Annotated in this window: 51 protein-coding genes, 2 pseudogenes and 1 riboswitch; of the genes and pseudogenes, 12 read left to right on the forward strand and 41 right to left on the reverse strand. The window is 71.9% G+C overall.

Annotated elements, in window-relative coordinates; genetic code table 11:
• On the forward strand, positions 1 to 1,861 hold a 1,861-nt coding region (locus tag OC439_RS28485), incomplete at its 5' end, for a PhoX family protein (RefSeq protein ID WP_262016128.1).
• 118 nt (positions 1,862 to 1,979) lie between these two features.
• Here the strand turns inward: OC439_RS28485 and OC439_RS28490 are convergent.
• A complete protein-coding gene (locus OC439_RS28490) occupies positions 1,980 to 2,762 on the reverse strand; it encodes an IclR family transcriptional regulator (protein ID WP_013283617.1) in 783 nt (260 codons plus the stop codon).
• A 152-nt stretch (positions 2,763 to 2,914) separates the two neighbouring features.
• On the opposite strand from OC439_RS28490, the gene OC439_RS28495 reads away from it, so the two are divergent.
• Positions 2,915 to 4,111, forward strand: coding sequence for an MFS transporter (locus OC439_RS28495; RefSeq protein WP_262016129.1), 1,197 nt, complete (start codon positions 2,915 to 2,917; stop codon positions 4,109 to 4,111).
• A 123-nt stretch (positions 4,112 to 4,234) separates the two neighbouring features.
• On the opposite strand, the gene OC439_RS28500 is transcribed toward OC439_RS28495, so the two are convergent.
• From OC439_RS28500 to OC439_RS28600, 21 genes are all read right to left on the reverse strand, one after another.
• A complete protein-coding gene (locus OC439_RS28500) occupies positions 4,235 to 5,275 on the reverse strand; it encodes a polyprenyl synthetase family protein (protein WP_262016130.1) in 1,041 nt (346 codons plus the stop codon).
• An 89-nt stretch (positions 5,276 to 5,364) separates the two neighbouring features.
• On the reverse strand, positions 5,365 to 6,918 hold the full coding sequence (gene nuoN, locus OC439_RS28505; RefSeq protein ID WP_262016131.1) for an NADH-quinone oxidoreductase subunit NuoN: 1,554 nt from the start codon (positions 6,916 to 6,918) through the stop codon (positions 5,365 to 5,367).
• Positions 6,915 to 8,447, reverse strand: coding sequence for an NADH-quinone oxidoreductase subunit M (locus OC439_RS28510; RefSeq protein WP_120572072.1), 1,533 nt, complete (start codon positions 8,445 to 8,447; stop codon positions 6,915 to 6,917). Before OC439_RS28510 ends, nuoN begins: the two co-directional genes overlap by 4 nt.
• Positions 8,448 to 8,511: 64 nt before the next feature.
• Positions 8,512 to 10,473: an NADH-quinone oxidoreductase subunit L gene (gene nuoL / locus OC439_RS28515; protein WP_410054967.1), complete on the reverse strand. Its 1,962-nt coding sequence runs from the start codon at positions 10,471 to 10,473 to the stop codon at positions 8,512 to 8,514.
• Positions 10,474 to 10,480: 7 nt separating this feature from the next.
• Entirely contained in the window at positions 10,481 to 10,780 is a 300-nt protein-coding gene (gene nuoK / locus OC439_RS28520) for an NADH-quinone oxidoreductase subunit NuoK (protein WP_013283611.1), read from the reverse strand.
• Positions 10,777 to 11,547, reverse strand: a complete 771-nt coding sequence (locus OC439_RS28525; RefSeq protein WP_262016132.1) for an NADH-quinone oxidoreductase subunit J — start codon at positions 11,545 to 11,547, stop codon at positions 10,777 to 10,779. The genes nuoK and OC439_RS28525 overlap by 4 nt, the downstream gene beginning before the upstream one ends.
• Positions 11,544 to 12,191, reverse strand: a complete 648-nt coding sequence (gene nuoI / locus OC439_RS28530) for an NADH-quinone oxidoreductase subunit NuoI (RefSeq protein WP_013283609.1) — start codon at positions 12,189 to 12,191, stop codon at positions 11,544 to 11,546. The genes OC439_RS28525 and nuoI overlap by 4 nt, the downstream gene beginning before the upstream one ends.
• A 1-nt stretch (position 12,192) precedes the next feature.
• On the reverse strand, positions 12,193 to 13,548 hold the full coding sequence (gene nuoH, locus OC439_RS28535) for an NADH-quinone oxidoreductase subunit NuoH (RefSeq protein WP_262016133.1): 1,356 nt from the start codon (positions 13,546 to 13,548) through the stop codon (positions 12,193 to 12,195).
• Positions 13,545 to 15,986 carry an NADH-quinone oxidoreductase subunit G gene (locus OC439_RS28540; protein ID WP_262016134.1) on the reverse strand — a complete coding sequence of 814 codons (2,442 nt, stop codon included), beginning with the start codon at positions 15,984 to 15,986 and terminating at the stop codon, positions 13,545 to 13,547. The genes nuoH and OC439_RS28540 overlap by 4 nt, the downstream gene beginning before the upstream one ends.
• A gap of 55 nt (positions 15,987 to 16,041) precedes the next feature.
• A complete protein-coding gene (gene nuoF, locus OC439_RS28545) occupies positions 16,042 to 17,358 on the reverse strand; it encodes an NADH-quinone oxidoreductase subunit NuoF (protein ID WP_262016135.1) in 1,317 nt (438 codons plus the stop codon).
• The gene (gene nuoE / locus OC439_RS28550; protein ID WP_262016136.1) at positions 17,355 to 18,449 is read right to left on the reverse strand and encodes an NADH-quinone oxidoreductase subunit NuoE; all 1,095 of its coding nucleotides are present in this window, start codon (positions 18,447 to 18,449) and stop codon (positions 17,355 to 17,357) included. Before nuoE ends, nuoF begins: the two co-directional genes overlap by 4 nt.
• The gene (locus tag OC439_RS28555) at positions 18,446 to 19,771 is read right to left on the reverse strand and encodes an NADH-quinone oxidoreductase subunit D (RefSeq protein ID WP_120572080.1); all 1,326 of its coding nucleotides are present in this window, start codon (positions 19,769 to 19,771) and stop codon (positions 18,446 to 18,448) included. Before OC439_RS28555 ends, nuoE begins: the two co-directional genes overlap by 4 nt.
• Entirely contained in the window at positions 19,768 to 20,499 is a 732-nt protein-coding gene (locus OC439_RS28560) for an NADH-quinone oxidoreductase subunit C (protein WP_262016137.1), read from the reverse strand. The genes OC439_RS28555 and OC439_RS28560 overlap by 4 nt, the downstream gene beginning before the upstream one ends.
• Positions 20,496 to 21,176 (reverse strand): NuoB/complex I 20 kDa subunit family protein, encoded by a 681-nt coding sequence (locus tag OC439_RS28565; RefSeq protein ID WP_013283602.1) that lies wholly within the window; start codon positions 21,174 to 21,176, stop codon positions 20,496 to 20,498. Before OC439_RS28565 ends, OC439_RS28560 begins: the two co-directional genes overlap by 4 nt.
• An 11-nt stretch (positions 21,177 to 21,187) precedes the next feature.
• Entirely contained in the window at positions 21,188 to 21,553 is a 366-nt protein-coding gene (locus OC439_RS28570; RefSeq protein WP_013283601.1) for an NADH-quinone oxidoreductase subunit A, read from the reverse strand.
• Positions 21,554 to 21,686: 133 nt separating this feature from the next.
• The gene (locus OC439_RS28575) at positions 21,687 to 22,961 is read right to left on the reverse strand and encodes a geranylgeranyl reductase family protein (protein WP_030273587.1); all 1,275 of its coding nucleotides are present in this window, start codon (positions 22,959 to 22,961) and stop codon (positions 21,687 to 21,689) included.
• 134 nt (positions 22,962 to 23,095) lie between these two features.
• Positions 23,096 to 23,314: a hypothetical protein gene (locus OC439_RS28580; protein ID WP_262016138.1), complete on the reverse strand. Its 219-nt coding sequence runs from the start codon at positions 23,312 to 23,314 to the stop codon at positions 23,096 to 23,098.
• 74 nt (positions 23,315 to 23,388) lie between these two features.
• A complete protein-coding gene (locus OC439_RS28585) occupies positions 23,389 to 24,099 on the reverse strand; it encodes a demethylmenaquinone methyltransferase (RefSeq protein WP_091414513.1) in 711 nt (236 codons plus the stop codon).
• A 391-nt stretch (positions 24,100 to 24,490) separates the two neighbouring features.
• A complete protein-coding gene (gene mqnC, locus OC439_RS28590) occupies positions 24,491 to 25,681 on the reverse strand; it encodes a cyclic dehypoxanthinyl futalosine synthase (RefSeq protein WP_262016139.1) in 1,191 nt (396 codons plus the stop codon).
• A gap of 73 nt (positions 25,682 to 25,754) precedes the next feature.
• Positions 25,755 to 26,165, reverse strand: a complete 411-nt coding sequence (locus OC439_RS28595) for a type II toxin-antitoxin system VapC family toxin (protein WP_262016140.1) — start codon at positions 26,163 to 26,165, stop codon at positions 25,755 to 25,757.
• Positions 26,162 to 26,440, reverse strand: coding sequence for a type II toxin-antitoxin system Phd/YefM family antitoxin (locus tag OC439_RS28600; RefSeq protein WP_262016141.1), 279 nt, complete (start codon positions 26,438 to 26,440; stop codon positions 26,162 to 26,164). The genes OC439_RS28595 and OC439_RS28600 overlap by 4 nt, the downstream gene beginning before the upstream one ends.
• A 104-nt stretch (positions 26,441 to 26,544) precedes the next feature.
• On the opposite strand from OC439_RS28600, the gene OC439_RS28605 reads away from it, so the two are divergent.
• Positions 26,545 to 27,195: a DUF3592 domain-containing protein gene (locus OC439_RS28605; protein ID WP_262016142.1), complete on the forward strand. Its 651-nt coding sequence runs from the start codon at positions 26,545 to 26,547 to the stop codon at positions 27,193 to 27,195.
• 12 nt (positions 27,196 to 27,207) lie between these two features.
• Here OC439_RS28605 and paaE read toward each other — a convergent pair whose 3' ends face one another.
• The 5 genes from paaE to paaA are packed head-to-tail and all read right to left on the reverse strand — an operon-like array spanning position 27,208 to position 30,917.
• Positions 27,208 to 28,320: a 1,2-phenylacetyl-CoA epoxidase subunit PaaE gene (paaE, locus tag OC439_RS28610; protein ID WP_262016143.1), complete on the reverse strand. Its 1,113-nt coding sequence runs from the start codon at positions 28,318 to 28,320 to the stop codon at positions 27,208 to 27,210.
• Positions 28,317 to 28,793 carry a 1,2-phenylacetyl-CoA epoxidase subunit PaaD gene (paaD, locus tag OC439_RS28615; protein WP_194802044.1) on the reverse strand — a complete coding sequence of 159 codons (477 nt, stop codon included), beginning with the start codon at positions 28,791 to 28,793 and terminating at the stop codon, positions 28,317 to 28,319. The genes paaE and paaD overlap by 4 nt, the downstream gene beginning before the upstream one ends.
• Positions 28,790 to 29,512 (reverse strand): 1,2-phenylacetyl-CoA epoxidase subunit PaaC, encoded by a 723-nt coding sequence (paaC, locus tag OC439_RS28620; protein WP_262016144.1) that lies wholly within the window; start codon positions 29,510 to 29,512, stop codon positions 28,790 to 28,792. Before paaC ends, paaD begins: the two co-directional genes overlap by 4 nt.
• Complete coding sequence (paaB, locus tag OC439_RS28625; protein ID WP_410054968.1) at positions 29,509 to 29,853, reverse strand: 1,2-phenylacetyl-CoA epoxidase subunit PaaB; 345 nt, start codon at positions 29,851 to 29,853, stop codon at positions 29,509 to 29,511. Before paaB ends, paaC begins: the two co-directional genes overlap by 4 nt.
• The gene (paaA, locus tag OC439_RS28630; protein WP_262016145.1) at positions 29,850 to 30,917 is read right to left on the reverse strand and encodes a 1,2-phenylacetyl-CoA epoxidase subunit PaaA; all 1,068 of its coding nucleotides are present in this window, start codon (positions 30,915 to 30,917) and stop codon (positions 29,850 to 29,852) included. Before paaA ends, paaB begins: the two co-directional genes overlap by 4 nt.
• A 357-nt stretch (positions 30,918 to 31,274) precedes the next feature.
• On the opposite strand from paaA, the gene OC439_RS28635 reads away from it, so the two are divergent.
• Both OC439_RS28635 and OC439_RS28640 read left to right on the forward strand, forming a co-directional pair.
• On the forward strand, positions 31,275 to 32,255 hold the full coding sequence (locus OC439_RS28635) for a hypothetical protein (protein ID WP_262016146.1): 981 nt from the start codon (positions 31,275 to 31,277) through the stop codon (positions 32,253 to 32,255).
• Positions 32,255 to 33,190 (forward strand): hypothetical protein, encoded by a 936-nt coding sequence (locus tag OC439_RS28640; RefSeq protein ID WP_262016147.1) that lies wholly within the window; start codon positions 32,255 to 32,257, stop codon positions 33,188 to 33,190. Before OC439_RS28635 ends, OC439_RS28640 begins: the two co-directional genes overlap by 1 nt.
• Before the next feature lie 68 nt (positions 33,191 to 33,258).
• Here OC439_RS28640 and OC439_RS28645 read toward each other — a convergent pair whose 3' ends face one another.
• The 3 genes from OC439_RS28645 to OC439_RS28655 form a co-directional block, all read right to left on the reverse strand.
• Entirely contained in the window at positions 33,259 to 34,110 is an 852-nt protein-coding gene (locus OC439_RS28645; protein WP_194802049.1) for a menaquinone biosynthetic enzyme MqnA/MqnD family protein, read from the reverse strand.
• Positions 34,111 to 34,246: 136 nt separating this feature from the next.
• Positions 34,247 to 35,500, reverse strand: a complete 1,254-nt coding sequence (locus OC439_RS28650) for an MFS transporter (protein WP_262016148.1) — start codon at positions 35,498 to 35,500, stop codon at positions 34,247 to 34,249.
• Positions 35,501 to 35,540: 40 nt separating this feature from the next.
• Positions 35,541 to 36,122 carry an ArsR/SmtB family transcription factor gene (locus OC439_RS28655; protein ID WP_262016149.1) on the reverse strand — a complete coding sequence of 194 codons (582 nt, stop codon included), beginning with the start codon at positions 36,120 to 36,122 and terminating at the stop codon, positions 35,541 to 35,543.
• Between the two features lie 213 nt (positions 36,123 to 36,335).
• On the opposite strand from OC439_RS28655, the gene OC439_RS28660 reads away from it, so the two are divergent.
• Positions 36,336 to 38,381 (forward strand): HelD family protein, encoded by a 2,046-nt coding sequence (locus OC439_RS28660; RefSeq protein WP_262016150.1) that lies wholly within the window; start codon positions 36,336 to 36,338, stop codon positions 38,379 to 38,381.
• An 82-nt stretch (positions 38,382 to 38,463) separates the two neighbouring features.
• Here the strand turns inward: OC439_RS28660 and OC439_RS28665 are convergent, their stop codons facing one another.
• The 4 genes from OC439_RS28665 to OC439_RS28680 are packed head-to-tail and all read right to left on the reverse strand — an operon-like array spanning position 38,464 to position 40,690.
• Complete coding sequence (locus OC439_RS28665; protein ID WP_262016151.1) at positions 38,464 to 39,063, reverse strand: hypothetical protein; 600 nt, start codon at positions 39,061 to 39,063, stop codon at positions 38,464 to 38,466.
• A 4-nt stretch (positions 39,064 to 39,067) separates the two neighbouring features.
• The gene (locus OC439_RS28670) at positions 39,068 to 39,421 is read right to left on the reverse strand and encodes a YbaB/EbfC family nucleoid-associated protein (RefSeq protein ID WP_013283579.1); all 354 of its coding nucleotides are present in this window, start codon (positions 39,419 to 39,421) and stop codon (positions 39,068 to 39,070) included.
• 9 nt (positions 39,422 to 39,430) lie between these two features.
• Positions 39,431 to 40,357, reverse strand: a complete 927-nt coding sequence (locus OC439_RS28675; protein ID WP_135242872.1) for a WXG100 family type VII secretion target — start codon at positions 40,355 to 40,357, stop codon at positions 39,431 to 39,433.
• Positions 40,358 to 40,369: 12 nt separating this feature from the next.
• Positions 40,370 to 40,690 carry a type VII secretion target gene (locus tag OC439_RS28680; protein ID WP_194802055.1) on the reverse strand — a complete coding sequence of 107 codons (321 nt, stop codon included), beginning with the start codon at positions 40,688 to 40,690 and terminating at the stop codon, positions 40,370 to 40,372.
• Between the two features lie 149 nt (positions 40,691 to 40,839).
• Here OC439_RS28680 and OC439_RS28685 point away from each other — a divergent pair, with 149 nt between their 5' ends.
• The 3 genes from OC439_RS28685 (at position 40,840) to OC439_RS28695 (ending at position 43,327) form a co-directional block, all read left to right on the forward strand.
• Complete coding sequence (locus tag OC439_RS28685) at positions 40,840 to 41,727, forward strand: ABC transporter ATP-binding protein (protein WP_262016152.1); 888 nt, start codon at positions 40,840 to 40,842, stop codon at positions 41,725 to 41,727.
• Between the two features lie 9 nt (positions 41,728 to 41,736).
• Positions 41,737 to 42,474, forward strand: coding sequence for an ABC transporter permease (locus OC439_RS28690; RefSeq protein ID WP_262016153.1), 738 nt, complete (start codon positions 41,737 to 41,739; stop codon positions 42,472 to 42,474).
• Between the two features lie 94 nt (positions 42,475 to 42,568).
• On the forward strand, positions 42,569 to 43,327 hold the full coding sequence (locus OC439_RS28695) for a VOC family protein (protein ID WP_262016154.1): 759 nt from the start codon (positions 42,569 to 42,571) through the stop codon (positions 43,325 to 43,327).
• Positions 43,328 to 43,663: 336 nt separating this feature from the next.
• Here OC439_RS28695 and OC439_RS28700 read toward each other — a convergent pair whose 3' ends face one another.
• The 4 genes and pseudogenes from OC439_RS28700 to OC439_RS28715 form a co-directional block, all read right to left on the reverse strand.
• A complete protein-coding gene (locus OC439_RS28700) occupies positions 43,664 to 44,443 on the reverse strand; it encodes an ABC transporter ATP-binding protein (protein WP_262016155.1) in 780 nt (259 codons plus the stop codon).
• Positions 44,440 to 45,543: a FecCD family ABC transporter permease gene (locus OC439_RS28705; RefSeq protein WP_410054969.1), complete on the reverse strand. Its 1,104-nt coding sequence runs from the start codon at positions 45,541 to 45,543 to the stop codon at positions 44,440 to 44,442. The genes OC439_RS28700 and OC439_RS28705 overlap by 4 nt, the downstream gene beginning before the upstream one ends.
• A 68-nt stretch (positions 45,544 to 45,611) precedes the next feature.
• On the reverse strand, positions 45,612 to 46,544 hold the full coding sequence (locus OC439_RS28710) for an ABC transporter substrate-binding protein (RefSeq protein WP_262016156.1): 933 nt from the start codon (positions 46,542 to 46,544) through the stop codon (positions 45,612 to 45,614).
• Positions 46,545 to 46,651: 107 nt separating this feature from the next.
• Positions 46,652 to 46,745: riboswitch (cobalamin riboswitch) on the reverse strand.
• 120 nt (positions 46,746 to 46,865) lie between these two features.
• A pseudogene (locus OC439_RS28715) lies at positions 46,866 to 48,188 on the reverse strand (M14 family metallopeptidase); the annotation flags it as partial.
• A 205-nt stretch (positions 48,189 to 48,393) separates the two neighbouring features.
• Here OC439_RS28715 and OC439_RS28720 point away from each other — a divergent pair.
• Positions 48,394 to 49,734, forward strand: coding sequence for a C39 family peptidase (locus tag OC439_RS28720; protein ID WP_121682971.1), 1,341 nt, complete (start codon positions 48,394 to 48,396; stop codon positions 49,732 to 49,734).
• 72 nt (positions 49,735 to 49,806) lie between these two features.
• Here the strand turns inward: OC439_RS28720 and OC439_RS28725 are convergent, their stop codons facing one another.
• From OC439_RS28725 to mqnE, 3 genes are read right to left on the reverse strand one after another with little or no spacing between them, the layout of a single operon-like run.
• Entirely contained in the window at positions 49,807 to 50,079 is a 273-nt protein-coding gene (locus OC439_RS28725; RefSeq protein WP_091414468.1) for a DUF4229 domain-containing protein, read from the reverse strand.
• Positions 50,080 to 50,105: 26 nt separating this feature from the next.
• Entirely contained in the window at positions 50,106 to 50,534 is a 429-nt protein-coding gene (locus OC439_RS28730; protein ID WP_252454345.1) for a hypothetical protein, read from the reverse strand.
• A 7-nt stretch (positions 50,535 to 50,541) separates the two neighbouring features.
• Positions 50,542 to 51,711, reverse strand: a complete 1,170-nt coding sequence (gene mqnE, locus OC439_RS28735; RefSeq protein WP_120572110.1) for an aminofutalosine synthase MqnE — start codon at positions 51,709 to 51,711, stop codon at positions 50,542 to 50,544.
• Positions 51,712 to 51,933: 222 nt separating this feature from the next.
• On the opposite strand from mqnE, the gene OC439_RS28740 reads away from it, so the two are divergent.
• Both OC439_RS28740 and OC439_RS28745 read left to right on the forward strand, forming a co-directional pair.
• Positions 51,934 to 53,586 carry a C40 family peptidase gene (locus OC439_RS28740; RefSeq protein ID WP_262016157.1) on the forward strand — a complete coding sequence of 551 codons (1,653 nt, stop codon included), beginning with the start codon at positions 51,934 to 51,936 and terminating at the stop codon, positions 53,584 to 53,586.
• A gap of 109 nt (positions 53,587 to 53,695) precedes the next feature.
• A pseudogene (locus tag OC439_RS28745) lies at positions 53,696 to 54,755 on the forward strand (hypothetical protein); the annotation flags it as partial.

A 54,755-nucleotide genomic window follows, 5' to 3' on the forward strand; every position in this document is an offset into this window, starting at 1 on the left:
CGCCGCACCGCCGGTTCCCGGCGGCGGCGAGGTGCCGCCCGCCGGCGCGGGCCGCCCTGGCAGCGGCGCGCTGACCTTCAAGCCGATCCCGCCGAACAAGCTCGACACCCTCGTGGTCCCCAACGGGTACGACCACTCCGTCGTGATCCGCTGGGGTGACGAGGTCGTGCCCGGCGCGCCCGCGTTCAGCCTGGGCCGACAGACCGCCGCCGCCCAGTCCAAGCAGTTCGGCTACAACAACGACTTCGTCGGCGTGCTGCCGATCGACAGGCGGCGCGCGCTGCTCGTGGTCAACCACGAGTACACGAACGAGGACCTGATGTTCCCCGGCTTCACCGGCCAGGACGCGCTCACGGTGGAGCAGGTGCGGGTGGCGATGGCCGCGCACGGCATGTCAGTGGTCGAGCTGGAGCGGGTGGAGAACACCGGGCAGTGGCGGCCGGTACGGCGTGGCCGGCGCGAGTACAACCGCCGGGTCACCGCGCTGGCCACGAAGTTCGAGCTGACCGGCCCGGCCGCCGGCTCGGCGTGGCTGCGTACCGCCGCCGACCCGAAGGGCCGGACGGTGATCGGCACGCTCAACAACTGCGCCGGTGGCGTCACCCCGTGGGGCACCGTGCTCTCCGGCGAGGAGAACTTCAACCAGTACTTCGTCGGCGGCGACGGCGCGCCCGAGGAGCAGAAGCCGAAGCTGGCCCGGTACGGCATCCCGACCGACGTGCGCCACCCGAGCGGCAGCCGCAAGTGGGAGCGGGCGGACGAGCGCTTCGACCTGGCCAAGCACCCCAACGAGGCGAACCGGTTCGGCTGGGTCGTCGAGATCGACCCGTTCGACCCGCAGGCCAAGCCGCGCAAGCACACCGCGCTGGGCCGGTTCAAGCACGAGGGCGCGAACGTCATCGTGGCGCGCAACGGCCGGGTGGTCGCGTACATGGGCGACGACGAGCGCTTCGACTACCTCTACAAGTTCGTCTCGGACAAGAAGTTCATGCCGGGGCAGTCCTCGGTGGCGCGGCGGCACAACCTGACGCTGCTGGAGTCGGGCACGCTCTACGTGGCGAAGATCGAGGGCGACAGCCCGGCCGCCGAGATCGACGGTTCCGGCACGCTCCCGGCCGACGGCGGGTTCGGCGGCCGGGGCCACTGGATCAAGCTGGTCAGCGGCAACCGCTCGTACGTCGACGGCATGACCGCCGCCGACGTGCTCACCTTCACCCGGCTGGCCGGGGACAAGGTCGGCGCCACCAAGATGGACCGCCCCGAGGACGTCGAGCCGAGCCTGCTCACCGGCAAGGTCTACGTGGCACTGACAAACAACAGCGACCGCGGCAAGGCCGGCAAGGCGCCCGCCGACGAGGCGAACCCGCGCAACAGCAACAGGCACGGGCAGATCCTGGAGCTGGTCGAGGACCGCGGCGACAACACCGCCGAGACCTTCGCCTGGTCGCTGCCGATCGTCTGCGGCGACCCGGCGGACGCCTCGACCTACTTCGCCGGGTACGACAAGACGAAGGTCTCCCCGATCTCCTGCCCGGACAACGTCGCCTTCGATGCCACCGGCAACCTGTGGATCTCGACCGACGGCAACGCGCTGGGCAGCAACGACGGCCTGTTCGCCACCGCCGTCGAGGGGCCGGAGCGGGGTCACCTGAAGCAGTTCCTCACCGTTCCGCTCGGCGCGGAGACCTGCGGCCCGTTCATCACCGGCGACAACCGCTCGGTCTTCGTGGCCGTGCAGCACCCCGGCGAGGTGTCCGGCGCGTCGGTGGAGAACCCGGCCTCCACCTGGCCGGACGGCGACTTCGCCAAGCCCGGCGTGGTGGTCACCTGGCGCCTCGACGGCGGCCCGGTCGGTAGCTGACCCACCCCCTGGGCGGTCCGGCGCTGGACCGCCCCGCGAGGGGCCGCCGACCCACCAGGTCGGCGGCCCCTCGTCGGTTGTGGGAGACGATCCGCAGGCGATCGGCCCGCGCGGCGAGTCAGTTCTCGGAGGCGATCCCGTCGGCGATGGCGCGCGCGGCGGTGAGCAGTTTGGCGCGGACCACCCGGGCCGAGGTCATCATCTCGCCGGCCGGCAGCGCGCACGCCAGCACCACCCGGCGCTCGATGTCCTTGTCCGGGCTGACCAGCACCGCGGCGCACGCCACGCCCTGCCGGAACTGCCCCAGCTCCAGCTGCATGCCGCGCCGGTCACCGGCGGCCAGGTCCGCCTCGAACGCCTCGACGGTGGTGAGGGTGGCCGTGGTGAACGGGCGCATGCCGTACTCGCGCAGGTAGCGGAAGCGCTGTTCGGTGGTGAGCGTGGCAAGGAGGCTCTTGCCCAGCGCGGTGGCGTGTGCGCCCTCGTCGAAGCCCGGCACCAGGTCTTCCATGTAGGGCGAGCGCGGCCCCTCGGCGGACGCGGTCACCGCCACCTGCCCGCCGACGAAACGGCCGAGGTAGTGGCTCCAGCCGGTGTCCGACGCCGCGCGGCGCAGCGCCTCACCGACCGCCGGCGGCCCCCGGAACGCGGTGACCAGCTCGCGGTAGCGGTCGGCCACCTCCAGCCCCACGATGTACGTCCCGTCCTCGCGCCGGATCACGTAGCCCTCGTACGCGAGCGTGCGCACCAGGTGGTACGTGGTGGCGACGGTCAGCTCGCAGCGCCGGGCGATCTGCTTCACGGTGAGCCCTCTCGGCGCACGGCCGACCGACTCGAGCACTCGAAGCGCGCGAGACACGCTACGGATCAGGTCCGAAGGTTCCGCCAAGGGGTCGCGCACAACCACCTCCGCCGCCGGGGACTTACACCATATGAAAAACCGGCCGAGTGCGAAATGCCTGTTCGGATGGAGGATGCCAGAAGACCAGACACAGACAGTGTGTCGACGGACACGATGAGCAGCCAAAACGTCCGGCGTAAGGTGTGCTCGCGATGACTGAAACAGTTTCGCGAGCCGCCCCTCCGGCGTCCCGGCACGCCGTCACGGTCGGCGCCGGCGCCACCCTCACCACGATCGTGTGCGTCCTGCCCGTCTTCCTGGTCGGTGGTCTCGCCGTCCAGCTCGCTGACGAACTCCGCTTCAGCCCGGCCGGGCTGGGCCTGGCCGTCTCGATCTACTTCGGCGTGAGCGCGCTCGCCTCGGTGCCCTCCGGCGCCCTGGTCGAGCGCTTCGGCTCGGCCCCGGTCGCCCGGGCCGCCATCCTGCTCTCCGCCGCCTCACTGCTGGCGGTGGCCGGGCTGGCCCGGTCGTACCCGGTCCTGGTGGCCCTGCTGGCCCTCAGCGCCGCCGCAAACGCCCTCGGGCAGCTCGCCAGCAACGCCGCGCTGGCCGAGCACGTACCCGCCCACCGGCAGGGCCTCTCGTTCGGCGTGAAGCAGGCCGCCGTACCGGCCGCCACGCTGCTGGCCGGTCTGGCGGTCCCCACTGTCGCGCTCACCGCCGGCTGGCGCTGGGCCTTCGTGGCCGCCGCGGTGGCCGCGCTCGCCGTGCTGCCGGCCGTACCCCGCGCCGGAGGGGATCGGCGGGCCCGCACCGCCTCCGGTCGCCGTCCGGGCGGCACCGGCCCGCTCGTGGTGATCGGGCTGGCCGCGACGCTGGCGGCCGCCGCGGCGAACGCCCTCGGCACGTTCCTGGTCGACTCGGCGGCGGCGCGGGGCCTCTCCCCCGGCCTGGCCGGCCTGACACTGACGCTGGGCAGTGTGGTGTGCGTGCTCGCCCGGGTGGGCGTCGGCTGGCTGGCCGACCGGCGCACCAGCGGGCACGTCGGGCTGATCGCCGGGATGCTGCTGACCGGATCGGTCGGCCTGATCCTGCTCGCGGTGGCCGGCTCGGCGCCGCTGGTAGCGGGCGTGGTGCTCGGCTTCGGTCTCGGCTGGGCCTGGCCGGGGCTGATGAACTTCGCCGTGGTCCGGCTCCACCCGCAGGCCCCGGCCGCCGCCACCTCGATCACCCAGACCGGGGTGTACGCGGGCGGCTGCCTCGGTCCGCTCGGCCTGGGCGCGCTCGCCGGAGCGGCGGGCTACCCGGCGATGTGGCTGACTGCCGCCGCAGCGATGCTCCTGGCCGCCTTCCTGATGCTGCTGGGCGCCCGCCTCCTACGCCCCACTCCCACTCGCGCTCTCCCCTGACTGTCCGCACCAGCCCCGCCCCCATCGCGACGATCATGAGGTTGGCGGTGCGACACGCCGGGGTGGGCGACCGTCAACCTCATGATCGACGGGAGCCCGAGCGGGTGGGTGGGGCGAGGGGGGTCAGCTGGTGCGGTCGGCGATGTAGTCGCAGAGGGACTCCAGCGCGCGACGCGCCGGACCCTCGGGCAGCGGAGCCAGCCGGGCGCGTGCGTCCTCGGCGTAGCTGCGCACCGTCTCCCGGGCACGCTTGAGCGCCGGCGACTCCCGCAGCAGGCCCAGCGCCTCGGCGTGCAGCGCGTCGTCCACCAGCGGGCCGGTGGCCAGGATCTCGCGCAGCCGTACGCTCGCCGCGTCCGCGTCGTCGGAGGCCATCGCGTAGAGCACCGGCAGGGTGGGTACGCCCTCGCGCAGGTCCGTGCCGGGTGTCTTGCCGGACTGGACCGACTCGCTGGCGATGTCCAGCAGGTCGTCGGAGAGCTGGAACGCGACACCGATGATCTCGCCGTACTCGGCCAGGGCCTCGACGTGCTCGGGCGCCGCGCCGCCGAACATGCCGCCGAAGCGGGCCGAGGTGGCGATCAGCGAGCCGGTCTTCTCGGCGATCACGTGCAGGTAGTGCGCGACCGGGTCGGTGTCGCGCGGGCCGACCGTCTCGGCGATCTGGCCGTGCACCAGCCGGGCGAACGTGCGCGCCTGCAGGCGTACCGCCTCGGGGCCCAGGTCGGCGGCGATGTCCGCGGCCCGGGCGAAGAGGTAGTCGCCGACCAGGATGGCGACCGAGTTGGTCCAGCGGGAGTTGGCGCTCGGAGCGCCACGCCGCACGGCGGCCTCGTCCATCACGTCGTCGTGGTAGAGCGTCGCCAGGTGGGTGAGCTCCATCACCACGGCGGCGGGGACGACCTGGTCGGCCTCCGGGTCGCCGAACTGGGCGCCCAGCGCCACCAGCAGCGGACGGAACCGCTTGCCGCCGGCCTCGACCAGGTGCCGGGACGCCTCGGTCACCAGCGGATCGGCGCTCGCCACGCTCGCCCGCAGGCTCGTCTCGACCCGGTCGAGCACGCCCAGCACGGAGGCTTCGACGCGCGGGTCGGCGAGGTGCAGGCCGAGCGCGCCGAACTGACCTGAACGCTCGCCAGCCGGGTTCGCCACGTCCTCAACCATGCCACACCCGTTCGACCTGCTCGTCGACGGGGATACGGGCCGGGGGCCGGTACGCCACGGCGTACCGGCCCCCGGTGGGAACACCTCTGTCATCTGACGAATTCGGCGGCGCCGGTGGTCAGGTCGAGCAGCGGGCCGGGCACCACGCCGAGGACCAGCGTGGCGAGCACGCCGATGACCAGGGCGGCCGAGGTGAGCGCGCCGGGCACGGTCACCGTCGGCGTGGACTCGCCCGGCTCGGACAGCCACATCATCACCACGACCCGCAGGTACGGGAAGGCCAGCACCATGCTGGTCAGCACGCCGGCGATCACCAGCCACGCCTGGTTCGCCTCCAGGGCCGGGCCGAAGACCGCGAACTTGCTGGTGAAGCCGCTGGTCAGCGGGATACCGGCGAAGGCCAGCAGGATGAACGTGAAGATCGCCGCGAAGAACGGTGACCGGCGGCCCAGCCCGGCCCAGCGGGACAGGTGGGTGGCCTCCCCGTCGGCGTCACGCACAAGCGTCACCACCGCGAACGCGGCGAGCACCGAGAAGCCGTACGCGGCCAGGTAGAACATGGTGCCGGAGAGCCCCTCACGGCTGGGCGCCAGCACACCGACGAGCAGGTAACCGGCGTTCGCGATCGACGAGTACGCCAGCAGGCGCTTGATGTCGGTCTGGGTGACCGCCAGCACCGCGCCGACCAGCATGGTCAGCACCGCGATCGCGCCGAGCACCGGGGTGAAGTCCCAGGAGGCCCCGGCGAACGCCACGTGGAAGACGCGCAGCAGCGCACCGAACGCGGCGACCTTGGTGCAGGCCGCCATGAAGCCGGTGACCGGGGTCGGCGCGCCCTGGTAGACGTCCGGCGTCCAGACGTGGAACGGCGCGGCGGCGGCCTTGAACAGCAGGCCGATGGCGAGCAGCGCCATGCCGGCGAACAACAGCACCGGGCTGGACGGGGAGTCGGTGACCGCGGCGTGCACGGTGGCGAAGTCGACGCCGGCCGTACGGCCCGGGATCCCGGAGGTGAAGCCGTAGATCAGGGCGACACCGAACAGGAAGAACGCCGAGGCGTACGCGCCGAGCATGAAGTACTTCAGCGCCGCCTCCTGGCTCAGCAGACGCCGGCGGCGGGCCAGCGCGCAGAGCAGGTAGAGCGGAAGCGAGAAGACCTCCAGCGCGACGAACATGGTCAGCAGGTCGTTCGCCGCCACGAAGATCAGCATCCCGCCGATCGCGAACGACATCAGCGGGTAGACCTCGGTGGCACCGCCGACGCCCTCGGCCTGTCGCCGGTCCTCGGCCGACTCGGCGGTGACCGCGGCGTGCGCCACGAACGCGCCGCCCCGCTCGACAGTGCGCTCGCCGACGAGCAGCAGCGCCATCACCGCGAGCACCAGGATGGCGCCCTGCAGGAACAGCGTCGGGCCGTCGATCGCGATGGCGCCGCCGATGGTGATCAGCCGGTCGTCGGAGTTCAGGATCACCATGACGATCGCGGCGAGCATCGCCACCAGGGCGAGCCCGAGTTGCACCGCGTTGCGCAGGCGGCGCGGCACGAACGCCTCGACCAGGACCCCGAGGAGCGCCGCGCCCAGCATGATCAGGATCGGAGCGAGCGCCGCGTAGTCGATCGACGGCAGCTTGAGCTCGGTCATTTTGCGGCCTCCTGGACGCTGCCGACCTCAGGGGCGGGGTCGGACTTGCCGACGTCCTGCATGGTCGCCTGGACGGCGGGATTGATGACATCGGTGACCGGCTTCGGATAGAAGCCGAGCAGCACGATCAGCGCGATCAGCGGCGCGACGACCACCTTCTCGCGCAGGGTGAGGTCGCGGCGCATGCCCTCGACCTCGGTCAGCGCCGGGTTCAGCGTGCCCTGCGTGGTGCGCTGCACCATCCACAGCACGTACGCCGCCGCCAGGATGATGCCGAGCGTGGCGATCACCGCGACCGGCTTGTTGACGGTGAACGTGCCGATCAGCACCAGGAACTCGGAGACGAACGGTGCGGTGCCGGGTAGCGCCAGCGAGGCCAGACCGGCGAAGAACAGCACGCCGGCGAGCACCGGGACCAGCTTGCCCGCGCCACCGAAGTCGCTGATCAGCGCCGAGCCGCGCCGGGCGATCAGCATGCCGACCACGAGGAACAGCAGGCCGGTGGCCAGGCCGTGGTTGAGCATGTAGAGCACCGCACCGGTGCCGGCCTGGGTGGTGAACGCGAAGATGCCGACGCCGATGAACCCGAAGTGCGCGATCGAGGTGTACGACACCAGCCGCTTCAGGTCGTTCTGGCCGACCGCCAGCAGCGCGGCGTAGATGATGCCGATGACACCGAGCGCCAGCGCCCACGGCGCGAACCAGCGCGACGCCTCCGGGAACAGCGGGAGGCAGTAGCGCAGGATGCCGAACGTGCCGACCTTGTCCAGCACGCCGACCAGCAGCGCGGCGGCGCCGGCCGGGGCCGCGCCACCGGCGTCCGGCAGCCAGGTGTGGAACGGGAAGAACGGCGCCTTGATCGCGAAGGCCACGAAGAAGCCGAGGAACAGCCAGCGGGCCGTGTCGGTGGCGAACTCCGCCTGGCTCAGCGCCTGCCAGTCGAAGGTCTTCCCGCCGACCACCCAGAGGCCGATCACCGCGGCCAGCATGAACAGACCGCCGACCAGCGAGTAGAGGAAGAACTTCACCGCCGCGTACTGCCGCTGGTGGCCGCCGTAGCTGCCGATCAGGAAGTACATCGGCACCAGCATGACCTCGAAGAACACGTAGAACAGGAAGACGTCGGCGGCGGCGAAGACGCCGATCATCGTGCACTCGAGGACGAGCAGCAGCGCGAAGTACGCGGGCACCGAGCGCTTCGACGCCTCGGCGTCGTGCCAGGACGCCAGGATCACCAGCGGCACCAGGATCGCGATCAGCATCAGCATGACCAGCGCGATGCCGTCCACCTCGAAGGTGAAGCTCACGCCCCAGTTCGGGATCCACGGGTACGACTCGCGGAACTGGAACCGGTCACCACCGGCGGAGAAGGCGAACCACATCACCACCGAGAGCACCAGCACCAGCAGCGACCAGCCGAACGCCACCAGCTTGGCCAGGTCCGGGCGGCTGCGGGGCAGCAGTGCCACCACCAGGGCGCCGACCAGCGGCGCCACGGTCAGCACCGAGAGGAACGGGAAGTTGGACATTATTCGGCCTTACCTCCGTCGTGACTGCGTGGCCCGCCGGCGGGGGCGGCCGCGTTGAGGTCGATCACGCCAACCACCCCGCCTGCACCGCCAGGAACGCCGCCACCACGAGCAGCGCGCCGGTCAGGATCGAGGTCGCGTACGACCGCACGAAGCCGGTCTGGAGCCGCCGGAGCCGGCCCGAGCCCCCGCCCACGGCGGCGGCCAGGCCGTTGACCAGCCCGTCCACGCCCCGGTTGTCGAGGAACACCAGCGCCCGGGTGAGGAAGATGCCCGGCTTCTCGAAGACCGCCTCGTTGAAGGCGTCCGTGTAGAGGTTCCGGCGGGCGGCGGTGACCACCACGCCGGCCGGCTGCGGCTCGGTGGCCGTACCGGAGCGGAACAGGAACCAGGCCAGCCCGGCGCCCAGCACGGTGACCAGCAGCGACAGCGCGGTGAGCAGCCAGTGCGCCAGCACCGGCGCATGCTCCCCGCTCTCGGCGGCGAGTCCGTTGGTGGCGGTGAGCCAGTCCGGCACGGAGGTGGCGAGCAGGAAGCCCGCGCCGACCGAGCCGACCGCCAGCAGGATCAGCGGGATGGTCATCAGCTTCGGCGACTCGTGCGGGTGCTCGATGTCCTCGGTCCAGCGCTTCGGCCCGTGGAAGGTGAGCACGAACAGCCGCGTCATGTAGAACGCGGTGAGCCCGGCGCCGAGCAGCGCGGCCATGCCGAACAGCCAGGCCGTCCAGCCCTCCCGCTCGAACGCGGCCACGATGATCGGCTCCTTGGAGAAGTAGCCGGAGAACGGGAACATGCCGATGATGGCGAGCCAGCCCATCATGAACGTCAGCCAGGTGACCTTCATGTACTTGGACAGCCCGCCGAAGCGGCGGATGTCCACCTGGTCGTTCATGCCGTGCATGACAGAGCCGGCGCCGAGGAACATGTTGGCCTTGAAGAAGCCGTGCGCCAGCAGGTGCACGATGGCCAGCGCGTACGCGCCACCGCCGAGACCGACGCCGAGGAACATGTAGCCGATCTGGCTCACCGTCGACCAGGCCAGCACGCGCTTGATGTCGTCCTTGGCCGCGCCGATGATGCAGCCCATCAGCAGCGTGAGCGCACCGACGCTGACCACCACGAGCTGGAGCGTCTCGTTGGCCGAGAAGATCGCGTTGGAGCGGGCGATCAGGTAGACGCCGGCGGTGACCATGGTGGCCGCGTGGATGAGCGCGGACACCGGGGTCGGGCCCTCCATCGCGTCCGGCAACCACGCCTGGAGCGGGAACTGACCGGACTTGCCGGCCGCGCCGAGCAGGAGCAGCAGGCCGAGCACCAGCACGGTGGTCGAGGTCATCGAGCCGACCCCGTTGAACACCTCGTCGTACTGGGTGGTGCCGAGCACGGCGAACATGATGAAGATGCCGATGGCCAGGCCGGCGTCGCCGACCCGGTTCATCAGGAACGCCTTCTTGCCGGCGGTGGCCGCGCTGGGCCGGCCGTACCAGAAGGAGATCAGCAGGTACGACGCCAGGCCGACGCCCTCCCAGCCGAAGTAGAGCATCACGTAGTTGTTGCCGAGCACCAGCAGGAGCATGGCGGCGACGAACAGGTTGAAGTACGCGAAGAACAGCCGCCGGCCCGCGTCGTGCGCCATGTACTCCACGGCGTAGAGGTGGATCAGGAAGCCCACCCCGGTGATCAGCAGGACGAAGACCGCGGCCAGCGGGTCGAAGAGCAGACCGAAGTCGACCTTCAGGTTGCCGACCGCCATGAAGTCCCAGAGGCTCAGCTCGACCTGCTTGTTCTCCAGCCCGCGCAGCTGGAGGAAGTAGGTGAGCCCGAGCACGAACGCGGCACCGATGGCGCCCACGCCCAGCCAGTGGCCCCAGCGGTCGGCCCGCTTGCCGAGCAGCAGCAGGATCGCCGCGCTGACCAGCGGGATCGCCACCAGCAGCCAGACACTGCCCAGCATCCCGTCCGCCGTGGCGAAGGTGACGGCTTCGGCTGGCTCAGACTGGGCGATCGTCAGAATCTGTTCCACCACGAGCCCCTCAGTACTTCAGCAGGTTGGCGTCGTCGACGCTGGCCGAGCGCCGGGTCCGGAAGATCGCCATGATGATCGCGAGCCCGACCACGACCTCGGCCGCCGCGACCACCATCACGAAGAACGCCATGATCTGGCCGTTCAGGTCGCCGTTGATCCGGCTGAACGTGACCAGGGTCAGGTTGGCCGCGTTGAGCATCAGCTCGATGCACATGAACAGCACGATCGCGTTGCGCCGGACCAGCACGCCCACGGCGCCGATGGTGAACAGCACCGCCGCGAGGATGAGGTAGTAGTCCGGGGTCATTTTTCGGTCCCCTTCGGTGCGGTCTCCTCGGCCGTCAGCTCGCGCACCGGCATGATCTCCGGAATGCTGCGGTCGGTCAGCCGGCCGTCGGGCAGACGGGCCGGGGTGGCCACCGAGGAGGACGTGGCGTAGACGCCCGGGCCGGGCTTCGGTCCGGGGTAGTTGCCGGGGCGGAACCGCGCCTTCATGGTGGCGATCTGGTCCATCCGGTCCGCCTTGCGCCGCTCCACGTGCGCCAGCACCATCGCGCCGACGGCGGCGGTGATCAGCAGCGCCGAGGTCAGCTCGAAGGCGAAGACGTACTTGGTGAACAGCAGCCGGGCGATGCCCTGGACGTTGCCCTCGCCGTTCGCCTCGTCGAGACCGACCGGCTGGACGCCGTCGAGCGCGCGGTAGAGGCCGGTGCCCACCAGGCCGGCGAAGCCGAGCCCGAGGACCACGGCGGCGACCCGCTGGCCGCGCAGCGTCTCGATGAGCGAGTCGGACGCGTCCCGGCCGACGAGCATCAGCACGAACAGGAACAGCATCATGATCGCGCCGGTGTAGACGATGATCTGCACCATGCCGATGAACGGCCCGGCCTGGAGCACGTAGAACACGCCCAGGCAGAGCATGGTCAGCACCAGCCAGAGCGCGGAGTGGACCGCGTTGCGGGCCCACACCATGCCGACCGCGCCGAGCAGGGCCAGCGGGGCGAGGATCCAGAAGGTGACCTCCTCACCCCCGGACACCTGGCCGGCGGCGGCGAGCACCGTTGCCGAGGTCATGCCTTGCCTCCCTTGCCCGCCGCGGCGGCGGACCGCTGCTCGGCCTGCTCGGCGCCGGGGAAGGTCACGCCCGGGTGCTCCTCCACCTGGTACCGGCCGGGGCCCATCGGCGAGCGCTCGGCGCCGGCCGAGGTGCCCGGGTTGGTGAGCGCGCCGACGTAGTAGTCCTTCTCGCTGTCGCCCAGCCGCATCGGGTGCGGCGGCTGCTCCATGCCTTCGAGCAGCGGAGCGAGCAGCTGCTCCTTGGTGAAGATCAGGTCCTGCCGGTTGTCGCGGGCCAGCTCGTACTCGTTGCTCATGGTGAGCGAACGGGTCGGGCAGGCCTCGATGCAGAGCCCGCAGAAGATGCACCGGGCGTAGTTGATCTGGTAGGTGCTGGCGTACCGCTCACCCGGGGAGAAGCGCTGCTCCTCGGTGTTGTCGCCACCCTCCACATAGATCGCGTCGGCCGGGCAGGCCCAGGCGCACAGCTCGCAGCCGATGCACTTCTCCAGCCCGTCCGGGTGCCGGTTGAGGATGTGCCGCCCGTGGTAGCGCGGCGCCGAGACCGGCGGCTTGAACGGGTAGTCGGTGGTGACGACCTTCTTGAACATGTGCGAGAAGGTGACACCGAAGCCCTTGAACGTTCCGGTGATCGCGCCCACGTCACACCTCCCTGGAGTCCGGGCCGGCGACCACGTTGGCCGGCTCCCGCTCGGCGAGCACGCGCTTGGTACGCGGGCTCGGCGGAACCTGAAGATCCATCGGCGGCAACGGGAAGCTGCCGTACGGCCGGGTGTCCGCCTGCTCCTGCAGCGACGGCTTCGGCTCCTTCTTCCGCGACGGCCAGAAGAGCGTGGCCAGCAGCAGCACGCCCGCGCCGACGGCGGTGACGAGCAGCCGGTCCCGGGTCTGCCAGTCCTCGATCGAGCGCAGCCCGGCGAGCACCATGATCCAGACCAGGTTCAGCGGCAGCAGCACCTTCCAGCCGAACCGCATGAACTGGTCGTACCGGAGCCGGGGCAGCGTGCCGCGGAGCCAGACGAAGACGAACACCAGCATGATGACCTTGCCGAAGAACCACAGCATCGGCCACCAGCCGTCGTTGGCGCCCGACCAGATGGTGATCGGCCACGGCGCGTGCCAGCCGCCGAGGAACAGCGTCACGGTGAACGCCGACATGGTCACCATCGCGACGTACTCGCTGAGCATGAACAGCGCGAACTTCAGCGAGCTGTACTCGGTCTGGAAGCCGGCCACCAGCTCCGACTCCGCCTCGGGCAGGTCGAACGGCGCCCGGTTGGTCTCACCGACGATGGCGATGAAGAACATGATGAAGCTGGGCAGCAGCAGGATCGCGTACCAGCCGGGCGCGGCGAGGTCGAAGCCGCCGATGCTCAGCCGGGTGCCGTCGCCCTGCGCGGCGACGATCCCGCTCGTCGACATGGTGCCCGCGGTCATGAACACCGCGACCACGCTCAGGCCCATGGTGACCTCGTACGAGACCAGCTGGGCCGCCGAGCGCAGACCGCCGAGCAGCGGGTAGGTGGAGCCGCTGGCCCAGCCGCCGAGCACGATGCCGTACACGGCGAGCGAGGAGAAGGCCAGCACCACCAGCACCGCCACCGACACGTCGGTGACCTGCAGCGGCGTCCGGTGCCCGAAGATGCTCACCATCGGCCCGAACGGGATCACCGACAGTGCGGTGACCGCGCAGACCACGGAGATCACCGGGGCGAAGAAGTAGACGACCTTGTCGGCCTTGCGCGGGAGGATGTCCTCCTTGAAGGCCAGCTTCACGCCGTCGGCGAGCGTCTGGAGCAGACCGAACGGGCCGGCCTGGTTGGGGCCGGGCCGCACCGCCATGCGGCCGACGACCCGGCGCTCGAACCAGACGCCGAGCAGCGTGGCCGCCACGGCGACGACGAACGCGAACAGGATCTTGCCGAGGACCAGCCACCACGGGTCCTTGCCGAAGTCGGCAAGCGTCGGGTCCTGCGCCGCGAGGATGACGGGGTTCACTGCACCCACCTTTCGTTCCCGACTGCGGAGACGCTCACCACGTCGCCGGACGTCGCGCCGAGGCCGCGCCGCACGGTGGAGCCGGGTGAGTTGGTCGGCAGCCAGACGACGCCGTCGGGCATCTCGGTGATCGCCGCCGGCAGCGTGATCGCGCCGCGGTCGGTGCCCACCGTGACCGGGTCACCGTCGGCGACACCGAGCGCCTCGGCGGTGCCCTTGCCGAGCCGGACCACCGGCGGGCGGGCGGTGCCGGCGAGGTGCTCGTCGCCGTCGGTGAGGCTGCCCAGGTCGATCAGCTGGTGCCAGGTGGCGAGCACCGCCTCGCCCGGTCCGGGCTGCCGAACGGCGGCCGGCTCGACCGAGGGCGCCGACGGACGCTCGACCCGGGTGCGCGGCAGCGCGCCCAGCTCGCGCCGGATGCTCGGCACGTCACCGGTGCCCAGCCGCACGTCGAGCTGCGCGGCGAGCGCGTCGAGGATGCGGGCGTCGGTCATCGCGCCGGTGTCCAGCACCTTCTCGAACGTGCGCAGCCGGCCCTCCCAGTCCAGGAAGCTGCCGGCCTTCTCGACCACCGGCGCGACCGGCAGGACCACGTCGGCGCGGCGGGACACCGCGCTCATCCGCAGTTCCAGGCTGACCAGGAACGGCACCGCGTCCAGTGCGGACTCGGCCAGGCGCGGGTCGGCCAGGTCGGCCGGGTCGACGCCGGCCACCACCAGGGCGCCGATCTGGCCGTTCGCGGCGGCGGTGAGGATGCCGTCGGTGTCGCGGCCGGCCTGGCTGGGGATCACCCCGGCCGGGATGTCCCACGCCTCGCCCAGCTCCGCGCGCGCGGCCGGCTCGGTGACGACCCGGCCGCCGGGGAGCAGGTTGGGCAGGCAGCCCGCGTCGACAGCGCCGCGGTCACCCGCGCGCCGCGGCACCCAGACCAGCCGGGCACCGGTACGCCGGGCGACGTCCGCCGCCGCCGACAGGCCGCCCGGCACCTCGGCCAGGCGCTCGCCGACGATGAGGATCGCGCCGGGCTGACCCAGCGCCTCGGCCACCGTGGCGTGCTCGGCCAGCACGCCGGCCTCCTCGCCGGGCACCACCCGGGCCAGCTTGGCCCCGAGCTTCTCCAGGCCGCGCGTGGCGAACGGCGCGAGCGCGTACACGGTGAGCTTCTTCTTCAGGTACGCCTTGCGCAGCCGCAGGAAGAGGATCGGGCACTCCTCCTCCGGCTCCAGGCCGACGAGCACCACGGCGGGCGCGTTCTCCACGTCCGTGTAGGTCACGTCGGTGACCCCGGCGACGCTGCTGGCCAGGAAGTCGGCCTCCTCGCGGGAGACCGGGCGGGCCCGGAAGTCGATGTCGTTCGTGTGCAGCGCGATGCGGGCGAACTTCGCGTACGCGTAGGCGTCCTCGACTGTCAGCCGGCCGCCGGTCAGCACCGCCGTGCCGGTCGCGCCGTCGCGGGCCGCGCGCAGCCCCTCGGCGGCCCGGGTCAGCGCCTCGCTCCAGGACGCCTCGCGCAGCTCACCGGTCTTCTCGTCGCGCACCATCGGGGTGCTGATCCGGTCGAACGCGCGGGTGTACTGGAAGCCCCAGCGACCCTTGTCGCAGTTCCACTCCTCGTTCACCGCCGGGTCGTCGCCGGCCAGCCGGCGCAGCACCTTGCCGCGCCGCCAGTCGGTGCGCTGGGCGCAGCCGGCCGAGCAGTGCTCGCAGACGCTGGGCGTGGAGACCAGGTCGAACGGGCGGGCCCGGAACCGGTACTGCGCGCCGGTCAGCGCGCCCACCGGGCAGATCTGCACGGTGTTGCCGGAGAAGTAGGAGTTGAACGGGACGTCACCGGCGTCGCCGTCCTCGCCGTACTCCTCGTCCCGGTAGATGTTGATCTCCTCGTGCGAGGAGCGTCCCATCAGGTCGATGAACTTGTCCCCGGCGATCTCCTCGGAGAACCGGGTGCACCGCTGGCAGAGCACGCAACGCTCACGGTCGAGCAGCACCTGGGTGCTGATCGGCAGCGGCTTCGGGTACTCCCGCTTGTGCTCGTGGAACCGCGAGTCCGTCCGGCCGGTGGACATCGCCTGGTTCTGCAGCGGGCACTCGCCGCCCTTGTCGCACATCGGGCAGTCCAGGGGGTGGTTGAGGAGCAGCAGCTCCATCACCCCCTCCTGGGCCTTCTTGGCGACCGGGGAGGTGAGCTGCGTCCGCACCACCATGCCGTCGGCGACTGTCTGGGTGCAGGAGGCGACCGGCTTGCGCTGGCCCTCCACCTCCACCAGGCACTGCCGGCAGGCGCCGGCCGGAGCCAGCAGCGGGTGGTCGCAGAAGCGCGGGATCTCGGTGCCGAGCTGCTCGGCGACGCGGATCAGCAGCGCGCCCTTGGGCGCGGTGACCTCGACGCCGTCGATGGTCAGCGTGACGGTCTCGGTCTGCTTGGCTACGTCGGTCATCAGCGTCGCCTTCCAATCGCGACTGCGGGACTCGCAAGCTCGTTCCTCGCGCTCATCAGTGAGCTCCAACCAGAGACTTGTCGGAGAGCTTCGGCGCGGTACGTCCCTCGATGTAGTCGAGGTAGTCCTGCTTGAAGTACTTCAGCGACGAGGTCACCGAGCTGGTCGCGCCGTCACCCAGACCGCAGAACGAACGGCCGAGGATGTTGTCGCAGGTGTCGAGCAGGGTGTCCAGGTCCTCGTGGGTGCCCTGGCCGGCCAGGATGCGCCGGTAGACCCGGACCATCCAGTAGTTGCCCTCCCGGCACGGGGTGCACTTGCCGCACGACTCGTGGTGGTAGAACTCCAGCCACCGGTAGGTCGCGTACACCGGGCAGTCCTGGTCGGAGAAGATCTGCGTGGCGGTGGTGCCCAGGATCGAGCCGGCCGCCGCCACCCCCTCGAAGTCCAGCGGCACGTCCAGGTGCTCGGCGGTCAGCAGCGGCGTCGACGAGCCACCCGGGGTCCAGAACTTCAGGTTGTGCCCGGGCTTCATGCCGCCGGCCAGCTCGATCAGCTCGCGCAGGGTGATGCCCATCGAGCACTCGTACTGGCCGGGGTTGGCGATCCGGCCGGACAGCGAGTAGATCATCGGGCCGGACGACTTCTCCGTGCCCATCGTCTTCCACCAGTCCGCGCCACCGAGCACGATGTACGGCACGCTGGCGATGGTGCCGACGTTGTTGACGACGGTCGGGCTGGCGTACAGGCCGTGGGTCGCCGGGAACGGCGGACGCAGCCGGGGCTGGCCGCGGAAGCCCTCCAGCGAGTCCAGCAGCGCGGTCTCCTCACCGCAGATGTACGCACCGGCGCCGGAGTGCACCACCAGGTCCAGGTCGAAGCCCGAGCCGAGGATGTTCCGGCCGAGGTAACCCTTGGCGTACGCCTCGTCGACGGCGCTGCGCAGCCGCCGGGCGGCGTGCACCGCCTCACCGCGGATGTAGATGTACGCCCGGTTGGCCCGGATCGCGTACGAGGCGATGATGACGCCCTCGACCAGCGAGTGCGGGTCGTGGGTCATCAGCGGCAGGTCCTTGCAGGTGCCCGGCTCGCCCTCGTCGGCGTTCACCACCAGGTAGTGCGGCTTCCCGTCGCCCTGCGGGATGAAGCCCCACTTGAGACCGGTCGGGAAGCCCGCGCCGCCCCGGCCACGCAGTCCGGAGTCCTTGACCAGCTGGATCAGGTCGTCCGGGTGCGCGTTGAGCGCCTTGCGCAGGGCGGCGTAGCCGTCCAGCTTCTCGTAGGTGCCGAGCCGCCACGCGTCCGGCGAGAGCCAGCGCTTGGTGAGCACCGGCGTGAGCTTGGCCAGCGTCTCCGGCCGAGGAGTGGTCACTTCCGGACCCCCGTTCCGCTCGCGTCCGCCGGGTCGGCGCCGTCCGCGCCCGTACCGGACTCCGCTTCCTTGAGGTTGCGCTCCTGCGCGCCGGCCGCGTCGCCGGCGGGCTTGCCGTCACCGGCCGGCGGGTTCGACGCCACGCCGGCCGCCTCCGCCGCCCGCGCGTCGCGCGGCGCCGGTGCCGGTCCGTCCACCGGGACCTTGGTGCCCGGGGCGTCCGGCGCCGGGGTGCTCGCGTCCGGCTGCCGGGTCTCGGCGGTACGCACCTGCGGCGACTTGGCGTCCGGCGCCTTCACGTCCGGCGCGGTGCTGCCGGTCGCCGCCTCCGGCTTGGCCGGCTCGGACGCGGGGGCCGGCTTCGCGGCCTCGGACTTCGCCTTCGCCTCGGCGGCGGCCCGGTCGGCCTCGGCCTTGCTGCGGATCGGCGTCTTCGGGTCGAAGCCCGGCACCGAGACGCCGTGCTGCTCGGCCAGGCGCAGACCGCGCAGGCTCGGCTCGCCCGGCCCGCCGTCGGCCACCGCACCGTCACGCTCGTCGGCGAAACCGGCGAGCTGGACCGCCATCTCCTTGAGCGTGCACAGCCGCGCCCCACGGGTCGGCATCGGCCGGCCGCCGGCACGCAGCTCCTCGACCACGTCGACAGCGGCCTGCGGCTCCACGTTGTCGAAGAAGTCGTAGTTGACTGTCATCACCGGGCCGTAGTCGCACGCCGCCAGGCACTCGGCGTGCTCCAGGGTGATCTTCCCGTCGGCGGTGGTCTCCTCGTGCCCGACGCCGAGGTGCTCGGCCAGGGTGTCGTAGACCTTCTGCCCGCCGAGCACGTCGCACATGGTGTTTGTGCAGACGCTCACCAGGTAGTCACCGGTCGGCTTGCGCTTGTACATGGTGTAGAAGGTGGCGACGGCGCCGACCTGGGCCTTGTTGAGCCCGAGCACCTCGGCGCAGAACTCGACACCGGCCGGGGAGACGTAGCCCTCCTCGGACTGGACCAGGTGCAGCAGCGGCAGCAGCGCCGAGCGGGACCGGTCCGCCGGGTACCGGGCGATGATCTCCCGGGCCCGGGCGCGAGTCGTTTCGGTAAAGCTCATCGGTCACAACCACCCATCACGGGGTCCAGCGAGGCGCCGCCGGCGATCACGTCGGCGATCAGGCCGCCCTCGGCCATCGCCGGGAGGGCCTGGAGGTTGACGAAGCTCGGCTCCCGGTAGTGCACCCGGTAGGGCCGGGTGCCGCCGTCGGACACCGCGTGCACGCCCAGCTCGCCGCGGGGCGACTCGATGCCGACGTACACCTGGCCCGGCGGAACCCGGAAGCCCTCGGTGACGAGCTTGAAGTGGTGGATCAGCGACTCCATCGACTGACCCATGATCTTGGCGACGTGCTCCAGCGAGTTGCCCATGCCGTCCACGCCGATGGCCAGCTGCGCCGGCCACGCGATCTTCTTGTCGGACACCATCACCGGGCCGGGCTTCAGGCGGTCCAGCGCCTGCTCGATCAGCTTCAGCGACTCGCGGATCTCCGCCACCCGGACCAGGTAGCGGCCCCACACGTCACCGTCGGTGTGCGTCGGCACGTCGAACTCGTACGTCTCGTATCCGCAGTACGGCATCGTCTTGCGCAGGTCCCAGGCGAGACCCGCGGACCGCAGCACCGGGCCGGTGACGCCGAGCGCCATGCAGGCGGTCACGTCGAGCACCGCGACGTGCTGCGTACGCTCCAGCCAGATCGGCTGACCGGACAGCAGGTTCTCGTACTCCTTGAGCCGCTTCGGCATCAGCTGGAGGAAGTCGCGGATCTTGCGGATCGCGTCGTCCGGGACGTCCTGCGCCACACCGCCCGGCCGCACGTACGCGTGGTTCATCCGCAGGCCGGTGATGGTCTCGAAGATGTCGAGGACGTACTCCCGCTCGCGGAAGCCGTACAGCATCATGTTGATCGCGCCCAGCTCCATGGCGGTGGTCGCCAGCCAGACCAGGTGCGACGAGACCCGGTTGAGCTCCATCATCAGCACGCGGATGGTGGTGGCCCGCTCGGTGATGTCGTCGGTGATGCCGAGCAGCTTCTCCACCGCGAGCGCGTACGCCGTCTCGTTGAACAGCGGCGAGAGGTAGTCCATCCGGGTCACGAACGTCGAACCCTGGACCCAGTTGCGGTACTCCAGGTTCTTCTCGATGCCGGTGTGCAGGTAGCCGACGACCGAGCGGGCCTCGCGGACCGTCTCACCCTCCAGCTCCAGGACCAGCCGCAGCACGCCGTGGGTGGACGGGTGCTGCGGACCCATGTTGACGACGATCCGCTCGTCGTTGATCGGGTCCGTGCCGGAGACGACCTCGTCCCAGTCCCCGCCGGTGACGGTGAAGACCTTGCCCTCGGTCGTCTCGCGCTCGGTCGCGTAGTTCGACGTGGTCATTGGTACGACCTCCTACGGTCCGGCGGGGGGATCTCCGCACCCTTGTACTCGACGGGGACGCCGCCCAGCGGGTAGTCCTTGCGCTGCGGGTGCCCCTCCCAGTCGTCCGGCATGAGGATCCGGGTCAGGGCGGGGTGGCCGTCGAAGACGACGCCGAACATGTCGTACGTCTCCCGCTCCTGCCAGTCGGCGGTCGGGTAGACGGCGGTGACGCTCGGGACGTGCGGGTCCTCGACGGAGACCGCCACCTCCAGCCGGACGATGCGGCGGTAGGTCATCGAGGTCAGGTGGTAGACCACGTGCAGGCGGCGCTCCTGCGCGCCCAGGTAGTCCACACCGGACACCGAGGAGCACAGCTCGAAGCGCAGCGCGAGGTCGTCGCGCATCACCTGGCAGACCTCGGCGATCCGCTCCGGGCGGACGTGCAGAGTCAGCTCGCCCCGGTCGACCACGACCTTCTCGATCGCGTCGCCGAAGTCCGGGTACGCCTCCTCCAGCGCGTCCCGCACCTCGTCGAAGTAGCTCCCGTACGGCCGGGCCGCCTCCTCGATGGGCTTGCGCGGGCGGACCAGGCCGCCGTAGCCGGAGACGTCACCGGTGCCCTGGTTGCCGAACATGCCCCGGCCGGCCGGGCCGGCCGGCGGGTACTCCGCCGGGGCGGTGGAGCTGGCACCGGCCGGGGTGGTGGGTACCGGCACCCCGCCGTCGTTGTTCTTGTCGTTGCTCATTTCGGGCCCCTATGCGACGCCTGAAGGTGGTTCTGCGCCTTCATCCAGTTCTCGATCCGCAGCTGCTCCTCACGCCCCTCGCGGACCGCCTTCGTCCACTCGGCACGCCGGGCCTTGTCGCTGCGGTACGACGAGGGCATCGAGCCGTACGGCACCACCGGCACGTCGCCGCGCGCCTGGCGGGCCTCCAGCATCTTGCGGCCGTTCGGGCCCAGCGGCTCGTGCATGATCTTCTCGCGCAGCTTGAGCACCGCGTCGATGAGCATCTCCGGCCGGGGCGGGCAGCCGGGAAGGTACATGTCGACCGGTACGACGTGGTCGACGCCCTGCACGATGGCGTAGTTGTTGAACATGCCGCCGCTGCTGGCGCAGACGCCCATCGAGATGACCCAGCGGGGCTCGGCCATCTGGTCGTAGATCTGGCGCAGGACCGGGGCCATCTTCTGGCTCACCCGGCCGGCCACGATCATCAGGTCCGCCTGGCGGGGCGAGGCGCGGAAGACCTCCATGCCCCAGCGGCCCATGTCGTAGTGCGGGCCGCCCGCCGCCATCATCTCGATGGCGCAGCAGGCCAGACCGAACGTGGCGCCCCAGACCGAGGTCTTCCGCGTCCAGTTGACCAGCTTCTCGACGCTGGTGAGCAGGACGCCGGAGGGGAGCTTCTCCTCGATGCCCATCTGCTACCTCCTCAGTCCCAGTCCAGGCCGCCGCGACGCCAGACATAGGCGTACGCGACGAAGACCGCGACGATGAACAGGACCATCTCCACGAAGCCGAAGATCGGCAGGGCGTCGAAGGAGACCGCCCAGGGGTAGAGGAAGATGATCTCGATGTCGAAGACGATGAAGAGCATCGCCGTCAGGTAGAACTTGATCGGGAACCGGCCGCCGCCGACCGGCTGCGGGCTCGGCTCGATGCCACACTCGTACGCCTCGAGCTTGGCCTTGTTCAGACGCCGCGGGCCGGCGAGTCGGGCAGCGGCCACGGAGAACAGCGCGAACGCCGCAGCGAGGGCGAACAGCCCGATGATGGGTGCGTAAGGAGAGAGCGTCATCGTTGTCCCCTGCTCGTCCTTCCCTGACCTCGGTGGTTGGCCAAAATCACACTATTCACGTCCCTCACGACCTCGGTCGGCGGGGTCGATCTCTGTCCGGCCCGTGGGGGTTCCGCCTCGGGCCGGTCGTCTCCTACACGGCCGGGGCCACCTTCGTCATCGCGTTGATGACCCGGTCCATCGCGTCCCCGCCGCGCGGGTCGGTCAGGTTGGCCAGCAGCTTGAGCACGAAGCGCATGAGCATCGGGTGCGGCATGCCGTGCTTGGTCGCCATCCGCATGATCTCGGGGCGGCCGATGAGCTTCACGAAGACGCCGCCGAGCCGGTAGTAGCCGCCGAAGCGGGCCTTCAGCTCCTGCGGGTACGCCATCAGCGCCCGCTCCCGCTCCGCGCCGGCCGGGCGGGCCAGCGCCTGCACCACGACCTCCGCGGCCATCTCGCCCGACTCCATCGCGTACGCGATGCCCTCGCCGTTGAACGGGTTGACCATGCCGCCGGAGTCACCGACCAGCAGCACACCGCGGGTGTAGTGCGGGACGCGGTTGAAGCCCATCGGCAGCGCGGCGCCGAGGATCGGACCCTCCGCGTTGGACTCGTCGGTCATCCCCCAGTCCTCGGGGGTGTTCGCGAGCCAGTCGGTGAGCAGCTTGCGGTAGTTCGTCTTGCCGAACGCCGAGGAGGAGTTCAGCACGCCCAGGCCGACGTTCACCCGGCCGTCGCCGAGGCCGAAGATCCAGCCGTAGCCGGGCAGCAGCGCGTCGCTGCCCTTGGCCCGCAGCTCCAGCCAGGACTCCAGGTAGTCGTCGTCGTGCTTGGCGGGCGAGCGGTAGTAGCGGCGGACGGCCACGCCGATCGGGCGGTCCTCCCGCTTGGCGAGCCCGAGCGCGAGCGGGAAGCGGCCGGAGACGCCGTCGGCGGCGACCACGAGCGGCGCGTGGAACGTGGCGGGTTCCTTGTCCGGGCCGACCTCGGCCTGCACGCCGATCACCCGGTCGTCGGCGCCGAGCACCGGCCCGAGGACGTTGACGCTGGTCTGCAGCTTCGCCCCGGCGGCGACCGCACGCTGGGCGAGCAGGTCGTCGAAGTCGAGCCGGGTGCGCACCAGGCCGTAGTTGGGGAAGCTGGCCAGGTCGGGCCAGTCCAGTTCCAGGCGTATGCCGCCGCCGATCACCCGGAGGCCCTTGTTGTGCAGCCAGCCCGCCTCGGGCGAGGTGTCCACGCCCATCCGGATCAGCTGCCGCACGGCGCGGGGCGTGAGCCCGTCGCCGCAGACCTTCTCCCGGGGAAACTCCGTCTTCTCCAGCAGCAGCACGCGTACGCCGTGCCGCGCCAGGTGGTACGCCGTGGCCGATCCTCCGGGACCGGCGCCCACGACGATGACGTCGGCGTCGTTCTCCACCGCGGTCATCCGCGCCTCCTCCCGCATGCTCGTGAAATGCTTCACAAGCCGATCCGGTTGGAGTCTATGACCGGCGTTACACCAGTACGCGCTGAGGGGGGCCTAACTTCGCGGAAACGCGCCGGTAAGAGCGTCGAGACCGGTCAGGGGCGCGCCTGCGCGGCCGGTCCGAGCCCGGCGTCGAGGCGGATGGCCTCGGGCAGATGGTCGCGCAACGCGCCACCGGCGGCCCGGTCCAGCGCGGCGAGCACCTCGGCGACGACCTGCCGGACATCTGCGGGATCCGCGCCGGCCAGCTCGCGGAGCTGCGCGATCAGCTCGGCGGCGTCGTCGCCGGTGGCGGCCTGGTCTGGTCCCGTCATGGGGGCGAGCCTACGGGACAAAGTAGACCAAAATCGGATATTCACGAAATGACCAGCGTCGGCTGGTCGGACGGTCAGTTTCGGACGGCCCGGTGCAGCGCCACGACGCCGCCGGTCAGGTTGCGCCACGCCACCCGGCCCCAGCCGGCCGCGCCGATCCGCGCGGCCAGCGCCGCCTGGTCCGGCCAGGCCCGGATCGACTCCGCGAGATAGACGTAGGCGTCCGGGTTGCTCGACACCGCGCGGGCCACCGCCGGCAACGACCGCATCAGGTACGACAGGTAGACCGTGCGGAACGCCGGGTTCACCGGAGTGCTGAACTCGCAGACCACGAGCCGCCCGCCCGGCCGGGTCACCCGGGCCAGCTCGGCCAGTGCCGCGTCGGTGTCGTTGACGTTGCGCAGCGCGAAGGAGATGGTCACCGCGTCGAAGCTCGCGTCGGCGAACGGCAACCGCAGCGCGTCCCCGGCCAGCAGCGGCACCGACGGACGGGTGCGCTTGCCCGCGTACAGCATGCCCAGCGACAGGTCCGCGCCGACCGCGTACGCCCCGGAGTGGGCCAGTTCCTCGGTCGACACACCGGTGCCGGCGCCCACGTCCAGCACCCGCTCACCCGGCCGCAACCCGAGCGCCGCACGGGTGGCCCGCCGCCACGACCGGTCCTGCCCGAACGACAGGACGGTGTTCGTCAGGTCGTAGCGGGCCGCGACACCGTCGAACATCGCGGCGACCTCGTGCGGCTGCTTGTCCAGGCTGGCGCGCTGGCCCTGCGGGGTACGGCTCACCCCTCCACTCTGCCAGCCGCGCCGCCCCCGCCTCCCCCCGGGTCAGTCGCCGGTGCGCTCCTTCATCGATCCCGGCACACGGCAGGGGCGGGATGGTCACCCATCCCGCCCCTGCCGCGGTGCGTTATATGAACGGCCCTCATGGGCCGATGGAGGACGACGGTCCGACGGACGCCGCAAGCGTAATGGCGTCGTCGGCTCACCGGGCCGTGCTCGACCGGGTCGCCGCCGACCTGTTACCTGCCTGCTAGCGGCCCGGATCGGTGGTGTCGCGCGGGCAGGCTAGCCGCCGGTGATCACGCAGGTGAAGACCTCTGGCGCAAGCTTCACCGGAAACGGGCGGAGCTCCGGCCGCACGACGGACACCGACCGGCCGAACGGCGGAACCCGGTCAGTTGACCTCGACCAGCGGCAGCGACTTCCCGGCGCCGCCGCCGGGCAGGGCGATCGACGAGAAGTGCGAGACGACGCGGTCGTCGCTCGGGTCGTCGGCCGGCGTGTGGTGCACCGCGAGCCGGTTGTAGAGCGTGTCCCGCTGGGCCGGGATCCGGTCGGCCGACCGGATCATGCCGATCAGCTCGTGCAGGTTCGACCGGTGCCGGGCACCGGCCGAGGAGATGACGTTCTCCTCCAGCATGATCGAGCCGAGGTCGTCCACGCCCATGTGCAACGCGAGCTGCCCGACGTCCTTGCCGGTGGTCAGCCAGGACGCCTGCAGGTGCGGGACCGTCTCGAAGAACAGGCGGGCCACCGCGACCAGGCGCAGGTATTCCATCGTGGTCGCCTGGGTGCGGCCCTTCAGGTGGTTGTTCTCCGGCTGGTACGTCCACGGGATGAAGGCCCGGAAACCGCCGGTGCGGTCCTGCACGTCGCGGATCATCCGCAGGTGCTCGATGCGCTCGGCGTTGGTCTCGCCGGTGCCCATCATCATGGTGGCCGTCGACTCCAGGCCCTGCCGGTGCGCCAGCTCCATGACCTCCAGCCAGCGCGCGCCGGACTCCTTCAGCGGCGCGATCGCCTTACGCGGCCGGTCCGGCAGCATCTCGGCGCCGGCACCGGCGATCGAGTCCAGCCCGGCGGCCTTGATCCGGGCGATGGCCTCGTCCAGGCTCACGCCGGAGACCTTCGCCATGTGCAGGATCTCGCTCGGGCCGATCGAGTGGATCGCGAGCTGCGGGTACGCCTTCTTGACCGAGGAGAACAGCTCCTCGTAGTACTCGACGCCGTAGTCCGGGTGGTGCCCGCCCTGGAGCATGACCTGGGTGGCGCCCAGCTCGACCGCCTCGCCGCAACGGCGCAGGATCTCCTCGGTCGGGTGGGTCCAGCCCTCCTTGTGCTTGGGGGCCCGGTAGAACGCGCAGAACTTGCACGCCGTCACGCAGACGTTCGTGTAGTTGATGTTGCGGTCGATGAGGTACGTGACGATGTTGTCCGGGTAGCGGCGCCGCCGTACCGCGTCGGCCGCCTCGCCCAGCGCGTGGAAGGGCGCGTCGGTGTAGAGCAGCAGCGCCTCCTCGGGCGTGATCCGCCCGCCGTCCGCGCCGCGTTGCAGGATGTCGTCGATCTCCCGGTTCGCCGTCACATCCCCGAGCGTACGTCGCGGGCCCGACGGCGGGAAACGCCACTCCTCACCCGGTGACGAGAGACCCACCCGGTCAGGGCATGCCCGGACTGGCCACCGGCAGCCCGATCGCCTTGGCCGCCTCCAGCAGCCGCTTGTCGTACGTGACGAACGCGACGAACTCGGCCGCCGCCTGCCGGGCCAGGACCTCGGCGGTGGCGAGGTGGACGGCGTCGAGGCTGCGCAGCATCGCCTCCGGGTACGCGCCCGCGGTCGCCCGGACCGTGGCGTCGATCTCGACCCGGTAGAGACGTCCCAGCACCGAGGGGACGCCGACCAGCGCCTGTGGTGCGGCACGACGCAAGGCCCGTGGCACCTCCACCTCGACGAGAGCCGACGACACCAGGGCGGTGCCGGCGCGCTCGTTCAGCCAGCCGAGCAGATCCGGCGTCTCCGCCTCCCGCCGCAGCATCTTGATGACCGCCGCCGAGTCGAGGTAGATCACCAGCGCTCCTCGTCGCGCGCCTCGATCAGGGCGGCTGCGGCGTCCACCGTGGGATCCCCGAGCACCGGCGGCATCGGGACCGGGCCGGTCGTGGTCGGGGCCGCGGCCCGGCCCTCGGCCACCAACCGGCCGAGGAGCGCGTCGCCGGCCAGCACCGGGACGAGACGGGCGATCGGCTCACCCCGATCGGTCACCTCGACCGTCTCACCGGCGCGCACCCGCGCCAGCACCCGGCTGGTGTGCTGGTTCAGCTCCCGGACGGCGATCTGCTCCATGAGCCAAGTGTAGGACGCAACGTTCTACGCGTCACGGATGGTGGTCGACCCGAAACGCCACCGCGGGAAGCGGAGCGCTGGCGTCGCCCGCCTACGCTCTCGGCGTGTCAGTCGTATCGCCCCCGCCCACCCCCGTACGCGTGGCCGGCGCCCGCTCCGCCCTCTGGTCCCTCATCATGACCGCCGTGCTCGTCGGCTTCGGCCTCGCTGTGATCGCGGTCAGCGCGGTGGTCGGCCACCTCACCGTGGGACTGCCGATCGCGGTGCCGATCTCTGTCGCCCTGGCCGGCTGCCTCGCCTTCGCGGTCGGCCTGCGCCTGCTGCACCGGGGCTGGTGGCTGACCCTCCTGTCGGTGCTGCCGGCCCTGTTCGTGCTGGTGGGCACCGTGCAGCTCGCGCCGGAGTCGGTCCTTCGGGAGCGCGGCGTCGCCCAGCAGGTGACCATCACCGACGTGGAGACCGCCGGCAAGCGGCACGAGTTCGCCCTCCAGGGCGACACCGGCCGGCTCGACGAGCCGCTGGTCTACCGGGGCAGCTCCCCCGGCTACCGGGTCGGCCAGCGGCTGACGGTGCTCGTCGACCCGCGGGGCGAGGTGGAACTGGCCGACGCGCGGGACGTGGACCCGGACGGGAAGCGGGGCATGCTCGTGCTCGGCGCGGCGGGATGGACCCTGTTCGCGCTGGTCGGCGGGTGGCGCGGCCACGTCAGCCGGGCCCGTGGCCGCGCCGCCACGGCACCGCCGGTGGTGTTCTGACCGGCGGCGCCGCTAGGCGTCGTAGTCGACAGTGAGTTCGTCGGTGACCGGGCTGGACTGGCAGGTCAGCACGTAACCGGCGGCGACCTCGTCGGGCTCCAGCGCGTAGTTGCGCGCCATCGTCACCTCACCGGACGTCACCTTGGCCCGGCAGGTCGAGCACACCCCGCCCTTGCAGGCGTACGGCAACTCGCCGCGCACCCGCAGCGCCGCGTCGAGCACCCGCTCGTCCCGGCCCATCGTGAAGCTGGACGAGCGCCCGTCCAGCAGGATCGTCACCTCGGTGCCGGCCCCGGGCCGGTCGGTCTCGCGCCGCACCGGCTCCGGCGGGGCGTCGACGTGGAACAGCTCGGTGTGCACCGCCGCGTCCGGCACGCCACGACCCGCCAGCACCGCCTTGGCGTCCACCACCATGCCGTACGGGCCGCAGAGGAACCACTCCTCGATCTCGTCACCGGGTACGACGGTGTCGAGCAGCCGGGTCAGCCGGTCGGCGTCGATCCGCCCGGACAGCAGCGCCGACTCGCCCATCTCGCGGGACAGCACGTGCACCAGGTGCAGCCGGGTCGGATAGCGGTCCTTCAGGTCGGCCAGCTCCTCGGCGAACATCACCGAGTTCGCCGTGCGGTTGCCGTACACGAGCGTGAACGTGCTGCGCGGCTCGGTGGCCAGCGCGGTCGCGGCCAGCCCGAGGACCGGGGTGATGCCGGAACCGGCGACCACCGCGCCGTACCGGCGGGCCCGGTCCGGGGTGAACGCGGAGGTGAAGTGGCCCAGCGGCGGCAGCACCTCGACGGTGTCGCCGCCGCGCAGCGCGCCGCAGGCGTACGCGGAGAACGCCCCGCCCGGAACCTCACGCACCCCGACCCGCAACCGGCCGTGCCGGGCCAGCTCGTCTGGGGTGGAGCAGATCGAGTACGACCGCCGCACCTCCTCGCCGTCGCCGTCGGCCGGACGGCGGACGGTGAGGTGCTGCCCGGCGGAGAACGCGAACGTCTCGCGCAGCGCCTCCGGTACCGCGAACGTGATCGACACCGAGTCGTCGGTGAGCCGGTCCACGGCGGCGACGGTCAGCGGGTGGAAGACCGGCCGGCGGCGGACCGGCCGGGTGATGGTGACAGTCACAGCGCCTTCAGGTGGTCGAAGGGTTCGGAACAGGACCGGCAGCGCCACAGCGCCTTGCACGCGGTGGAGCCGAAGCGGCTGATCTGGGTGGTCTCCGGCGACCCGCAGCGCGGACAGCGTACGGCGAGGGTCAGCGGCACCACCGTGTCGTCGCCGCGCGGCGCGGGCGGGGCGATGCCGGCGGCGGCGAGCTTGGCCCGGCCGGTGTCGGAGATCCAGTCGGTGCTCCACGCCGGGTGGTAGACGGTGCGGACCTCAGCGTCCGGATGCCCGGCGGCGGCCAGCGCCCGGCGGATGTCCTCCCGGATCACGTCCATCGCCGGGCAGCCGGTGTAGGTGGGGGTGATGGTGACGACGACCCGGCCGGTACCCGGTTCCTCGTCGACAGCGCGCAGGATGCCCAGCTCGTCGATGGTGATGACCCGGATCTCCGGGTCCACCACCGCCGCCGCGGCCGCCCTCGCGCTGCTCACCAGCGAGCTCCGGGGTGGGCGCGGTGCAGCACCTGCATCTCGGCGAGCAGGTAGGAGAGGTGCTCGGTGTGCAGACCGTCCCGGCCGCCGCCGGGTGCCCAGCCGGTCTCCGGCCGGGTCAGCGTGGCCTCGTCCAGCACCGCGGACACGGTGGCGTCGAAGTCGGCCCGAAGGGTGGACGGGTCGGCCGGCGCCGCCGGGTCCGGGGCGAACAGCTCATGGACGTACGGCCACACCTGGTCGACCGCGTCCTGCATGCGCCGGTGCGACTCCTCGGTGCCGTCGCCGAGCCGCTTCACCCACAGCGCGGCGTGGTCCAGGTGGTACGCCGACTCCTTGCGCGCCTTCGCCCCGACCGCCGCCAGCCGTTCGTCGGCGCAGCCGGCCAGCGCCGTGTAGAGCGGCGACTGGTACGCGGCCAGGAAGAACAGCTTCGCCATGGTCACGCCGAAGTCGCCGTTGGGCAGCTCGACCAGCAGGCAGTTGCGGAACTCGCGGTCGTCGCGCAGGTAGGCCAGGTCGTCCTCGTCGCGGCCCGCGCCCTCCAGCTCGCCCGCGTACGTGAGCAGCAGCCGCGCCGCGCCGAGCTGGTCGAGGGCGATGTTGGCGAGCGCGATGTCCTCCTCCATCTCGGGCGCGCGGGAGGTCCAATCACCGAGGCGCTGCGCGGCGATCAGCGCGTCGTCGCCGACGGCGAGCGTAAAGTCGAACAGGCTCATAGGTGCGCAGCCCCTTCGGGGACCTCGTAGAAGGTGGGGTGCCGGTAGACCTTGTCGGCGGCCGGGTCGAAGAACGCGTCCTTCTCGTCCGGGCTGGACGCGGTGATCGCGCTCGCCGGCACCACCCAGATGGAGACGCCCTCCTGACGGCGGGTGTAGAGGTCCCGGGCGTTGCGCAGGGCCATCTCGGCGTCGGGCGCGTGCAGGCTGCCGACGTGGGTGTGCGACAGGCCACGGCGGGCCCGCACGAAGACCTCCCACAGGGGAGAGGACGCGCTGTTCATGCCGTGCTGGCTGGGCATGCCCTCACGGCCCTCGCTTCGCTCGGTGCGTTCGCTCATGCCGCCACCGGCTCCTTTCGCTTCGCCCGCTTCGCGGCGTACGCCGCGGCGGCCTCCCGTACCCACGCGCCGTCGGCGTGCGCCTTGCGCCGGTGCGCCATGCGCTCCCTGTTGCACGGCCCGTCGCCCTTGATCACCCGCATCAGCTCGGCGTAGTCGGGCTGGGTGTAGTCGTACGCCTGCCGCTCGTCGTTCCAGCGCAGGTCCGGGTCGGGGAGGGTGAGGCCGAGCACCTCCGCCTGACCGACGCACATGTCGACGAAGCGCTGGCGCAGCTCGTCGTTGGAGAAGCGCTTGATCTTCCAGGCCATGGACTGGGCGCTGTGCGTCGAGTCGCCGTCCGGCGGGCCGAACATGGCAAGTGACGGGTACCACCAGCGGTCCACCGCGTCCTGCGCCATCGCCTTCTGCGCTTCGGTGCCGTGCGCCAGCGTGTGCAGGATCTCGTAGCCCTGCCGCTGGTGGAACGACTCCTCCTTGCAGACCCGGATCATGGCCCGGGCGTACGGCCCGTAGGAGCAGCGGCACAGGGGCACCTGGTTGACGATCGCCGCGCCGTCCACGAGCCAGCCGATCGCGCCCACGTCGGCCCAGGTCAGCGTCGGATAGTTGAAGATCGAGCTGTACTTCTGCCGGCCGTCGAGCAGCAGGTCCACCAGCTCGTCGCGGCTGATCCCGAGCGTCTCGGCGGCCGCGTAGAGGTAGAGGCCGTGACCGGCCTCGTCCTGCACCTTCGCGAGCAGGATCGCCTTGCGCTTGAGCGACGGCGCCCGGCTGATCCAGTTGCCCTCCGGCTGCATGCCGATGATCTCGGAGTGGGCGTGCTGGGCGATCTGCCGGATCAGCGTCCGGCGGTACGCCTCGGGCATCCAGTCGCGGGGCTCGATCTTCTGGTCGGCGCCGATGACGTCGGCGAAGTACGCCTCGACGTCCTCGTCCGGGGCCGCGCCACCGCGCCGGGCGCGTGCCGCCGCCTCGCGCAGCGCCGCCTCCGCCGCCTCCACCTCGCCGAGCAGGCCGCCGCCCGGAGCGTCCTCGGGCGGGGCGAAGTCATTGCCATACATGCAGCCAGTGTTACAGCTCGGCACGAACGACACCAGAGGGTGTAACAGGTTTCCGGGCCACCTGGCGTCACCGGCCGTGCGCGCGCCGCCATCGGCGCTGGTAGCTGTGATGTCGATCACTCGGAATAGAGGAAATCCCCCAAGCGCGGCAAAGTGGCTCAATATCCCGCCCACCCGGCAAAGTCACGGGTGTCGAGACCTGGCATCACAGCTGTCCGGAAGTAGACTTCCCCCCGGCAAACCGTTCGGCTTCATGATCGTCACCGTTCAGGCCACCGTCCCCCGGCCTGTCGGCGACCGGGCCGGACCCATGCGGAAGCGCCGGTCCCCCGGCCAGACATCTGGAGCTCACCACTCATGCGACCTCGCGTGACCATGGTGCTCGCCGTCGTGGCGATCCTCATCGGTGGCGTCATGCTGGTGCCGGCCGCGTACGCGAAGCTCGCCGGCGGCGGCGACGCGGGCGGCCTCGGCGGCGGTGCGCAGGTCCCGGCGCCGACGCCGACCGCGCCTGCGCCCCCGACGCTCGCCGACGCCCCGGTGTCGGTGAACTTCAAGGGCGAGTTCTTCTCCTGGGCCCTGATGGACCGCGAGACCGGCACTGTCACCGGCGCGAAGAACATGAACCAGACCAGCTCCACCGAGTCGATGCTCAAGGCCTGGATCGTCGCCGACTACCTTCGTCAGCTCGGCGACAAGCAGCCGGCCGCCGACCTTGAGAAGGCGGCGATCCTGGCGATCCGGAACAGCGACGACGACGGAGCGAACATGGTCTACCGGGCGGCCGGCGGCTCCTACCGGCCCCAGCCGGGCGGCAAGCCGGACCCGGTCATCGCGCGGGCGATCCGGATCTGCGGCCTGACCGACACCAAGCCCGGCGACGTGCCCCAGTACAAGGGCTGGTGGAGCTTCACCGAGATGTCCCCGCGTGACGCGGTCCGCCTCGGTGACTGCATCGCCGACGGCCGCGCCGCCGGGCCCAAGTGGACCAAGTGGCTGCTCAGCGAGATGACCAAGGTGGCCGGCAGCGTCAACAAGCAGGGCGCGCGGTCCGGCGGCGGCCGGTGGGGCATCATCGACGGCCTGCCGGCGACGATCAAGTCGCAGGGCCCGGTGCACATGAAGAACGGCTGGACCCAGCTCGCCTACGACGGCAACTGGCACGTCAGCTGCCTGGCGTTCACCGACAAGTGGAGTCTCTCCGTGATGATGCGGTACCCGGGCCGCGCCGGCCTGCCGTACGGTGCGAAGATGTGCGCCGCCGTGGCCACCCAGCTCGTGACGCCGCAGCCCGGCGCCGCGCTCAAGGTGCCGCAGCAGCCGGTCGGGAAGCTCTGATGGCCGGTGCCCGGCGTCGGCCCGGCAGCTATCGGCGCCCACTCGCCTTCAGCGCCCTGGCTGCGGTCCTCGTCGGCCTGCTCGGCCTCTCCCTTCGTGTGATCCCCGGTTCGCCGCTGGAGGCGACCGCGAACTCGCGTCCCGAACCGACGAACGAGCGGTCCACTCAGCAGTCCGTCGACCGCAACGCGCCACGCGTCGCCCCCTCACCGTCGATCGCCCCGCTGCCGTTCCAGGCGAAGAACCTGGACAGCCTCAAGATCAAGGGCTGGTACGCCTGGTCCGTGCTGGACAAGCGCACCGGGAAGATCATCGGCTCGGCGAACATGGGCGAGACCAGCACGACCGCGTCCCTGATCAAGTCCTGGGTGGTGGCCGACTACCTGCGCCTGAGCGCCGAGGACGGCAAGACGCCGAGCGATGCGAAGCTCGCCGACGCCACGAAGATCATCCGGGACAGCGACAACACCCGCGCCCAGGAGTTCTACGAGAACGTCGGCGGCTCGGACTCGATCGAGCGGCTGATCTCGATCTGCAAGCTGACCGACAGCGAGGTCGCCTCCGACGGCGGCTGGAGCCGCACCGAGCTGTCCCCTCGTGACACCGCCCGGCTCGGTCTCTGCATCGACGACGGCCGCGCGGCCGGGCCGAAGTGGACCAAGTGGCTGCTCAACGAGATGCGCCAGGTCCGCGCTCCCGGCGACTTCGGCATCCGCAAGGCGTTCCCGGCGGCCGAGCAGAAGAAGATCGCCATCAAGAACGGGTGGATCGACCGGGACAAGGAAGAGGAGTACCACGTCAACTGCCTGGCCATCGGCGACACCTGGACGATGGGCGTGATGCTGCGCACCCCGTTCGGCGTCGAGGGCGGCTGGGAGTACGGCATGGACGCCTGTGAACGGATCACCAAGGCGCTGCTGCGCCCCGCGACCTGAGCCACGCGAATCCAGCGACCTGAGCCCACGCGCCCGCCCGCCGGCCTGAGCCCCGGGCGGCGGCGCGGTCAGCCCTGGAAGAACTCCGGGCCGCCGGCCGGCAGCGCCGGCACCTCCCCGTACGCGGCCGCCCGGCGGGCGAACTCGCGCAGCCCGGCCACCTGCCGCTCACCGAGCGAGAAGTCGAGCGCCCGGAAGTACGTGGCGAGCGTCGCCGCGTCGAACGTCTCCCAGCGCGCCGCCGCCTCCGCCACCTGGTCCAGCTCGGCCAGGCACAGGTCACGCGAGCGCAGGAACGCCTCGTGCACCTCCTTGACCAGGCCCGGGTGGGCGGCGGCGAACTCGCGGCGTACCGCCCAGACGGCGAACACCATCGGCAGGCCGGTCCAGTCGTGCCACGCCTGCCCCAGGTCGGTCACCTCGAGGCCCTTGGCCGGCGCCTCGTAGAGGGCGCGCAGCGCCACGTCACCGATCAGCACCCCGGCGTCGGCCTCCAGCAGCATCTGGGTCAGGTCCGGCGGGCAGCGGAAGTACTCCGGGCGCACCCCGTGCCGCTCGGCGAGCAGCAGCTGGGCCAGCAGCACCCCGGTACGCGACGTGGAGCCGAGCGCCACCCGGGCGCCGTCCAGCTCGCCCAGCGGGCGGGTGGACACCACGTTCACCGAGAGCACCGGCCCGTCGCTGCCGACCGCCAGGTCCGGCAGGAGCAGCAGGTCGTCGGCGTGCTTGAGGAACTCCACCAGCGTGATCGGGCCGATGTCCAGGTCACCGGCGACCAGGTCGGCGCTCAACCGGTCCGGCGAGTCCTTGTGCAGGTCGACGTCGATCAGCGCGCCGGACCGCATCAGCCCCCAGTAGATGGGCAGGCAGTTGAGGAACTGGATGTGCCCCACGCGGGGGCGGGCGATGCGGTCGGCCATGACCCGACCGTATCGCCGTGGCTCCGACCTCGCCGCCGGGGGATCCGATCGAGTGGTGAACTCCGCTCCCGGCGGGAAGGAAGGGCCCCTTGTTAACGCCTCCGGTAGAGGAAGGGCCCCTTCTTAACACCAGCGGTCACACGGGCCCCGCCGCCACGGCGACGGCAGGCGTGGCCGCTCGGTTGGCGGCACGCTCGGCGCGTACCGCGCGGCGGACCGGCCAGGCCAGCGCCACCACCACCAGCAGACCGGCCACGCCGCATGCGGCGACGAGCGCGCGCGGACCGGCCACCTCCAGCAGCAGGCCGCCGACCAGGTAGCCGCCCATCGCCGCGCCCTGCGCCGCCGCCCCGAAGACGGCGAACGCGCGGCCCCGCGCCGCCTCCGGCACCCGCCGGGCCAGCAGCAGGTTGTTGAAGACGTTGTCGCCCCCGTTGCCCACCCCGCCGAGCAGCCAGATCGGCACGAGCAACCACGCCGAGGGCACCGCGGCCGAGACGAGCACCGCCAGGCAGCATCCGCCGAGCAGCACCAGCCCGGCCCCGAGCAGCGCGCCGTCGTCGGCGAGCCGGCGGGCGATCCGGGCGAACAGCCACGCGCCGAGCACGATGCCGAGCGTCCAGGAGCCGGTGACCAGGCCGTACACGGTGGTGCTGCTGCCGAGCGTCTCCCGGATGAAGAAGACCTCGATCACGTTCACCGCGCCGACCGCGCCGATCACCGCGGCCACGCTGCCGACCATCACGGTGAGCAGCGGGTCACGGCGCAGCCGCCAGGCGGGCGCGACCGCCGCGGCGACCGCGGCCGGCGTCCGGCGCCCTCCCCTGCGGGTACGGATGAGCAGCCCGGCCGCCACCAGCGCGAGGTAGCTGAACGCGTCGACGAGCAGCGGCACCCGGGTGCCGAACTGCCCGACGAGCAGCCCGGCCAGCGCCGGACCGGCAAGCGCGCCGAGCGTCCCGGCGGTCTGGTTGAGCGCGCCCGCCCGGGGCAGGTCCTCTGGCCGGACCATCACCGGCACCAGCGCGGCGATCGCCGGCTGAGTGACCGCGAGCCCGGTCGCCAGGAGCGCCACCAGCGCGATCACCAGCACCGGATCCCGCGCGTACGCGAGGGCCAGGCAGACCGCGGCCTGCGCGAGACCAGCGGCGACGAGCAGCACCCGGCTGTCCACCCGGTCGGCGAGCCGGCCGGTCAGCGGCGCGAGCACCACGAGCGGCAGCGTCGCGGCGAGCAGCAGCCCGGAGACGGCGAGTCCGCCGGCGCCGGCGGACTGGAGGGCGAGCGTGAGCGTGGCGGCGGCGAGGAAGTCCCCGCAACTGGAGATGCCGCGCGCGGTGGCCGCGAGCCAGACGTCCGGCCAGCGCGACTCGTCAGTTGTGAAGGACATACTTCGAAAGTAATCCTTCACAACTGACGCGCGCAAGCCCTCAGTCGACGGGCATCGCCCGGTACTGGGTCGCCACCGGCCGAGCGCCGGCCGGCGGATCGGTCCGGGTCCGCCGCCGGTACGGCTCCATCAGCGCCTGGACCGCCTGGTTCAGCTCGGTCAGCTCCTCGGCGGTCATGAGCAGCATGCTGTCGCTGAACCAGGTCGCCGCGTACCACTCCGGCGACTCGTCCGGCGCCCGGCGCAACCAGTCCCGGACCCGCTGGGCGTCACGGACCATGTGCGCCTCGACCAGGGCCGCCTCGGCGGCACGCGCCTCCGGATCGGCGCCCGGCCCCACCTCCACATGGAACGACGGATTCACCGCCTGCCACACCCGCTCCCGGGCGTCACCCCGGCCCGGCGCCTGCCGGACCAGCCCGAACTTCGCCAGCTCGCGCAGGTGGTAGCTGGTGGCGCTCGGCGACAGCCCGGCGATCTCGGCGCACTCGGTGGCCGTCGCACCGCCCTCCAGCGTGCCGAGATGTTCCATGATCGCCATGCGGGCCGGGTGAGCGAGTGCCCGCATCACCTGCGGATCACTGATCGTCACCCGGCTCCGGCCGGGAAGCGCCTCGGTCATGCCTCAATGATCGCCGCCAGGCCGGGCCGACGGACACGCCCCCCGCGGTCGACGCCCGGAAATCCGTTGGCGCGACCCGCCGGTGCTCCCGTAGCGTGGAGGGCCGCCCGACGGCCGCGGTGAGCATGCACCGCAGCGGACGTCCCCGCGCCGGGAGCAGGCCAACCGCCCCGGACACGCGAGCGAGCCTCAGTTGAGCCATCGGAGTTCACAGTGCCCGCAACCGATCTTGACGCCACACCCGGTCTCGACGCCGAGCTGACCGCCGAACGTGCCCACCTCGACGCCTCCCGCGCCGCGCTGAAACGGATGCGGGAACGCGCCGAGGCGCTCTTCGCCACCGGTGACAAGGTGGCCGGTGACTCGTACACCGCCGAGCAGCTCGGCCGGCACATGGCCCGGCGGGTCAAGGAACTGGCCGACGACCCGACCACCCCGCTGTTCTTCGGCCGCCTGGACTTCGGCGGCGACGACTCGGACCACGCCGGGCGGGAGTACCACGTCGGGCGCCGGCACGTCACCGACGAGCTGGGCGAGCCGCTGGTGCTGGACTGGCGGGCCCCGGTCTCCCGGTCGTTCTACCGGGCCAGCGCGCGTGATCCGCAGGGTGTCGCCGTACGCCGCCGGTTCGGGTTCAGCGCCGGGACGCTGACCAGCTTCGAGGACGAGCACCTGGACCGGGGCGAGGAACTCGGCACCGCCAGCCGCATCCTCACCGCCGAGATCGAGCGCCCCCGCGTCGGCCCGATGCGCGACATCGTGGCCACCATCCAGCCGGAGCAGGACGAGCTGGTCCGCGCCGACCTGGCCGACTCGATCTGCGTGCAGGGCGCGCCCGGCACCGGGAAGACGGCGGTCGGGCTGCACCGCGCCGCGTACCTGCTCTACCTGCACCGGGAACGGCTGCGCCGCTCGGGCGTGCTGATCGTCGGGCCGAACCGGGCGTTCCTGTCGTACATCGCGGCGGTGTTGCCCGCGCTCGGTGAGGTCGAGGTCGAGCAGGCCACAGTGGAGGACCTGGTCGCGCGGGTGCCGGTCCGCGCGGTCGACGACCCGGCCGCCGCCGCGCTCAAGCACGACGTCCGGATGGCCGAGGTGCTGCGCCGGGCCGTCGAGGCCCACATCGGTACGCCGACCGAGCCGATCATGGTGTCGGACGGCTCGTACCGGTGGCGGATCGGGCTGGACCCGCTGCACCGGCTGGTCACCGAGACGCGCCGGGAGGGGCTGCCCTACGCCACCGGCCGGGAGCGGGTGCGGGCGCGGGTGGTGGGGCTGCTGCAACGCCAGGCCGAGGCGCGCCGGGCGGAGTCACCGAGCGACGCCTGGCTGCGCCGGATGAGCCGGATCAAGCCGGTCACCGACCTGCTCGACACGGTCTGGCCGGCGCTCACCCCGGACGGGCTGCTGCACCGGCTGCGTACCGACGCCGACGCGCTCGCCGCCGCCGCGGACGGCCTGCTCACGCCCGAGGAGCAGGAGCTGTTCCGGTCCGGCAAGATCGGCCGCACCGCGAAGGCAACGCGATGGACCGCCGCCGACGCGGTGCTCATCGACGAGGTGGCCGGGCTGCTGGAGCGGCCTGGCGGCTTCGGGCACGTGGTGGTAGACGAGGCGCAGGACCTCTCCCCGATGCAGTGCCGCGCCATCGCCCGGCGCAGCGAGCACGGCTCGATCACGCTGCTCGGCGACCTGGCCCAGGGCACCGCGCCCTGGGCGGCGACCGACTGGCGGGACTCCCTGGCCCACCTGGGCAAGCCGGACGCCGCTGTGGTGCCGCTGAGCGTGGGCTTCCGGGTGCCCGCCGCCGTGGTGGCGTTCGCGAACCGGCTGCTGCCGGCGCTCGCCGTCGACGTACCCCCGGCCCGGTCGCTCCGCAACGACGGCGCGCTCGACGTGCGTACCGCCGAGGACCTGACGGCCGCGACGGTGGCCGAGGTGCGGGCGGCGCTCGCGCACGACGGCTCGGTCGGTGTGATCGCGGCCGACGACGCGGTCGACCGGCTCCGCGCGGCGCTCGCCGACGCGGGCGTCGAGACCGCCACGGCCGACGACGTCGAGGCCGCGGCGCGCGTCACAGTGGTCCCGGCGACGCTGGTCAAGGGCCTTGAGTACGACCACGTGGTGGTCGTCGAGCCGGCCGCGATCGTGGCCGCCGAGCCGCGCGGGCTGCACCGCCTGTACGTGGTGCTGACCCGGGCGGTCTCCCGCCTGGCCGTGCTGCACCGCGAGCCGCTGCCCGCGCCGCTGGCCGCCTGACACGGGCGGGCCGGCCGCGCTGACGTGGACGGCCGACTGCGGTCCTGGACGGCCCGGCCGCCCTCGTGGCGAGTGGGTCCGGTCAGGCGGACAGTGCGGTGGCGACCTCGCGCAGCGGGCGGCCGGACTCGGCGATCGGCACGGTGAACGAGATCCACGAGCCGTCGGTGAAGTCGATCCGCAGCCGCTTCGGGTTGAGCCGGTGCCAGCCCACCCGCGCGGAGGCGATCTCGCCGCGCGCGGCCGACCACGCCACGGCGGTCTCGGCCAGCGCGCGTTCCTCGGCCTCGCGCCCGGCCAGCAGCTTCACCCCGCCGGTACGGCAGATCAGCAGCCGCCGGTCGGTGACCGCGAGCAGCGTCTCCCGGACCTGAAGGTCGGGCCGGGGCGGGCGGAGCGCGCGGTGCAGGCGGGAGGCGGCGGTGCCGGGGGCGCCGCGCCCGGCGATCCCCCAGCCGATCGCGTCGACCAGGCGGTCGCCGCGGTCCCAGGTGGCCAGTGGCAGCAGGATGTTGAGCAGCACCGAACCGACGGTCCGCCGGCTCGGCTCGCCAGTGGACTCCGGCTCGGGCGGCGGCGCCGGAGCGAGCCCCTGGCCGACGTCGGCCTTGGCGTGGGCCAGGACGCGCTCGCCCGGCTCGACGAGCAGGCCGATCCGGTCGCGGTATCTGGTCTCGTCCATCGGCTCAGTATCGGTCGTGGCCGTAGCCGTCGTCGGCGGGGCGCTCCGCGCCCGGCGCGTTGCCCATCACCTCGCCGACGATCTCGCGTACCCGGGCGGCGGCGGCCTCCTGCGCCCGGTTCGCCGCCGAGGTGATCTCCTCGGCGAGCGTGTACGAGTCGAAGCGCATGGCCCGCGCGTTGATGTCGGTGGAGAGGATCTTGCCGTCGGCGGCGGCCACGACGGTGACCAGGCCGGAGTCGCTGACCCCCTCGGCGCTGCTCTGCTCCAGCTCGGCCATCCGCGCGCCGAGTTCGCGCTGCCACCCGTCCAGGTTGCGGGCCAGCGCCTCGATCCGGTCCAGGGCCGGGAACGTCATTGCTGCCTCTCAGTTCACGATCGAGTCGAACACGTTCTGCACGCCCTTTGTGTACGGGCCGAGATCGTCGCGGTACGTGCCGTCCACCAGGTAGTTGCGGTCCTTGCGCCCGTCGGAGACGTCGTGCAGGCCCATCCCGGTGTCGAGCAGGGCGCCGCCGATGCCGGGGATGTTCACCGGGGACGCCTGGTTGATGGCGAACTTGCCCGGGAAGAGCACGGCGGCGCGTTCCACCTTGAAGGCGAGCGCCGCCTTCGTGTAGCCGGACTTGCTGAACGCGCTGTACGCCTTCTTGGCCCGGCGCAGCTCCATCACCACCTTGGCGTAGTGGTCGAGCAGGTTGGCGACCTTCTGGAGCTTGGTGGCGAGCTTCGTGAGGATCTCCGCGAACCGCGCCACGATCTTGACCATACGGCCGACGGTGGTGGCGAGCCGGGCCAGCACCCGCACCACTGTGGCGGCAAGGCTCACGCCGGCGCTCAGCGCCGCCGCCACCGCGGCGATGATGATCTCGGTCAGGAACCAGAGCAGGAACTCCAGGATCAGCTCGACCAGCAGGTTGAACGCGTCCACCGACGCGTTCGCGGAGTCGACGAGCACCTCCTTGGTGCCGTCCAGCCCCTTTGCGAGATCGTCCATCGCCTCCTCGATGGACTGCATCGAGGCGTGGAACTTCTCCGCCGCGTCGCCGTCCCAGGCGCCGCGCAGCCGCGCCCGGTCGGCGATCTGGTCACCGGCGATCTGCCGGACCGCCTCACCGGTGGTCATCGCGAGCTGGGCCGCCCGCATCAGGTCGTCCGGCTCACCGGCGACCAGTTCCAGGAGCTGCTCGAACGGCCACAGCACCGCGTTCGACAACGGCTTGAACGGGTCGGGCGTGCCCGACACGATCTGCTCGAAGTAGGTCTTGTTGCGCTGGAGCGCCTCGGTGCTCATCCTCGCTCCCCCTCAGCCGCCGGCGGTGAACATCGTGTCGTTCGCCGAGTCCGTGTCGTCGTAGGCGGCGGCGGTCTCGGCGAGCCCCGTGGCGACGGTCAGCATGGTCTCGGCACCGTCCGCCAGCCCCTGCAGGCACGCCTCGAACTGCTGCTCGTACGCGGCGGCGAGGCTGAACGACGCGGGCATCACACCGAAGGAGTGCCGGGCCACGTGGCCGTCGCGGAACACCCGCTCCAACTCGCGGAACCGGCCGGCCCGGTCCCGGGAGGCGGCGGCGAATGCCCTCAGCGCCTCCGGCTGGACGTCGAGATTCCTGCTCGGACTGGTCACGGACCCTCCCCAGTGTCCGGTCGGAACTTCCACCGTCGTCGACGGCGCCCCCAGACTAGGTGATGTGAGCACCCGGTCAGGGGACAGCGGGGCCGGCGCACGCACGGTAGACAGGGGAGGCACAGCACTTACCTGCGAGGAGATCGCCGATGATCCTGGCCCGCGCCGAACAGGTCAGCCGTCGCTACGGCGACGTGCTGGCGCTGGACCGGGTCGACCTGACCGTCCGGGCCGGGGAGCTGGTCGGCCTGCTCGGCCCGAACGGCGCCGGCAAGAGCACGCTGATCAACCTGCTGGTCGGGCTGCGCCGGCCCACCGCCGGCCGGGTCGAGCTGTGCGGCGGCGACCCGCGCGACCCGGCGAGCCGGCGGCAGCTCGGCGTCACCCCGCAGGAGACCGGCCTGCCCGGCACGCTGCGGGTCGGCGAGGTGGTCGACTTCGTCTCCGCGCACTTCCCCGACCCGGTGCCGCGGGGCGAACTGCTCGACCGGTTCGGCCTCGCCGACCAGGTACGCCGGCAGACCGGCGGCCTCTCCGGCGGCCAGCGTCGCCGGCTCGCCGTGGCGCTGGCGTTCGTCGGCCGTCCCCGGCTGGTGGTGCTCGACGAGCCGACCACCGGCCTCGACGTGGAGGCGCGGCACGCGCTCTGGGACGCGATCCGCGGCTTCCACGCCGACGGCGGCACCGTGCTGCTGAGCAGCCACTACCTGGAGGAGGTGGAGGCGCTCGCGCAGCGGGTGGTGGTGATCGGCCACGGGCGGGTGCTGGCCGACGACTCGGTGGCCGCGATCCGCGGGATCGTCGGCGTACGCCGGGTCAGCCTGGTCGCCGACGACCTGCCGGCGCTGCCGGGCGTGGTCGCCACCGAACGCGCCGACGGGCGGGTGCACCTGCTGACCACCGACGCCGACCAGCTCGTCCGCGACCTGGTCACCTCCGGGGTGCCGTTCCGCGACCTGGAGGTCCGGCCCACCTCGCTGGAGGAGGCGTTCCTCGCCATCACGGCCGACGACCGGCCCGCGCCCACCCCCGCCTAGGAGGCCGCCGTGCCGCTCGCCCTGGTCCACGCCCGCTACCAGCTCATGGAGATCGTCCGAGTACCGGTCGCGGTGTTCGGCAGCGCCTTCTTCCCCGCCGCCTCGATGCTCTTCTTCGTGGTGCCCTTCGCCGGCGACGACCCCACCGGAGCCACCTACGCCACCGCCGCCATGGTCACGTTCGCGGTGATGACCGCCAACATCTTTCAGTACGGCGTGGGTGTCGCCGAGGACCGCGACCAGCCCTGGAACCCGTACACCCGGACCCTGCCGGCCGGGCCGGCGCCACGGCTGGCCGGGCGGATCCTGGCCGGGCTGGTGCTGACCTACGTGTCGATGATCCCGGTGGTGGTCATCGCGGCGGTCGCCACCGAGGCCCGGGTCAGCGCGGTGCAGTTCCTGCTCGGGCTCGGCGCGGTCGCCGTGGTCTCGGTGCCGTTCACGCTGCTCGGCCTGGCGATCGGTTACTCACTGCCGAGCAAGGCCGCGATCGTGGTGGCACAGGTGGTCTTCTTCCCGCTCGCGTTCGGCGGCGGCCTGCTCTCCGGGCCGGACGACGCGCCCGGCTTCATCAAGGCGATCGCCCCCTACCTGCCGACCCGGGGCGCCGTGGAGCTGATCTGGGCGGCCGTCACCGACTGGCAGCCCGATCCCCGGGCGCTGGTGATGCTGGTGGTCTGGGTGGTGGCGCTCGCCGCGGTCGCCGGGTGGGCGTACCGGCGGGACGAGGGACGCCGCTTCAGCTGACCTTTTGTCCGGTTCCGGCCCGGTGGCCGACCCGGCGGTGCCACGATGCCGACAGGGCGGGCGCGCGGAGCCGCCCCCGGCGAGAGGGGTCACCGTGAACGGCGTCGAGCCCGGCACGCCCTGCTGGACCGACCTGGCCACGCCCGGTCTGGACGACGCACGACGGTTCTACCCCGAGCTGTTCGGCTGGACCGGAGAGATCTCCCCCGAACCGGAAGCCGCCGGCTACACCGTCTTCCGCAAGGACGGCAAGGCGGTCGCCGGGGCCGGCCCACCCGGCACGCCGGACCAGGTGCCGGTCTGGTCCACGTACGTGGCGACCGACGACGCCGACCTGGTCGCCACAAGGGTCGAGGCGGCCGGCGGGCAGGTCGTCGTCTCCCCGTTCGACGTCGCCCAGCAGGGCCGGATGGCGGTCCTCGCCGACCCGGCCGGCGCGGTGTTCAGCGTGTGGCAGCCGATGGCGATGCGCGGGGCCGAGCTGTACAACGCGCCCGGCGCGATGTGCTGGAACGAGCTGGTCACCCCCGACCCGGAGGGCGCGAAGGAGTTCTACGCACTGGTCTTCGGCTGGCATCCGGAGGAACGTCCGGCCGGGCCGGTCGCGTACACCGGGTGGCGCTGCGGCGCCCGGATCGTCGCCGGGATGCTGCCCCGGGCCGAGCCGATGCCGGAGGACCTGCCCGCGTACTGGGCGGTCTACTTCGCGGTGGAGGACGCCGACGCGACCGCCGCCCGGGCCGCGGAGCTGGGCGGCACGATCCTCGTCCCGCCGCGCGACAACCCCGCCGGCCGCAGCGCCGCCCTACAAGACCCGGCCGGCGCCCTCTTCTCCATCTCCACCCTGCGCTGACCCCACCCCCACCCCCACCCCCACCCTCCCCGCCCCACCCTCCCCACCCTCCCCGTCGATCTTGCACTCGCGGCCCCCACTGCGAGGCATACGCACCTTTTGCCGGGGCCAAAAGTCCAAGATCGACGAGGAGAAGTGAAGCCGGTCGAGATCTTGGTACGGAGTGGCCCGCCAGGAGGGCCGATTCGTACCAAGATCTATGCGCGCTCCGTCGATCTTGCAGTTGCGGCCCTTCCGAGGTGGCATACGCACGTTTTGCCCGGGCCGGAAGTGCAAGATCGACGGGAGAAGGGGGCGGGGAGGGGGCGGGGAGAGGGCGGGAAGGGCGGCGGGGGGTCAGGTGGGGCGGACGGGGACCACCAAGGGGCCGTGGTCGCCGGGGATCACCCGGATGTGGGCTCGGTAGTGGCGGGCCAGCAGCTCCTCGGTCAGCACCTCCTCCGGTGGTCCGGCGGCTGCCACCCGGCCGTCGGCGAGCAGGACCAGACGGTCGGCGTACTCGCCGGCGATGGAGAGGTCGTGCATGGTGGCGAGCACTGTCAGTCCGTGCTCGCGGCGGAGCTGGTCGACCAGTTCCAGCACCTCCTGCTGGTGCCCGATGTCCAGCGCGCTGGTCGGCTCGTCGAGCAGCAGCAGGGTGGCGCCCTGGGCCAGCGCCCGGGCCAGGAAGACGCGCTGCCGCTCGCCGCCGGAGAGGGTGGCCAGCTCGCGGTGGGCGAACGGGCCCAGGTCGAGGCGGTCCAGCACCTCGTGCACGGCGGCCAGGTCGGCGGCGGACTCGCGGCCCAGCGGCGGGATGTACGGGGTGCGCCCGAGCAGCGCGTAGTCGAACACCGACATGCCGATCGGTACGACAGGGGACTGCGCCACGGTGGCCACGATCCGGGCGCGGTCGCGGCGGCGGAGCGCGCCGATCGGCGTACCGAAGAGGGCCACCTCGCCCGGTGCGGCCAGCAGGCCGCCGACGGCGCGCAACAGGGTTGACTTGCCGGCGCCGTTGGGCCCGATCACGGTGACCCACTCGCCCGCCGTGACGGTGAGGTCGACGCCGGCCAGGACCGGGGTGCCGCCCAGGGCGACGCGCAGGTCGTGGACGCGCACCGCGGGGGCGTTCACATCGCCACCCGGCGGGCGGTCCGCAGGACCAGCACGAAGAACGGGCCGCCGAGCAGCGCGGTGACCACGCCGATCGGGATCTCGGCGGGCGCGGCGGCGGTACGGGCGACCACGTCGGTCAGGGCCAGGAACGCGCCGCCGAACAGCATCGACAGCGGCAGGATCACCCGGTGGCTGGAACCGGCGAGCAGCCGCATGGTGTGCGGCACGATGATGCCGACGAAGCCGATCAGCCCGGACGCGGAGACGGCGGCGGCGGTGCCGAGCGACGCGGCGGCGATCAGCAGGTAGCGGGAGCGCTGCGGGTGCAGGCCGAGACCGGCGGCCTCGTCGTCGCCGACGGAGAGCACGTCCAGCTCGCGCCGGTGCAGCAGCACCACCACGGAGGTGAGCACGAAGTACGGCAGGACCAGCCACACGTCGTGCCAGCCGGCGGTGGCGAGCCGTCCGAGCAGCCAGGAGTAGACCTGCTGGATGTTGTCGGAGTGCTGTTGCAGCAGGTACGTCTGCCCGGCGGCGAAGAACGCGGAGACGGCCACGCCGGCCAGGATCAGCGTGGCCGGGGAACGGTCCCGCCCGCCGGCCGCGCCGAGCAGGTAGGTGAGCACCACCGCGCCGAGCGACCCGACGAACGCGGCGAGCGGGATGGTGATCGGCAGCCCGGTCAGCGCGCCACCCGCACCGGCGCCGAGGACGATGGCCGCGGTGACCGCGAACCCGGCGCCGGCCGCCACGCCCAGCAGGTACGGGTCGGCCAGCGGGTTACGGAAGACGCCCTGGTAGCAGCCGCCGGCCAGGGCCAGGAGCGCGCCGACGAGCAGTCCGAGCACGACCCGGGGCAGCCGCAGCTCGGTGACGATCGCGACTTCCCGCTCGGTGAGCCCGCTGTCCAGGTGCACGCCTGGTAGCAGGTTGAGCAGTTCGGCCGCGACGCTGCCGGGCGGCAGGCTGACCGGGCCGAGGGAGACGCCCGCCACCAGCGCGACGAGCACCGCCACGACTCCGGCGAACAGCCAGCGCTTACGCAGCCCGGCGGGCCGGATCGGGGCGCCGCCCGCGCCGGGCACCCCGCGCCGCCCGGGGCGGGACAGCGGCCGGATGCCCGGCCGGGACGCCCGAGGCGTCCCGGCCGGGTTCGGGGCGGAGTCCGCCTGTCGTAGGGCCACGGTCAGGCCGGGACCTTGGCGGTGGCGTCGACGATCACCTTGAGCAGGTCGACCACGCGCGGGCCCCAGCGCGAGGCGATGTCGTCGTCCAGCTCCACGATCTGGTTGTTCTTCACGGCGGTGATGCCGGACCAGCCGCTGCGCGCCTTCACCGTGTCGGCGTTCTGCTTGCAGCACTTGGTGTCGGAGAGGAAGACGAAGTCGGGGTTCGCCTTGACGATGACCTCCTGGGAGAGCTGCGGGTAGCCGCCGTTCTTCCCGTCGGCGTCGGACGCGTCGGCGATGTTCTCCAGGCCGGCGAGCGCGTAGATGGTGCCGATGAAGGTCTTGCTGGTCGCGCTGTACAGCTCCGGGCCCAGCTCGTGGAAGTAGGTCGGCTTCTCCGTACGCTTCGGCAGGTCCTTGGTCAGCGCGGTGATGTCGTCCTTCATCTTCTGCACCACGGCGTCCGCCTCGGACCGGTGGCCGGTGAGCGTGCCCAGGTCGGTGAGCTGCCGGTACGTGTCGTCGAGCGTGGCCGCGGCGGGGATCTGGAGGACCGGGATCTTCAGCGCGACGAGCTGGTCGGCGATCTTGTTGAGGTTGTCCGAGATCACCACGAGGTCGGGGTTGCGGGAGGCGACCGCCTCGGCGTTCGGCTGGTAGCCGGACAGGTCGGTGCGGGGCGCCTCGGCCGGGTAGTTCGACTGGTCGTCGACGGCGGTGACCTGCTTGCCGGCGCCGATGGCGAAGAGCATCTCGGTGGAGGTCGGCGAGAGCGAGACGATCTTCTCGGGCCGCTTCTCCAGCGTCAGCTTGCCGACGGTGGCCGGGAACGCGCCGCCGGAGCCGCCGGCGGCGGGGGTGTCGGTCGAGGTCTTCTCGGCGCAGCCGCCGAGGAGCAGCACGCCGGCCGCGAGCGCGGTGGCGAAGAGCCGGGGGGTACGTCTGGACATGGGGCCTCCTGTCGGTCGAGGAGTGTGGTGCTTCGCCGACAGGTGGAAAGGCCCGCCCGCGAGGCGCCCTTCCTCGAGAGCGCGTGTCGCGACCGGGCCGCAGGCGACCTGGCTCGTCCCACGTCCGTCGGCGCCGGCGGAAGGCCGGCGCCGCGCGTACGGGGCATCACAGTTGCGGGACAGCGCCGGTTTCGCACCGGCTTCGCTGTGGCACGGTCGGTGCCACGGTAGCGCACGACCAGCGGAGATCGTCCGGACGGTGGGGGTGGGTGGGAACCCCGGCGGGGGTGGAACCGGGGTTCCCACCCGGTGGTGAGGTCAGCAGTACTGGCTCTGCTTGCCGATCGCCCGGTACGGGCAGTCGGCGTACTCGGACAGGATCAGCACGGCCTCCCGGTTGCGTGAGGTCTGCGCCGGGATCACCTCGTCCGGCGGGTAGAAGCCGCCGCCGGAGGCCGAGCCGGGGTACATCTCGAAGGTGTACGCCCAGATCTTGTGGGCGCCCCACATCCAGTCGATGCTGGTGCCGTCGGCGATGTAGAGGTCGCTCGACTGTTCCGGGGTGTAGTTGTTCGTCGCCGCCATCTGCCGTCCGATGGTGGCGAAGGTGTTGTACTGGTCGGTGTTCATCCCGGTGGCGGTGTTGTTGTACGTGTATCCGTACGGCCAGAGCACCAGCTGCGAGTAGGTGTGGAAGTCGATGTTGGCCTTGATCTGCTGCACCCCGCCGACGACCCGGCTGTTGACGAAGTTGCGCAGCGCCGCGGTCTCCGGGGCGGAGAAGGCGGACGGGCCGCGGTAGGTGTCCGACGACTTGGTGCCGGACGAGCCGCCGCAGCAGCCCCACTGGTAGGCCCAGTTGCGGTTCAGGTCGGTGCCGATGGCTGTCGAACCGCTGTTGGGCTGCCGGTTCTTGCGCCAGGAGCGGTAGGAGCCGGTGGCGATGTCGTACTCGCTGCCGTCCGGGTTGACGGTGGGGACGATCCAGATCTCCCGGGAGTTGACGATGCCGGTGATCCGGGAGTCGCTGCCGTAGTTGTCGGTGAAGAGGTTGAGCAGGTAGATCGCCATCTCCACGGTCAGGTGCTCACGGGCGTGCTGCTGGGCGTTGAACAGGATCTCCGGCTCGGCCTCGTCGGTGGCGACGTTGTCGGAGATCTTCACCGCCATCAGGTCCCGGCCCTGGTACGACGTGCCGATGCTGAGCTTGCGGGCGATCGTCGGGTGGTCGGCGACCACCTTGTTCACCACGGCGGTCAGCTCGGCGTAGTCGTGGTAGTTCGAGTCGGCCGGCGGGAACGCGTTCGCGGTCATGCCCCCGTCGGCGTGCCCCGGGTCCGGCGCGACGTCCTTCTCGAGCCGGAATCCGAGCCGGGTGATCGCGTTGGCCTCGGCCTTGGTCGCCGTGACGTGCAGCACGCCGTGCTCGGAGTAGTCGATCGCGGCGCCGGTGGAGGCGACGGCGGTGCGGTCGGCGGCCGTACGCGGGCCGAGCACCCGGTAGGCGACTGTGGCCGGCTCACCGGAGCCTTCCGGCGCGGGCCGGGCCACGGCGGGCGCGGCGGCCGCGGTGAGGACGATGGTCAGGCCGACGGCGGCGGCGAGCGCCAGCCGGCGGCGGAGCGGAGAGGTGCGGAAGGCCATGGACAACCTCCTGGGGGTACGGGAGATCCCGTTGTCCGCACACTCCACCAGGAGACACATGGTCATATCAATATCTGTCTCTTTCTTTAGCCATCCCGACCTGATCGTCACTTCGGCAATGATTTTCTATGCCTGAACATCTGGCGAAACTTCCCGCCAAGCGCGACAGTGAACGGCAACGATGCCGTCTCCCTGTGGAGCTGCCATGTTCGGAAGACCCATGCGCGCGGCCGCCCTCGCCGGCCTCACCGCGCTCACCCTCCTCGCCACGAGCGCACCGGTCCAGGCACAAGCCGCGCGACCGGGCGTCACACACGACGAACAGATCACCTTTCAGGAGTTCTCCCGCTTCCCCGACTGGCGTACCGGCACCCACCAGGGCACCCGCGCCGTACCGGGCCGCCACCCGGCGCTGACCATCGACCGCCCGGCGGGCACCACCGAGTTCACCGACGAGCACACCGGCACGACCCGCACCTGGGAGTACGCCACCTGGACCTCGCCCGAGCGGCGGATCGGCTTCGACGCCACCGAGATGGTCGCGTCGTGGAACGCCGCCACCCCGGCCGGCACCTGGATCCAGGTCGAGCTGCACGGCACGTACAACACCGGGGCACAGACCCCGTGGTACGTCATGGGCCGCTGGGCCTCCGGCGACCAGGACATCAAGCGCTCCACGCTGGACGGCCAGGGCGACCCGTGGTCGAGCATCTGGACCGACACGTTCTCGATCGACGACGCCGACGCCGGGGTGCTGCTGCGCTCGTACCAGTTGCGGCTGACGCTCTACCGCGCGCCCGGTCAGGCCGCCGCGCCGCAGGTCCGGATGGTCGGCGCGATGGCGTCGAACGTGCCGGACCGGTTCACCGTCACCCCGAGCCGGGGCGGCATCGCCTGGGGCACCGAGCTGGCCGTGCCGCGCTACTCGCAGAACATCCACATCGGCGAGTACCCCGAGTACGACGGCGGCGGTGAGGCGTGGTGCTCGCCCACCTCGACGGAGATGGTGGTCGAGTACTGGGGTCGCAAGCCCTCGGCCGAGGACACCTCCTGGGTCGACCCCACCTACCCCGACCCCACTGTCGACCACGCCGCCCGGATGACCTACGACTACGAGTACGAAGGCGCCGGCAACTGGCCGTTCAACACCGCGTACGCGTCGAGCTTCCCCGGCCTGGAGGCGCGGGTCACCCGGCTGCACTCGCTGGACGAGGCGGAACGCTTCATCAGGGCGGGCATCCCGGTGGTGACCTCACAGTCGTTCCTCGCCAGCGAGCTGGACGGGGCCAACTACGGCACCTCCGGGCACCTGTTCGTGATCGTCGGCTTCACCGCCGACGGCGACGTGATCGTCAACGACCCGGCGTCCTCGTCCAACGACGCGGTCCGCAACGTCTACAAGCGGGAGCAGTTCGAGCAGATCTGGCTGCGCACCAAGCGCTACCGGGCCAACGGCACCGTGGCCTCCGGCTCCGGCGGCATCGCGTACCTGATCAAGCCGGCCGACCGGCCGTGGCCGGTCGTCCCGGGCTCGACCAACTGGTGAGCGGCTCGGCCGACCGATGAACGGCGAGGGGCCCGGCGCCATCTCCGGCGCCGGGCCCTCTCGTTCGTCCGCTCAGCCGTCGCGGCGCTCGGCGTCCGGCTCGTCCTCGCCCGCGAGCGCGGTACGCAGCCGGTCCTTCTCGGCGCGACGCCGCTCCGACGCCTCCGCCATCTCCCCGGCCATCTCGTCCCGCCAGTTGCGCAGCAGGAAGAACGACAGCGCGGCCGAGGAGATCAGCGCCACCATCAGCCGCAGGAACATGTTCATCTCGACGAACCAGAGGGCTGCCAGCACGGCGACGAACAGCCCGACCCGGCCCAGCGTGTACTTGACCGCCGCGCTCATTCCCGCATTCCCACTCTCTCCGTGCCTCAGCCCGTACGCCGGGCCAGCCAGTGCACGCCATGAAACCAGATGACGGCGTAGACCACGGTGAACACCGCCGCGGCCGACGCGCCGGTGAACAGTGCGGGCAGCCCCGAGGCCAGGCCCGCGACCAGCAGACCGGCGACGACGCCGAGCCCGAGCCCGGCCAGCGCGGCCACCACCCGGGCAGCCCCGAACTCCCAGGCCCGGAACTCGTCCCAGAACAGCCAGAGCGGCAGGATCACCGCGAGCCAGCCGTTCGTACCCCCGAAGCCGCTGTCGCCGACGGTGGCGAACGCCCACTCGAAGACCAGCAGCGCCAGCAGCCCGATGACCAGGCCGGCGAGGCTCACCCCGAGCAGGTCGCCGAGGGTGAGGATGCGCCCCTCGGCGTCGCGCCGGGGGAAACCGCGCTGCTGTTCCTCGTCGCTCATCGCCAGGTCAGGCCCAGACCTGCTGCGGCTCGGACCGGCGCTCCGCCAGCGACGGCGGACCGTCGTACTCGCGGACGATCTCGTAGCGGGTGTTCCGCTCGACCGGACGGAACCCGGCGTCCCAGATCATGTGCAGCAGATCGTCGCGGTGCATCGTGTTCGGCGTGCCGTACGAGTCGGCGTCGTGGGTGATCTTGTATTCCACGACCGAGCCGTCCAGGTCGTCGACGCCGAAGTTCAGCGAGAGCTGCGCGACCGACAGCCCGTGCATGACCCAGAAGCACTTGACGTGCGGCACGTTGTCGAACAGCAGCCGGGAGACCGCGAACGTCTTGAGCGACTCGGCCGGGGAGGCCATCGTGGTCCGGGCCTGGATCCGGTTACGGATCTTGCCGTCCGCCGAGTCGACGAAGTCGTGCTGGTAGCGCAGCGGGATGAAGACCTGGAAACCGCCGGTCTCGTCCTGCAGCTCACGCAGCCGCAGCACGTGGTCGACCCGGTGCCGGGGCTCCTCGATGTGGCCGTAGAGCATGGTCGACGGCGTCTTCATGCCCTTCGAGTGGGCCAGCCGGTGGATGCGCGACCAGTCCTCCCAGTGGCAGTTGTGGTCGACGATGTGCTGCCGGACCTCCCAGTCGAAGATCTCCGCGCCACCGCCGGTGAGCGACTCCAGGCCGGCGTCCATCAGCTCGTCGAGGATCGCGTCGGCGCTGAGCCCGCTGATCTTCTCGAACCACTGCACCTCGGTCGCGGTGAACGCCTTGAGGTTGACCTTCGGCAGCGCGGCCTTCAGCTCGCGCAGCACCTTCGGGTAGTAGCGCCAGGGCAGCGTCGGGTGCAGGCCGTTGACGATGTGCAGCTCGGTGAGCTGCTCGTCCTCCATCTCCTTCGCCTTGCGGACCGCCTCGTCGATACGCATCGTGTAGGCGTCCTTCTCGCCCGGCTTGCGCTGGAACGAGCAGTACGCGCACGACGCCGAGCAGACGTTCGTCAGGTTCAGGTGCCGGTTGACGTTGAACATCACCCGGTCGCCGTTGAGCTCCGTACGCCTGTGGTGGGCCAGCCGGCCCAACCAGGTCAGGTCGTCGCTGGCGTAGAGGGCGATGCCGTCCTCGCGGGTCAGCCGCTCCCCCGCGTACACCTTCGCCTCGAGTTCGCGCTTGAGTCCGGCGTCCATCCGAAAGCCACGTCCTTCCACCTGGGTTCCCGATCGAGCGTACGTCGCGGGCCTGACCGGCCGCCGACGTGGTCGCGCCGGTTCACCGGTCGTCACGCTCCGCACATCGACATCGTCGCAACGGTGAGGTAAGACAGGGTGGGGCGGAACACACACCAGGGCCGTCCTGTCCCGACACGCCCCAAGCACGCGTGACGGACCCCAGACCGGACGGGGAGCGGTATGGCTCACAGCACCAAGGCCCGACGGCGACGAGGACGGCAGCCGGTGATCTCACCGATCCTGCGCCCGGCGCTCTGGTCCGCCCTCCTGGGGGCGGTCGCGGCCGCGGCGCTCGCCACACCCGCATGGGCCGACCCGCTGCCCGACGTCGTGCCCGACACCGGCTCCCGGCCCCAGGTCACCGGCCCTCTGCAACTGCCCGGCTCGTCCGGCGGCGTCCGTGGCGTGCCCGGCACCGTTCCCGGCGTGCCGGGCACCGTTCCCGGCCTCCCCGGCACCGTCCCGGGTCTGCCCGGTGTCACCGTCCCGGGCCTGCCCGGCGCGGGTGCCACCACCGGCGTGACCAACCCGGCCGACGGCCCACTGATCGCCCAGATCAACCAGCTCGACGCCCGGGTCACCCTGCTGGGCGAGGAACTGCTCCGGATCAAGACCGAGCGGGACGCCGCACAGACCGAGCTGACCCAGTCCGCCGCCCGGCTCACCGAGGCGGTGGACGCGCTCCGCCGCGCCCAGGACAACGCCAAGAGCGCCGCCGCCGACGCGGTCAAGGCCGACGCGGCGCTGCCGCCGGGCGAGTTCGGCGCCAGCCTGCGGGAGTTCGCCAACCTCCAGCGCATCACCCGGGGCGACAAGGCCGAGGGCGCCACCACGTCGGTGACCGGCGAACTCCTCCGTGCCACGAGCGCCGAGCAGATCGCGCGGGAGGCGCACGAGTCGGCCCAGCGGCGGGCGACCGAGAAGGCCGCCGAGTTCACCCGCGCCGAAGCCGACCTGCGCAAGCAGGAGACCGCGCTCGTCGCGCTGCGCAAGGAGAACGCGGCCAAGCTCCTGGAGATCGAGCGCCTGGCGGACGCCGCCGAGCAGCGGCTCGGCACCTCGTACGTCGACCAGAGCATCGACGGCCTGGTGGCGGACCCGAAGGCGCTCGCCGCCGTGCGGTACGCCCTCGCCCAGCTCGGTGACCCCTACCTGTGGGCGGCCGAGGGCCCGGACCGGTTCGACTGCTCCGGCCTGATGCTCGCCTCCTATCAGGCGGCCGGCTACCGGGGCCTGCCCCGCGTCGCGAAGGACCAGTACTTCGCGACCCGGTCCCGCACCGTCTCGCCGACCGCCCTGCTCCCCGGTGACCTGCTGTTCTTCGCCTCGGGCAGCAGCTGGACCAGCGTCCACCACGTCGCCATGTACATCGGCAACGGCAAGATGGTGGAGGCGCCGCGGACCGGCGACGTCGTCAAGATCTCGGTGGTCCGCTGGTCCCGGCTCTACGCCGCGACCCGGGTGATCGGAGCGGTCCCCGCCCCGGCCACGCCCGCCCCGCCGCCCACGGTGCCGGCCACGCCGAAGCCGTCGACGTCGCCGAAGCCGTCGGCCACCCCGAAGCCGTCGACCACGCCCAAGCCGACGCCGACCACGCCGAAGCCCACCACGCCGACGCCGAAGCCGACGACGTCCAGCCCGGCGCCCAGCTCGCCGCCGCCCAGCCAGACCGCGGAGCCCGAGCCGGAGCCGAGCCAGAGCGCGAGCGCCGAGCCGGACACCAGCAGCGCCGCGCCGAGCAGCAGCAGTGTCGCCCCGTCGAGAAGCAGCGTCGCCCCGTCGAGCAGCACGTCCGGCAGCGGCTCCGCCAGCCCGAGCAGCAGCGCCGACTGACCCAACCGCCACTCCGGCTGTGCTCCCGGGCCGGAATGTGGCACGGTGAGATCCAGGCACTTCCGGTCGGCGCCACGGCCGGAGGCGAGCGTGGGTGCGGAGGGGCGAGATGGGCGAGCAGGACGTTCCGGCGGAGAAGGTCCACCCGGGACCGACGCCCGGCCCCGCCGACCCGGCCGGCGACGACAACGGTTCGGCCTCACCCGGGCCGGTAGCCGTCGCGCGGGCGCGGGTGTCGGTCGCCGGTTCGGCCGTGCCGCCGCCCGCCGGTGACGAGCAGCCACTTCCGCAGGCCGGCCCGACGACGTACCGGGCGGGCACCCCGGCGGAGACCCCACCACCGCTGGACCGGCGTCTGCCCGGGGCCACCGTGCCGCCGTCCAGTTGGTCCGCCTTCGCGGTGGCCGAACGCCAGGCGACGTCCCAGCCCGCGGCCGGCACGGCACCCACGCCCGCCGCCGCGGAGGCCGACGGCGACGCCTCCCCGGGTACGCCCGGCAGTGCTCCGGCCGCCATCCCGGCACCCCGCGTCTCCGGTTCCGCACGCGTGCCCACGCCGCCCGTCGCAACCGCGGACGCGGCAGCACCTGCCGACGCCGTACCGGAGCGCGACACCGCACCGGCCGTGCAGGCGGACGGGACCGACGACTCCCCGTCCCCGACAGCCGGTTCGGTCGACTCTCCGCCGAGCGCGGCACCGGCCTCCGCCGTCGACCGCCCGGCCCCGCTCACCGGCGCGTCCACGGCCGCCGAGCAGGCCGGATCCGCGCCCGCCCGGGCCAGCGCGTCGGTGCCCGGCCTGAGCCGCGTCTCGGCCGAGGAGGTCGCCGCCTCCGTGGTGGCCGCGCCGCCCGCCGCCGCCACCGTCTACCGGGCCGGGCCGGTGAACCCGGAACCGCCGGAGCCGGTCCAGCCGCCGGAGCCCGCGCAACCCCCGGCGCCGAACGGACCGGAACCCGAGCCGGCGCCGACCCCGGTTCCGGGTCCGACGCCGCCGTCACCGGCGCCGCCGGTACCCGAGCCGGAGCCGCCGCTGCGGCCCACGCCGCCCCTGCCCGCGCCGCCCGCGCCCACCCCGCCGACGCCGACGCCCGGCCCGGTGCCGCCGGTCCCCGGGCCGCCGGTACCGCCGCCGGGTCCGCCCGTACCCCCGCCCCCGCCGCCACCGG

The sequence above is a fragment of the Micromonospora sp. Mcm103 genome, assembly GCF_024519755.1.
Taxonomy (GTDB): Bacteria; Actinomycetota; Actinomycetes; order Mycobacteriales; family Micromonosporaceae; genus Micromonospora; species Micromonospora aurantiaca.

Coding starts and splice junctions, on each gene's coding strand:
- OC439_RS28495 (WP_262016129.1), top strand. CDS start 2,915: ATGACTGAAACAGTTTCGCGAGCCGCCCCTCCGGCGTCCCGGCACGCC.
- OC439_RS28500 (WP_262016130.1), bottom strand. CDS start 5,275: ATGGTTGAGGACGTGGCGAACCCGGCTGGCGAGCGTTCAGGTCAGTTC.
- nuoN (WP_262016131.1), bottom strand. CDS start 6,918: ATGACCGAGCTCAAGCTGCCGTCGATCGACTACGCGGCGCTCGCTCCG.
- OC439_RS28510 (WP_120572072.1), bottom strand. CDS start 8,447: ATGTCCAACTTCCCGTTCCTCTCGGTGCTGACCGTGGCGCCGCTGGTC.
- nuoK (WP_013283611.1), bottom strand. CDS start 10,780: ATGACCCCGGACTACTACCTCATCCTCGCGGCGGTGCTGTTCACCATC.
- OC439_RS28525 (WP_262016132.1), bottom strand. CDS start 11,547: ATGACCTCGGCAACGGTGCTCGCCGCCGCCGGCCAGGTGTCCGGGGGT.
- OC439_RS28540 (WP_262016134.1), bottom strand. CDS start 15,986: ATGACCGACGTAGCCAAGCAGACCGAGACCGTCACGCTGACCATCGAC.
- nuoE (WP_262016136.1), bottom strand. CDS start 18,449: ATGAGCTTTACCGAAACGACTCGCGCCCGGGCCCGGGAGATCATCGCC.
- OC439_RS28555 (WP_120572080.1), bottom strand. CDS start 19,771: ATGACCACGTCGAACTACGCGACCGAGCGCGAGACGACCGAGGGCAAG.
- OC439_RS28560 (WP_262016137.1), bottom strand. CDS start 20,499: ATGAGCAACGACAAGAACAACGACGGCGGGGTGCCGGTACCCACCACC.
- OC439_RS28565 (WP_013283602.1), bottom strand. CDS start 21,176: ATGGGCATCGAGGAGAAGCTCCCCTCCGGCGTCCTGCTCACCAGCGTC.
- OC439_RS28570 (WP_013283601.1), bottom strand. CDS start 21,553: ATGACGCTCTCTCCTTACGCACCCATCATCGGGCTGTTCGCCCTCGCT.
- OC439_RS28575 (WP_030273587.1), bottom strand. CDS start 22,961: ATGACCGCGGTGGAGAACGACGCCGACGTCATCGTCGTGGGCGCCGGT.
- OC439_RS28580 (WP_262016138.1), bottom strand. CDS start 23,314: ATGACGGGACCAGACCAGGCCGCCACCGGCGACGACGCCGCCGAGCTG.
- OC439_RS28600 (WP_262016141.1), bottom strand. CDS start 26,440: ATGGAGCAGATCGCCGTCCGGGAGCTGAACCAGCACACCAGCCGGGTG.
- paaC (WP_262016144.1), bottom strand. CDS start 29,512: ATGAGCCTGTTCGACTTTACGCTCGCCGTCGGCGACGACGCGCTGATC.
- paaB (WP_410054968.1), bottom strand. CDS start 29,853: ATGAGCGAACGCACCGAGCGAAGCGAGGGCCGTGAGGGCATGCCCAGC.
- paaA (WP_262016145.1), bottom strand. CDS start 30,917: ATGTATGGCAATGACTTCGCCCCGCCCGAGGACGCTCCGGGCGGCGGC.
- OC439_RS28635 (WP_262016146.1), top strand. CDS start 31,275: ATGCGACCTCGCGTGACCATGGTGCTCGCCGTCGTGGCGATCCTCATC.
- OC439_RS28640 (WP_262016147.1), top strand. CDS start 32,255: ATGGCCGGTGCCCGGCGTCGGCCCGGCAGCTATCGGCGCCCACTCGCC.
- OC439_RS28645 (WP_194802049.1), bottom strand. CDS start 34,110: ATGGCCGACCGCATCGCCCGCCCCCGCGTGGGGCACATCCAGTTCCTC.
- OC439_RS28650 (WP_262016148.1), bottom strand. CDS start 35,500: ATGTCCTTCACAACTGACGAGTCGCGCTGGCCGGACGTCTGGCTCGCG.
- OC439_RS28655 (WP_262016149.1), bottom strand. CDS start 36,122: ATGACCGAGGCGCTTCCCGGCCGGAGCCGGGTGACGATCAGTGATCCG.
- OC439_RS28665 (WP_262016151.1), bottom strand. CDS start 39,063: ATGGACGAGACCAGATACCGCGACCGGATCGGCCTGCTCGTCGAGCCG.
- OC439_RS28670 (WP_013283579.1), bottom strand. CDS start 39,421: ATGACGTTCCCGGCCCTGGACCGGATCGAGGCGCTGGCCCGCAACCTG.
- OC439_RS28675 (WP_135242872.1), bottom strand. CDS start 40,357: ATGAGCACCGAGGCGCTCCAGCGCAACAAGACCTACTTCGAGCAGATC.
- OC439_RS28685 (WP_262016152.1), top strand. CDS start 40,840: ATGATCCTGGCCCGCGCCGAACAGGTCAGCCGTCGCTACGGCGACGTG.
- OC439_RS28710 (WP_262016156.1), bottom strand. CDS start 46,544: ATGTCCAGACGTACCCCCCGGCTCTTCGCCACCGCGCTCGCGGCCGGC.
- OC439_RS28720 (WP_121682971.1), top strand. CDS start 48,394: ATGTTCGGAAGACCCATGCGCGCGGCCGCCCTCGCCGGCCTCACCGCG.
- OC439_RS28725 (WP_091414468.1), bottom strand. CDS start 50,079: ATGAGCGCGGCGGTCAAGTACACGCTGGGCCGGGTCGGGCTGTTCGTC.
- OC439_RS28730 (WP_252454345.1), bottom strand. CDS start 50,534: ATGAGCGACGAGGAACAGCAGCGCGGTTTCCCCCGGCGCGACGCCGAG.
- mqnE (WP_120572110.1), bottom strand. CDS start 51,711: ATGGACGCCGGACTCAAGCGCGAACTCGAGGCGAAGGTGTACGCGGGG.
- OC439_RS28740 (WP_262016157.1), top strand. CDS start 51,934: ATGGCTCACAGCACCAAGGCCCGACGGCGACGAGGACGGCAGCCGGTG.